This is a genomic window from Ferdinandcohnia jepli, assembly GCF_047246645.1.
GTDB lineage: Bacteria > Bacillota > Bacilli > Bacillales > Bacillaceae_L > Ferdinandcohnia.
Genome location: NZ_JBFOKR010000001.1, coordinates 288,356 through 345,892, shown reverse-complemented (window position 1 = coordinate 345,892; position 57,537 = coordinate 288,356). Strand labels below are relative to the sequence as shown.

Annotated in this window: 65 protein-coding genes and 1 other annotated feature (2 of these 66 only partly in view); of the genes, 8 read left to right on the top strand and 57 right to left on the bottom strand. The window is 35.7% G+C overall.

The window, feature by feature from the left end; genetic code table 11:
* The 21 genes from pyrR to AB3M96_RS01700 all read right to left on the bottom strand — a co-directional run.
* On the bottom strand, nt 1-288 hold the 5' portion of the coding sequence (gene pyrR, locus AB3M96_RS01800) for a bifunctional pyr operon transcriptional regulator/uracil phosphoribosyltransferase PyrR (protein WP_412965890.1). The gene continues 255 nt to the left of window position 1, outside the view; only the first 288 of its 543 coding nucleotides appear in the window; the start codon lies at nt 286-288; the stop codon falls past the left edge of the window.
* Nucleotides 289-501: 213 nt separating this feature from the next.
* On the bottom strand, nt 502-1,410 hold the full coding sequence (locus AB3M96_RS01795) for an RluA family pseudouridine synthase (protein ID WP_412965838.1): 909 nt from the start codon (nt 1,408-1,410) through the stop codon (nt 502-504).
* A complete protein-coding gene (gene lspA / locus AB3M96_RS01790) occupies nt 1,385-1,873 on the bottom strand; it encodes a signal peptidase II (protein WP_412965837.1) in 489 nt (162 codons plus the stop codon). Before lspA ends, AB3M96_RS01795 begins: the two co-directional genes overlap by 26 nt.
* A 109-nt stretch (nt 1,874-1,982) precedes the next feature.
* Nucleotides 1,983-2,354 (bottom strand): TraR/DksA C4-type zinc finger protein, encoded by a 372-nt coding sequence (locus AB3M96_RS01785; RefSeq protein ID WP_412965836.1) that lies wholly within the window; start codon nt 2,352-2,354, stop codon nt 1,983-1,985.
* 619 nt (nt 2,355-2,973) lie between these two features.
* Complete coding sequence (gene ileS, locus AB3M96_RS01780) at nt 2,974-5,742, bottom strand: isoleucine--tRNA ligase (RefSeq protein ID WP_412965835.1); 2,769 nt, start codon at nt 5,740-5,742, stop codon at nt 2,974-2,976.
* 168 nt (nt 5,743-5,910) lie between these two features.
* Nucleotides 5,911-6,140: a binding site (T-box leader), on the bottom strand.
* Between the two features lie 80 nt (nt 6,141-6,220).
* The gene (locus tag AB3M96_RS01775; RefSeq protein ID WP_412965834.1) at nt 6,221-6,721 is read right to left on the bottom strand and encodes a DivIVA domain-containing protein; all 501 of its coding nucleotides are present in this window, start codon (nt 6,719-6,721) and stop codon (nt 6,221-6,223) included.
* Nucleotides 6,722-6,914: 193 nt separating this feature from the next.
* Nucleotides 6,915-7,688: a YlmH family RNA-binding protein gene (locus AB3M96_RS01770; protein ID WP_412965833.1), complete on the bottom strand. Its 774-nt coding sequence runs from the start codon at nt 7,686-7,688 to the stop codon at nt 6,915-6,917.
* Nucleotides 7,689-7,797: 109 nt separating this feature from the next.
* A complete protein-coding gene (locus AB3M96_RS01765) occupies nt 7,798-8,058 on the bottom strand; it encodes a YggT family protein (protein WP_412965832.1) in 261 nt (86 codons plus the stop codon).
* A gap of 4 nt (nt 8,059-8,062) precedes the next feature.
* The gene (locus tag AB3M96_RS01760) at nt 8,063-8,497 is read right to left on the bottom strand and encodes a cell division protein SepF (protein ID WP_412965831.1); all 435 of its coding nucleotides are present in this window, start codon (nt 8,495-8,497) and stop codon (nt 8,063-8,065) included.
* 15 nt (nt 8,498-8,512) lie between these two features.
* Nucleotides 8,513-9,190, bottom strand: a complete 678-nt coding sequence (locus AB3M96_RS01755) for a YggS family pyridoxal phosphate-dependent enzyme (RefSeq protein ID WP_412965830.1) — start codon at nt 9,188-9,190, stop codon at nt 8,513-8,515.
* 4 nt (nt 9,191-9,194) lie between these two features.
* The gene (gene pgeF / locus AB3M96_RS01750; RefSeq protein WP_412965829.1) at nt 9,195-10,019 is read right to left on the bottom strand and encodes a peptidoglycan editing factor PgeF; all 825 of its coding nucleotides are present in this window, start codon (nt 10,017-10,019) and stop codon (nt 9,195-9,197) included.
* A 152-nt stretch (nt 10,020-10,171) separates the two neighbouring features.
* The gene (locus AB3M96_RS01745) at nt 10,172-10,417 is read right to left on the bottom strand and encodes a YlmC/YmxH family sporulation protein (RefSeq protein ID WP_412965828.1); all 246 of its coding nucleotides are present in this window, start codon (nt 10,415-10,417) and stop codon (nt 10,172-10,174) included.
* Between the two features lie 316 nt (nt 10,418-10,733).
* The gene (gene sigG, locus AB3M96_RS01740) at nt 10,734-11,555 is read right to left on the bottom strand and encodes an RNA polymerase sporulation sigma factor SigG (RefSeq protein WP_412965889.1); all 822 of its coding nucleotides are present in this window, start codon (nt 11,553-11,555) and stop codon (nt 10,734-10,736) included.
* Nucleotides 11,556-11,668: 113 nt separating this feature from the next.
* Nucleotides 11,669-12,388: an RNA polymerase sporulation sigma factor SigE gene (gene sigE, locus AB3M96_RS01735; protein ID WP_412965827.1), complete on the bottom strand. Its 720-nt coding sequence runs from the start codon at nt 12,386-12,388 to the stop codon at nt 11,669-11,671.
* A gap of 82 nt (nt 12,389-12,470) precedes the next feature.
* Nucleotides 12,471-13,397 carry a sigma-E processing peptidase SpoIIGA gene (gene spoIIGA / locus AB3M96_RS01730; RefSeq protein WP_412965826.1) on the bottom strand — a complete coding sequence of 309 codons (927 nt, stop codon included), beginning with the start codon at nt 13,395-13,397 and terminating at the stop codon, nt 12,471-12,473.
* Between the two features lie 312 nt (nt 13,398-13,709).
* Nucleotides 13,710-14,843: a cell division protein FtsZ gene (gene ftsZ / locus AB3M96_RS01725; protein ID WP_412965825.1), complete on the bottom strand. Its 1,134-nt coding sequence runs from the start codon at nt 14,841-14,843 to the stop codon at nt 13,710-13,712.
* 234 nt (nt 14,844-15,077) lie between these two features.
* Entirely contained in the window at nt 15,078-16,373 is a 1,296-nt protein-coding gene (gene ftsA / locus AB3M96_RS01720; protein WP_412965824.1) for a cell division protein FtsA, read from the bottom strand.
* 135 nt (nt 16,374-16,508) lie between these two features.
* Nucleotides 16,509-16,871, bottom strand: a complete 363-nt coding sequence (locus tag AB3M96_RS01715) for a small basic family protein (RefSeq protein WP_412965823.1) — start codon at nt 16,869-16,871, stop codon at nt 16,509-16,511.
* 19 nt (nt 16,872-16,890) lie between these two features.
* Nucleotides 16,891-17,598 (bottom strand): DUF881 domain-containing protein, encoded by a 708-nt coding sequence (locus tag AB3M96_RS01710; RefSeq protein WP_412965822.1) that lies wholly within the window; start codon nt 17,596-17,598, stop codon nt 16,891-16,893.
* A 21-nt stretch (nt 17,599-17,619) separates the two neighbouring features.
* Nucleotides 17,620-18,327: a DUF881 domain-containing protein gene (locus AB3M96_RS01705; RefSeq protein WP_412965888.1), complete on the bottom strand. Its 708-nt coding sequence runs from the start codon at nt 18,325-18,327 to the stop codon at nt 17,620-17,622.
* Nucleotides 18,317-19,114 (bottom strand): cell division protein FtsQ/DivIB, encoded by a 798-nt coding sequence (locus tag AB3M96_RS01700; RefSeq protein WP_412965821.1) that lies wholly within the window; start codon nt 19,112-19,114, stop codon nt 18,317-18,319. The genes AB3M96_RS01705 and AB3M96_RS01700 overlap by 11 nt, the downstream gene beginning before the upstream one ends.
* A 140-nt stretch (nt 19,115-19,254) precedes the next feature.
* On the opposite strand from AB3M96_RS01700, the gene AB3M96_RS01695 reads away from it, so the two are divergent.
* Entirely contained in the window at nt 19,255-19,650 is a 396-nt protein-coding gene (locus tag AB3M96_RS01695) for a hypothetical protein (protein WP_412965820.1), read from the top strand.
* On the opposite strand, the gene murB is transcribed toward AB3M96_RS01695, so the two are convergent.
* The 18 genes from murB to AB3M96_RS01605 form a co-directional block, all read right to left on the bottom strand.
* Entirely contained in the window at nt 19,600-20,508 is a 909-nt protein-coding gene (murB, locus tag AB3M96_RS01690; RefSeq protein WP_412965819.1) for a UDP-N-acetylmuramate dehydrogenase, read from the bottom strand. The two genes, AB3M96_RS01695 and murB, sit on opposite strands and share 51 nt — an antisense overlap.
* Before the next feature lie 79 nt (nt 20,509-20,587).
* A complete protein-coding gene (murG, locus tag AB3M96_RS01685; RefSeq protein WP_412965818.1) occupies nt 20,588-21,676 on the bottom strand; it encodes an undecaprenyldiphospho-muramoylpentapeptide beta-N-acetylglucosaminyltransferase in 1,089 nt (362 codons plus the stop codon).
* Nucleotides 21,677-21,781: 105 nt separating this feature from the next.
* The gene (gene spoVE / locus AB3M96_RS01680; protein ID WP_412965887.1) at nt 21,782-22,882 is read right to left on the bottom strand and encodes a stage V sporulation protein E; all 1,101 of its coding nucleotides are present in this window, start codon (nt 22,880-22,882) and stop codon (nt 21,782-21,784) included.
* Nucleotides 22,883-22,981: 99 nt separating this feature from the next.
* On the bottom strand, nt 22,982-24,334 hold the full coding sequence (gene murD, locus AB3M96_RS01675; protein WP_412965817.1) for a UDP-N-acetylmuramoyl-L-alanine--D-glutamate ligase: 1,353 nt from the start codon (nt 24,332-24,334) through the stop codon (nt 22,982-22,984).
* Nucleotides 24,335-25,309, bottom strand: a complete 975-nt coding sequence (gene mraY, locus AB3M96_RS01670; protein ID WP_412965816.1) for a phospho-N-acetylmuramoyl-pentapeptide-transferase — start codon at nt 25,307-25,309, stop codon at nt 24,335-24,337. It lies immediately after the preceding gene.
* A gap of 2 nt (nt 25,310-25,311) precedes the next feature.
* On the bottom strand, nt 25,312-25,755 hold the full coding sequence (locus AB3M96_RS01665; RefSeq protein WP_412965815.1) for a hypothetical protein: 444 nt from the start codon (nt 25,753-25,755) through the stop codon (nt 25,312-25,314).
* Nucleotides 25,756-27,219 carry a UDP-N-acetylmuramoyl-L-alanyl-D-glutamate--2,6-diaminopimelate ligase gene (locus AB3M96_RS01660; RefSeq protein ID WP_412965886.1) on the bottom strand — a complete coding sequence of 488 codons (1,464 nt, stop codon included), beginning with the start codon at nt 27,217-27,219 and terminating at the stop codon, nt 25,756-25,758.
* 235 nt (nt 27,220-27,454) lie between these two features.
* The gene (locus tag AB3M96_RS01655; protein WP_412965814.1) at nt 27,455-29,404 is read right to left on the bottom strand and encodes a stage V sporulation protein D; all 1,950 of its coding nucleotides are present in this window, start codon (nt 29,402-29,404) and stop codon (nt 27,455-27,457) included.
* A 380-nt stretch (nt 29,405-29,784) separates the two neighbouring features.
* Nucleotides 29,785-31,998, bottom strand: a complete 2,214-nt coding sequence (locus tag AB3M96_RS01650) for a penicillin-binding protein (protein WP_412965813.1) — start codon at nt 31,996-31,998, stop codon at nt 29,785-29,787.
* Nucleotide 31,999: 1 nt separating this feature from the next.
* Nucleotides 32,000-32,362, bottom strand: a complete 363-nt coding sequence (ftsL, locus tag AB3M96_RS01645) for a cell division protein FtsL (protein ID WP_412965812.1) — start codon at nt 32,360-32,362, stop codon at nt 32,000-32,002.
* A 28-nt stretch (nt 32,363-32,390) separates the two neighbouring features.
* Complete coding sequence (gene rsmH, locus AB3M96_RS01640) at nt 32,391-33,323, bottom strand: 16S rRNA (cytosine(1402)-N(4))-methyltransferase RsmH (protein WP_412965811.1); 933 nt, start codon at nt 33,321-33,323, stop codon at nt 32,391-32,393.
* Between the two features lie 58 nt (nt 33,324-33,381).
* Nucleotides 33,382-33,813, bottom strand: a complete 432-nt coding sequence (gene mraZ, locus AB3M96_RS01635; RefSeq protein ID WP_412965885.1) for a division/cell wall cluster transcriptional repressor MraZ — start codon at nt 33,811-33,813, stop codon at nt 33,382-33,384.
* A gap of 131 nt (nt 33,814-33,944) precedes the next feature.
* Nucleotides 33,945-35,573, bottom strand: a complete 1,629-nt coding sequence (gene bshC / locus AB3M96_RS01630) for a bacillithiol biosynthesis cysteine-adding enzyme BshC (RefSeq protein WP_412965810.1) — start codon at nt 35,571-35,573, stop codon at nt 33,945-33,947.
* A 98-nt stretch (nt 35,574-35,671) separates the two neighbouring features.
* Nucleotides 35,672-36,064: a DUF3397 domain-containing protein gene (locus AB3M96_RS01625; protein WP_412965809.1), complete on the bottom strand. Its 393-nt coding sequence runs from the start codon at nt 36,062-36,064 to the stop codon at nt 35,672-35,674.
* 2 nt (nt 36,065-36,066) lie between these two features.
* Nucleotides 36,067-36,957 carry a 2-dehydropantoate 2-reductase gene (locus AB3M96_RS01620; RefSeq protein ID WP_412965808.1) on the bottom strand — a complete coding sequence of 297 codons (891 nt, stop codon included), beginning with the start codon at nt 36,955-36,957 and terminating at the stop codon, nt 36,067-36,069.
* A 153-nt stretch (nt 36,958-37,110) separates the two neighbouring features.
* Nucleotides 37,111-38,652, bottom strand: coding sequence for an acyl-CoA carboxylase subunit beta (locus tag AB3M96_RS01615; RefSeq protein WP_412965807.1), 1,542 nt, complete (start codon nt 38,650-38,652; stop codon nt 37,111-37,113).
* A gap of 59 nt (nt 38,653-38,711) precedes the next feature.
* Nucleotides 38,712-38,924 (bottom strand): biotin/lipoyl-containing protein, encoded by a 213-nt coding sequence (locus AB3M96_RS01610; RefSeq protein WP_412965806.1) that lies wholly within the window; start codon nt 38,922-38,924, stop codon nt 38,712-38,714.
* 98 nt (nt 38,925-39,022) lie between these two features.
* Nucleotides 39,023-40,354 carry an acetyl-CoA carboxylase biotin carboxylase subunit gene (locus AB3M96_RS01605; RefSeq protein WP_412965805.1) on the bottom strand — a complete coding sequence of 444 codons (1,332 nt, stop codon included), beginning with the start codon at nt 40,352-40,354 and terminating at the stop codon, nt 39,023-39,025.
* 193 nt (nt 40,355-40,547) lie between these two features.
* Here AB3M96_RS01605 and AB3M96_RS01600 point away from each other — a divergent pair, with 193 nt between their 5' ends.
* Nucleotides 40,548-41,024, top strand: coding sequence for an N-acetyltransferase (locus AB3M96_RS01600; protein ID WP_412965804.1), 477 nt, complete (start codon nt 40,548-40,550; stop codon nt 41,022-41,024).
* A gap of 83 nt (nt 41,025-41,107) precedes the next feature.
* Here AB3M96_RS01600 and gerR read toward each other — a convergent pair whose 3' ends face one another.
* The 4 genes from gerR to AB3M96_RS01580 all read right to left on the bottom strand — a co-directional run bounded on the left by gerR (nt 41,108) and on the right by AB3M96_RS01580 (nt 43,489).
* Nucleotides 41,108-41,725, bottom strand: coding sequence for a sporulation-specific transcriptional regulator GerR (gene gerR, locus AB3M96_RS01595; RefSeq protein ID WP_412965803.1), 618 nt, complete (start codon nt 41,723-41,725; stop codon nt 41,108-41,110).
* A gap of 83 nt (nt 41,726-41,808) precedes the next feature.
* Entirely contained in the window at nt 41,809-42,576 is a 768-nt protein-coding gene (locus tag AB3M96_RS01590) for an enoyl-CoA hydratase/isomerase family protein (protein ID WP_412965802.1), read from the bottom strand.
* Between the two features lie 183 nt (nt 42,577-42,759).
* Complete coding sequence (rpmF, locus tag AB3M96_RS01585; protein WP_077617716.1) at nt 42,760-42,933, bottom strand: 50S ribosomal protein L32; 174 nt, start codon at nt 42,931-42,933, stop codon at nt 42,760-42,762.
* Between the two features lie 37 nt (nt 42,934-42,970).
* On the bottom strand, nt 42,971-43,489 hold the full coding sequence (locus tag AB3M96_RS01580; protein ID WP_412965801.1) for a YceD family protein: 519 nt from the start codon (nt 43,487-43,489) through the stop codon (nt 42,971-42,973).
* A 286-nt stretch (nt 43,490-43,775) separates the two neighbouring features.
* Here AB3M96_RS01580 and AB3M96_RS01575 point away from each other — a divergent pair, with 286 nt between their 5' ends.
* Nucleotides 43,776-45,017 carry a nucleotidyltransferase gene (locus AB3M96_RS01575; protein WP_412965800.1) on the top strand — a complete coding sequence of 414 codons (1,242 nt, stop codon included), beginning with the start codon at nt 43,776-43,778 and terminating at the stop codon, nt 45,015-45,017.
* Between the two features lie 49 nt (nt 45,018-45,066).
* Here AB3M96_RS01575 and AB3M96_RS01570 read toward each other — a convergent pair whose 3' ends face one another.
* On the bottom strand, nt 45,067-46,098 hold the full coding sequence (locus tag AB3M96_RS01570) for a SepM family pheromone-processing serine protease (RefSeq protein WP_412965799.1): 1,032 nt from the start codon (nt 46,096-46,098) through the stop codon (nt 45,067-45,069).
* Nucleotides 46,076-46,885, bottom strand: coding sequence for a patatin-like phospholipase family protein (locus AB3M96_RS01565; protein WP_412965798.1), 810 nt, complete (start codon nt 46,883-46,885; stop codon nt 46,076-46,078). The genes AB3M96_RS01570 and AB3M96_RS01565 overlap by 23 nt, the downstream gene beginning before the upstream one ends.
* 235 nt (nt 46,886-47,120) lie before the next feature.
* On the opposite strand from AB3M96_RS01565, the gene ylbJ reads away from it, so the two are divergent.
* Nucleotides 47,121-48,347: a sporulation integral membrane protein YlbJ gene (gene ylbJ / locus AB3M96_RS01560; RefSeq protein WP_412965797.1), complete on the top strand. Its 1,227-nt coding sequence runs from the start codon at nt 47,121-47,123 to the stop codon at nt 48,345-48,347.
* On the opposite strand, the gene coaD is transcribed toward ylbJ, so the two are convergent.
* The 3 genes from coaD to AB3M96_RS01545 all read right to left on the bottom strand — a co-directional run bounded on the left by coaD (nt 48,344) and on the right by AB3M96_RS01545 (nt 50,161).
* Nucleotides 48,344-48,832, bottom strand: coding sequence for a pantetheine-phosphate adenylyltransferase (gene coaD, locus AB3M96_RS01555; RefSeq protein ID WP_412965796.1), 489 nt, complete (start codon nt 48,830-48,832; stop codon nt 48,344-48,346). The two genes, ylbJ and coaD, sit on opposite strands and share 4 nt — an antisense overlap.
* Nucleotides 48,829-49,404, bottom strand: coding sequence for a 16S rRNA (guanine(966)-N(2))-methyltransferase RsmD (gene rsmD / locus AB3M96_RS01550; protein WP_412965795.1), 576 nt, complete (start codon nt 49,402-49,404; stop codon nt 48,829-48,831). Before rsmD ends, coaD begins: the two co-directional genes overlap by 4 nt.
* Before the next feature lie 631 nt (nt 49,405-50,035).
* The gene (locus AB3M96_RS01545) at nt 50,036-50,161 is read right to left on the bottom strand and encodes a hypothetical protein (RefSeq protein WP_412965794.1); all 126 of its coding nucleotides are present in this window, start codon (nt 50,159-50,161) and stop codon (nt 50,036-50,038) included.
* A gap of 267 nt (nt 50,162-50,428) precedes the next feature.
* Between AB3M96_RS01545 and AB3M96_RS01540 the strand changes: the two genes are divergently transcribed.
* Nucleotides 50,429-50,818: a DUF7147 family protein gene (locus AB3M96_RS01540; RefSeq protein WP_412965793.1), complete on the top strand. Its 390-nt coding sequence runs from the start codon at nt 50,429-50,431 to the stop codon at nt 50,816-50,818.
* A 111-nt stretch (nt 50,819-50,929) separates the two neighbouring features.
* Here the strand turns inward: AB3M96_RS01540 and AB3M96_RS01535 are convergent, their stop codons facing one another.
* The 5 genes from AB3M96_RS01535 to ylbD all read right to left on the bottom strand — a co-directional run bounded on the left by AB3M96_RS01535 (nt 50,930) and on the right by ylbD (nt 53,220).
* Entirely contained in the window at nt 50,930-51,205 is a 276-nt protein-coding gene (locus AB3M96_RS01535; RefSeq protein WP_412965792.1) for a YlbG family protein, read from the bottom strand.
* 108 nt (nt 51,206-51,313) lie between these two features.
* Entirely contained in the window at nt 51,314-51,757 is a 444-nt protein-coding gene (locus AB3M96_RS01530) for a YlbF/YmcA family competence regulator (protein WP_412965791.1), read from the bottom strand.
* Nucleotides 51,758-51,836: 79 nt separating this feature from the next.
* On the bottom strand, nt 51,837-52,232 hold the full coding sequence (locus AB3M96_RS01525; RefSeq protein ID WP_412965790.1) for a hypothetical protein: 396 nt from the start codon (nt 52,230-52,232) through the stop codon (nt 51,837-51,839).
* A 344-nt stretch (nt 52,233-52,576) separates the two neighbouring features.
* The gene (locus AB3M96_RS01520) at nt 52,577-52,816 is read right to left on the bottom strand and encodes a YlbE-like family protein (RefSeq protein WP_412965789.1); all 240 of its coding nucleotides are present in this window, start codon (nt 52,814-52,816) and stop codon (nt 52,577-52,579) included.
* Between the two features lie 17 nt (nt 52,817-52,833).
* Nucleotides 52,834-53,220 (bottom strand): spore coat protein YlbD, encoded by a 387-nt coding sequence (gene ylbD, locus AB3M96_RS01515; RefSeq protein ID WP_412965788.1) that lies wholly within the window; start codon nt 53,218-53,220, stop codon nt 52,834-52,836.
* A gap of 148 nt (nt 53,221-53,368) precedes the next feature.
* On the opposite strand from ylbD, the gene AB3M96_RS01510 reads away from it, so the two are divergent.
* The gene (locus AB3M96_RS01510; RefSeq protein ID WP_412965787.1) at nt 53,369-53,854 is read left to right on the top strand and encodes a PaaI family thioesterase; all 486 of its coding nucleotides are present in this window, start codon (nt 53,369-53,371) and stop codon (nt 53,852-53,854) included.
* A gap of 19 nt (nt 53,855-53,873) precedes the next feature.
* On the top strand, nt 53,874-54,230 hold the full coding sequence (locus AB3M96_RS01505; RefSeq protein WP_412965786.1) for a hypothetical protein: 357 nt from the start codon (nt 53,874-53,876) through the stop codon (nt 54,228-54,230).
* Nucleotides 54,231-54,290: 60 nt separating this feature from the next.
* Here the strand turns inward: AB3M96_RS01505 and AB3M96_RS01500 are convergent, their stop codons facing one another.
* From AB3M96_RS01500 to safA, 3 genes are all read right to left on the bottom strand, one after another.
* Nucleotides 54,291-55,295 carry a CAP domain-containing protein gene (locus AB3M96_RS01500; protein WP_412965785.1) on the bottom strand — a complete coding sequence of 335 codons (1,005 nt, stop codon included), beginning with the start codon at nt 55,293-55,295 and terminating at the stop codon, nt 54,291-54,293.
* A 231-nt stretch (nt 55,296-55,526) separates the two neighbouring features.
* On the bottom strand, nt 55,527-55,952 hold the full coding sequence (locus AB3M96_RS01495; protein WP_412965784.1) for a CBS domain-containing protein: 426 nt from the start codon (nt 55,950-55,952) through the stop codon (nt 55,527-55,529).
* A gap of 33 nt (nt 55,953-55,985) precedes the next feature.
* Entirely contained in the window at nt 55,986-56,606 is a 621-nt protein-coding gene (safA, locus tag AB3M96_RS01490) for a SafA/ExsA family spore coat assembly protein (RefSeq protein ID WP_412965783.1), read from the bottom strand.
* Between the two features lie 322 nt (nt 56,607-56,928).
* On the opposite strand from safA, the gene AB3M96_RS01485 reads away from it, so the two are divergent.
* Nucleotides 56,929-57,297: a YugN family protein gene (locus tag AB3M96_RS01485; RefSeq protein ID WP_412965782.1), complete on the top strand. Its 369-nt coding sequence runs from the start codon at nt 56,929-56,931 to the stop codon at nt 57,295-57,297.
* A gap of 37 nt (nt 57,298-57,334) precedes the next feature.
* Here the strand turns inward: AB3M96_RS01485 and AB3M96_RS01480 are convergent, their stop codons facing one another.
* On the bottom strand, nt 57,335-57,537 hold the 3' portion of the coding sequence (locus tag AB3M96_RS01480) for an Asp23/Gls24 family envelope stress response protein (RefSeq protein ID WP_412965781.1). Its footprint extends 148 nt past the window's final position; only the last 203 of its 351 coding nucleotides appear in the window; the start codon falls outside the window, past its right edge; it ends in the stop codon at nt 57,335-57,337.

Here is a 57,537-nt window from a genome sequence, read left to right as displayed (position 1 = left end):
GATATCAACCGGTATATCAGATCCTTTAACAATCGGCTCTTTATCCGCTGTTTTTGTTGTTAAGTCATCTCTATATAGTGTGATGTCTAACTCCCCTACAACAATCTTTTTACCTTCAATTTGCTCGATTTTATCTGCAATTCGTTGAGCCAGATAAATTCCTCTTGTTTTGATTCCCACGATTACACAATCTTCAATTCCTTTATTTTTTTCGATAATTTCATGGGCAACTCTTGTTAGCGCTCTTCTAATTGCTTGAACATCAAGTACAACAGCCTTTTCAGTCAACTTGTTCACCTCACTTTTTGCAAACTCCCTTGTAACGAAAAATGTCCTCTCACCGCTAGTGAGAGGACATAGATAATACACAACAGGATACACCTATCCCATTGACATCCGTTTCCTTCTCAGCCTCACGGGACTGATTTTAAAGGGGCTCATTTAATTAACTTAATCATACGTTGACTATCGAAATTTGTCAACGATTATTTATCAGGTCTTTTATCGTCTAAGTTTTTCAAGTAATTCTTCAAAGTCATTTGGTAAAGGAGCTTCGAACTCAAGATATTCTGAGGTTCGTGGGTGAATAAAGCCTAACAAACCTGCATGTAATGCTTGTCCACCAATATCTAGAGTCTTTTTCGGACCATATTTTGGATCACCAACTAAAGGGTATCCGATATACTTCATGTGAACTCTAATTTGATGCGTTCTGCCTGTTTCTAGCTGACATTCAACAAAAGTAAAATCCTTCATCCGCTCAATGACATTAAAATGAGTAACAGCTACTTTACTATTCTCGTCAGTAACTGTCATACTCTGGCGGTCTCGCTTATCCCTGCCAATAGGAGCATCAATCGTTCCTTGGTCATGCGGTATAACACCATGTACAATTGCCTTATACTTTCTGGTTACAGTTTTTGCTACTAGTTGATTGACTAATGATTCATGAGCTAAATCGTTCTTTGCCACCATCAACAAACCAGAAGTATCCTTATCAATTCTATGCACAATTCCCGGTCGAAGTACCCCATTAATACCTGATAAGTCCTTACAGTGCGCCATTAAGCCATTAACAAGTGTGCCACTCATATGACCAGGAGCTGGATGAACAACCATCCCTTTAGGCTTGTTCACTACAAGTACATCTGAATCCTCATAATAAATATCTAAGTTCATTTCTTCTGGTACAACATCTAATGCTTCTGGTTCAGGTATGTTAACTTCAATAACATCACCTTGATTACACTTGTAACCCGTTTTTACAATCTTACCATTTACAGTAACATTGCCTTCTTTAATCCATCCTTGTACCTGATTTCTTGACCACTCTGTATTGAAGCTAGAAACAACCTTATCAATTCGGTCATTTTGCTGATTCTCTTCAATCGTTAGTTCGAATTGATTCATCTGTTTTCTCCTTATCTAATTTTCCTTCGAATAATGTAAGTATTAGTATAAAACCTACGCCTATCACAAGTGCTGAATCTGCAATATTAAAAATAGGAAAATCATATGTAAAAATGTATGTATCTATAAAATCAACAACTTCTTTACGAAAGATACGGTCTATAAAATTTCCAATTGCTCCTCCAAGCATAAAAGCCAATGCAATACCAAACAATTTTTGATTCGGCTTTAGCTTTTGGATATAAATAACAAGCATAACTAGCACAATAGCGGTAACGATATAAAAGAACCACATCTGTCCTTGAAGTATTCCCCAAGCTGCGCCTTTATTTCGGTGAGAAGTTATGTATATAAAATTCTCAATTACAGAAATACGGTCTCCAATCTCCATATACTTTACAATTACCCATTTGGTAAGCTGGTCCAAAATAACAACAAACAATGCCAGTAAATAATAATACACAAAAACGCCCCCATATCAACTTACTATACCTATTGAATTTTAGCATATGATTGATTTGCTGTACAATCTAAACTGGGGAAACCTAGAAGAGAACAGAAGTAAAATACTATTACTTCTGTTCAACTAAGTAAAGATGGTTTTCACGTTGAAGAGGAATAACGTTACGATCATATAAATCAGTGAAGGTAAAATCATAAATGGATCGTGCAGTAGGCAATATTCTTAGTTTTTCGTACGGTATTTCTTGACCTGTTTCCTCACATATCCCATATGAACCAAGTTTCATTTTTCGTAACGCACGGTCCACGTCCTGTAAATCTTCTTTTATATGTGTGATGACAATTTTTTCTTTCTCTGTCTTTTCATCTTGAAAAAAGAGTTCTGAACTAACCTCATATTGTGTTGATTGTGCTAACCTAGACAATAATTCTTGTTTTGTTAACTCTAACTCCGCTTTAATCTCTGCATATTGACCGTTCATTGGAACGCCTCCTTATCATGCTTTTGATTAATGCTTAAATAACATCTCTATAAGGTAGTATAGATAGTGTTACCTTTTTGAGTTTTCATTAAAGCCAACAAGTTTTTCCTTTTAACTTTATTCAGCAGAAGTCCCCTTACTTCTATAAGTGGGATGCAAAAAGAGTATACAATTCAGTCGCGATTCATACTACGACAGAATAAAGTTAAAGCCTCCGGCGGACGCCACGATTTTTAAAAGGAAATTTTCCACGCTTTAACTGGCAATATTGCCCTAACGGCCAACTGCCAGTAAAAGCCTGAGAGTGAACAAAGACTAACAGCGCCACGTCCTGTGGCAACGTCTGTGTGACCCACTTCCTGTGGGCCGCAACTAGGATCAGTGGAAAATCACCACTGATTAAGTTTCACTCTATCGAGCAAACTCGAAAAAAATCGGGCGCAAATATGCCAAGGCGCATTTGATAGTTTATTTGTTACTCACATAATACGAAAAACATGATTCCTTATGACCGCTGGCAAGCTGTGTTTTGATGTACAGAATAAAATGTATTCTTAATATGAAGCAATAAGAAAAATACCATGAACTTAACATGGTATTTTTCTTTTATTATATTCAATTACTTAGCATAATGTGTATCTACTACTGATCCACAACGGGAGCAAAGAGTTGGATGGTTTTCATTTTCACCAATTGTTGTCGAAACAACCCAACAACGATCACAAGTTTCTCCCTCTGCTACTTTCACTTCAATTTTAACAGTATCAAAAACTTGTGCTGACTCTGGTGCATCTTCATAAGAACCACCGATTTCAAATCCCGAAACAATAAATAGTTGTTGTACATTTTCTTCTACAGAAGCTAGTAATTCCTGAGTCTTAGAATTTGGATATAGAGTAATACTTGCAGCTAATGATTTACCGATAACTTTTTCATTTCTTGCATTTTCAAGTGCCTTTAATACATCATCGCGTAACTCCATAAATGCATCCCACTTGGTTTCAACAGCTTGTGCATTTGGAATATTTACAGATTCCGGCATAGCCACTAATTGCACACTTTCTTCTTGAACAGATTGAATATGAGACCATACTTCGTCAGCTGTATGCGGCAAAATTGGTGTAACAAGCTTCGTTAAGCTTAATAATGTCTCATATAATACTGTTTGAATTGCACGACGATCTTTATGATCTGGTGCCTCGATATATAAAATATCCTTTGCAAAATCAAGATAGAACGAGCTTAGCTCAATAGTACAGAAATTATGAACAGAATGATATACAGCTGCAAACTCATAATTATCATATGATGATTTAACCTTATCAATTAACTTATTTAACTTAACAAGGATATATCGGTCAACCTCACGAAGCTCCTCAACTGGAACAGCATTTGTTTCAGGTGAGAAATCACTTAAGTTTCCTAAGAGGAATCTAAATGTATTTCTAATCTTACGATATACCTCTGCTACTTGTTTTAAGATATTATCTGATACTCTTACATCAGATTGATAATCAACTGAAGCAACCCATAATCGAAGAATATCTGCACCTAACTGGTTCATAACTTTCGCAGGAACAACAACATTTCCTAGAGATTTACTCATCTTACGGCCTTCCCCATCAAGAGCAAATCCGTGGCTTAAAATTCCCTTATAAGGAGCTTTTCCTGTAACAGCTACTGCAGTAGATAATGAAGAGTTAAACCATCCTCGATACTGGTCGGAGCCCTCTAAATATAAGTCAGCAGGACGTTGTAAATCGTCTCTTTCTAATAGAACCGCTTGGTGAGAAGAACCTGAATCAAACCATACGTCCATAATGTCTGTTTCTTTTGTAAATACACCATTTGGACTTGATTCATGAGTAAAACCTTCTGGTAACAAATCCTTTGCTTCTCTTTCAAACCAGACATTTGAACCATATTCTCTAAAAAGGTTTGAAACATGGTCAATTGTTTCATCTGTAATAATTGGATCACCATTTTCACCGTAGAACACTGGAATTGGCACTCCCCATGCACGTTGACGCGAAATACACCAATCGCCACGGTCACGTACCATGTTAAACAAGCGTGTTTCTCCCCATGCCGGTACCCACTTCGTTTCCTTTACAGCTTGCAATAAGTCTTCTCTAAAATCTTTTATTGAAGCAAACCATTGAGCAGTTGCTCTAAAAATAGTAGGCTTCTTTGTTCTCCAGTCATGTGGATAAGAGTGTGTAATGAATGAAAGCTTTAGTAATGCACCAGCTTCAGTTAACTTTTCAGTAATTGGCTTGTTGGCTTCATCATAGAATAAACCTTCAAAACCTTCCGCTTCGCTTGTCATATATCCTTTTTCATCAACTGGACAAAGAACCCCAATACCGTATTTTTGTCCGACAATAAAGTCGTCTTCACCGTGACCTGGAGCTGTGTGAACACATCCTGTACCAGCATCTGTCGTTACATGATCCCCTAGCATTACTAATGAGTCGCGACCATACAAAGGATGAACTGCAACAGCATTTTCTAATTGGCTTCCCTTAAACGTTTTTACAACTGAAACAGACTCCCAGCCCACTTCTTTTGTAACAGACTCAACTAATGCGGAAGCAACAACATATTTGTTATTATCAGCATTAACAACACTATATTCAAGGTCTGGATGTACACTAATACCTAAGTTTGCAGGAATAGTCCAAGGTGTAGTAGTCCAGATAACAATTTTTTCGTCCCCTTCTAAAACACCTTTACCATCTCTTACAGGAAAGGCAACATAAATTGAAGGTGATTTTTTATCTTGATATTCGATTTCTGCTTCAGCAAGTGCAGATTCACTTGATGGAGACCAATAAACAGGCTTTAATCCTTTATAAATATAGCCTTTTTTAGCCATCTCACCAAAAACTTTAATTTGTTGTGCTTCATACTCTGGCTTTAGTGTGATATATGGGTTTTCCCAATCACCTCGTACACCTAATCTTTTAAATTGTTCACGTTGGTTATTAATTTGTTCATAGGCATATTCTTCACAAAGTTTACGGAATTCTGCAACACTTAGCTCTTTTCGTTTTACTTTTTTATTCTTAGTAAGTGCAGTTTCAATAGGAAGGCCATGTGTATCCCACCCTGGCACATAAGGTGCATTATATCCATTCATGGACTTAAATCGAACAATCATATCCTTTAGGATTTTGTTTAAAGCATGACCCATATGAATATCACCATTCGCATATGGAGGTCCATCATGTAAAATGAAAAATGGGCGGTCTTTTGTTCGCTCTTGCACCTTTTTATAAATATCCATTTGTTCCCATCGTTCTTGCATTTCAGGTTCACGATTTGGAAGATTCCCACGCATTGGGAATTCAGTTTTCGGCATTAATAACGTATCTTTGTAATCCATTTTTTATCCTCCTACGAGTTAATATCAGCTTAGTTTAAAAACTTACACAACTATACTAGCTACTGTAAGTCAGTTCCTCTTACTTCTTATGTAACCAAAATTTCATATCTACATACAGAAGTAGAAGTTCTGAAATTTAAGAAAATACAAAAAGACCTTCTCATCCCAGAAAGGGACGAGAAGGTCTCCCGCGGTACCACCCTTATAGACTATATAGAAATCAAATAGTCCACTTATCATTCGTAACGTGAATGTAATCGCAGTTACTTACAGTAATTTCAGTACTGAACTCCAGGGTGATTTTCATTTCCACTGCTTATATCGAGCTTCCACCGTCCTCGACTCGCTAGTTGTTTATAAGCTTTTGTAGAAACTACTGTCCCTTTCATAGTTACTAGTATATTTTATTGTTCTTTTCACTTTTTAGCTTTGTTGTAAAATTATATTCGTAATAACTGATTGAGTCAAGGTTTAGAACTTATTTTTCTTCACTTTCTGCAAAAACAGGATCAACATTATATTCCATTAGGTGATCCCAATCGTCATTGCTAAGCATGTCCAATTGTGCTTCAATTAGCATTCTAAAACGATTTCTAAAGACCTTTGATTGCTTTTTAAGTTCTTCAATTTCTATTGTAATCTTTCTTGATTTGGCAAGTGATTCATTTATAATACGATCTGCATTTTTCTCAGCTTCTTTTATAATTAGTTTAGCTTCTTTAGATGCATTACGCTTAACTTCCTCTGCAGTTTCTTGCGCAATCAAAATGGACTTATTTAATGTTTCTTCGATATTTGTAAAATGACCTAGTTTTTCATTTAGTTCGGATAATTTAGATTCAAGCTCTTTCTTCTCACGAATGACTAATTCATAATCCTTGATTACCTGATCAAGAAATTCATTTACTTCATCTTCATCATAACCACGAAACCCTTTATTAAATTCTTTATTATGAATATCTAATGGCGTTAAAGGCACAAGTGCCACCTCCAAAAAAATTTATATGATGTATTCCTTATTCACTACATAAAATGAATACTTTAATATTCGACAGAAATCCTTAAAATCCTTCAAGAATTTTTTGTTTAAGGAAATTTATAAAAATAATGATATGTATAAACTGATGTTAGGGTTAATTCAATTCCAACTCCATAGGCGTACGTTTTTGTTCCTAAATTTGTTTACCAATATTAATTTTCCATTTATCTTTTTTCGTCTTACCATCAATCGTATGGAGTTTACTTCTACCATAGCCCCTAAGCGAAAGAACATCTTCTTCCTTACATTCAAAGGAGGAATGTTCAATTTTTTTCCAATTAACCTTAACAAGACCATTTTCAATAAATGCTTGCGCCTTCTGTCTCGATATTTGATAGATAGATGCCAAAACCACATCTAACCTCAAAGAAGAGACAGTTACTGCCTGTTCGGCCCATTGATCCTTGATCTCGAGCAAATCCTTACTATGGATTTCCTTAAGGGAAACAGTTGCTCTTCCTACCGAATTAAAATTCATTTGTATGTAGTCTGAGATCTCTGTTGCAACTACCAATTGAACTCTTTCTTCATTCGTGACAATATCACCAAATTTTGACCGTTTAAGTCCGAGGGACATTAATGACCCTAAAACCTTACGATGATCAATGGTTACAAACTTTGTGGGATACTGTATCTCAAAATAGGATAGCATAAAATCTTCTTCATTCGGTTGAAAATAGCTAGGGTAAATAAGTGCCCGCTTCCGCTCACAAGATTCTTTTCCACCTGAAAATTCTACTAATGTATCTCCACTCGAACCAATCACTAGTTTAACGATTTCTTGTTCACGCGGATCAAGAAAATCAATTAACTTTGGACTATATTGTTCCTCGACGTTTTCTCTCCACTCTAATACTTGATCAATAAATGCATGCTCTTCTTTTCGAAAATGTTGATATAGATTCATTGATACTCTCCAACTTATATGAATTAACAATAAAATGACAATTCATTATATAGTAGCAAAAAAGAAAGGGAACTTTTTAATTTGAGCCCCCTTTCTACAAACCAGTTATTTAAAACATGGATTGTAATGCATATAATCCTCGACCTGCAAAATTTAGAACTAAAATACCAACGATAGGCGAAATATCAATCATACCAAGTGGTGGGATAAACCTGCGAAACGGTTCAAGATATGGTTCACAAATTCTTGTTAAAAACTGCCCAATTGCTGATTCTCTAGCATTGGGAAACCATGACATTAAAATATAAATAATTAATGCGTATGAGTAAATCTCTAACGCCTTACTTAAGATATAAATAACAAGCGCCATTCACTTACCACCCCTTATCTGCGTATTCGTCATTCGAGACAATTTCTGAAATATTACCAGACACATCTACATTGTCCGGTGTGCATAGGAAAATATTAGATCCTATACGTTGAATGTCTCCACCTATGGCATATACTGTACCACTTAAGAAATCAACAATTCTCTTTGCCTGGTCATGCTGAATTCGTTGCAGGTTAACTACTACAGCTCGTCGATTTTTTAAATGGTCAGCGATCTCTTGAGCCTCTGCATATACTCTAGGTTCAAATAAAACGACTTTTGAAGACTTTTGGACACTCTGAAGGCTTACGACATTTTGTTTATTTGCAGCTTTTACTGGTTTAGTAGGTTCTGCCTCTTCTTCAAAATAATCTTCTTCGTCATATTCATATTCATCTTCAAGTGCAAAAAAACTTTTAAATTTTGACTTTATACTCATAATGAACACCCTCTTTTAAAATTCTTTTCCTACCAATGAAGTTCCTAGCCTTATAAATGTCGCCCCTTCTTCAATAGCAATTTCAAAATCATTTGACATTCCCATTGAAAGTTCGTTACAAGGAGCGTATGTAAGACCTAAAGCTTGTACATTATTTTTCAACTCACGCAAGTCTCGAAAACAGTTTCTTATTAGTGCATCGTCTTCCGTATATGGAGCCATGGTCATCAAACCAACAACCTCAATTGAAGGAAAATCAATAAGTGCCTTAACAAATGGAATAACTTGTTCAGGCTCAATTCCATGCTTTGATTCCTCGCCAGATGTATTTACTTGAATAAAGCATTTTTTTTTGTTTTCTGCTCTCTTTTGAATTTCTTCGGCTAACGATATTCGGTCTAAAGAATGAAGATAATCGACTTGATTAATGATACTCTTTACTTTCTTTGTTTGAAGAGATCCAATAAAATGCCAAGTTGCATTATCCTCAATAGCCTCTTTTTTCTTGAGAAGCCCATTATCTCGATTTTCACCAATATGTATAACTCCTGCCTCTATAGCTTCCTTAGTAGTTTCAATACTAACATATTTCGTTACGGCAATAATTGAAACTGTTTCTTCACTACGATTTGAACGGGCACACGCTGCAGCAATTTTTGTAGTAATTTCCTCAAGGTTTGTCTTTACATTCATCTCATCAAACCTCCTTTATGCCAATAAAACTCATCATTCGTCCAGTTTTACCATTATCCTTACGATGAGAAAAGAAAAGATTATTTTCACAACTAGTACAATATGAAGAAACACTAATATGATTTTCTCTTATTCCAGCTTTTTTTAATAACTCATAGTTCAATTGTTTTAAATCTAATTGATATTGACCGTCCTCTTTATTACTGAAAATGTTAGCACTTTCTATCTCTAGATCTCTAACTAAGTTGATAACATAATCATCTACAACGTAACAACACTTCCCTATTGCTGGTCCAATAGCGGCAAATATTTGATGAGGTAATACACCTTCTTCTCGCCATTTTTGTACCATCTCACCTGCAATATTCTTCACAGTTCCCTTCCAGCCCGCGTGAGCAATTCCAATTAACTGCCTATCAGGCGAATAAAAGAAGAGAGGAACACAGTCAGCATAACAAAGTGTTAACAGTATGTTTTTATCGTCAGTATATAGTCCATCAGTATCTTTTATACTATTAGAATAGTCATAAACTCCGGCACCAATGTCACTACTTGAAACCTTTACTATTTTATTATCATGTGTTTGTTCAGAACAAACCCATCTCGAAGTTGGAAAATCAAGGAGTGTACCTAGCAAATTACGGTTTGAACCAACTGTATTTGGATTATCTTTTACATGAAGTCCGAGATTGAAGGACTCGTAGTCAGTTGAACTTATCCCTCCAACTCTTGTTGTAAAACCAGCTACTAGCATATCAGCCGATAAATTATTCCAAGTTGATAACTCGAGCACTTGTTCACTTTTTCTAACAAATGGTTCTATACTCATAACAGCAACCCTTTTTTATGTCGTTATTTGTAATTTAGAATGGTCATCTAATATGCCACTTATAAAAAATTAGCCTTTCTTTTGCCTATTTTATCATAGTTTAGCAAAAGAAAGGAGTGGATGATAGGAAAAATGTCAAAATTTAGCCTGATTTATTCTACCTCTTTGTGTGTTCTAACCAAAATTACATCTTTCCCCACTTTAATTATGTTTCTCCAAGGAATGACTACCTCTTGCTCCCTTCCAAATAAGCCTAATACTCCACCCGATCCAGTTATTACAATGGACTCAATTTTTCCTGTTGCAAGATTTATGTCAATATCTCCAATATTTCCTAATCTGCGTCCATCAGCAACACTAACAACGTCTTTTGTTTGAAAGTCTGATATTTTCACCATCGGCAACCGCTCCTCCTATATTTCCATTATTATAAATATATGATTGAATTCTTACTTTTTATGAGATAAATGATTAAATACTTATATAAAATAAATACAAGGAAATGATAATAAAATTTCGACTGATTTTCCCCATTCCCTGTGGTCGATATTCTTACAATAGAGGCTAGCCGGGAATAGTTTCGCTATGCCGGTGGTAATTATACTTTCTAAACAAAAAAGACATTCGTATGAAGCTACGAATGCCGGTTCTTTTTCAATTTAGAGTTTGACAATGCTTGTACCATTTATGTAAAAGTTCTTTACATAGTTATCATTAGTTTTGAATGTTTTTATTCATTTGTTTTATTGCTGCCTTCTCAAGTCTTGAAACTTGAGCCTGCGAAATTCCGATTTCCTCAGCAACCTCCATTTGTGTTTTACCTTGGAAGAATCTCTTCCGAAGAATGAGCTTTTCTCGATCATTTAGTCGTCTCATACCTTCTTTTAGAGCAATTTCTTCAATCCAATGGGAATCACGGTTGCGCTCATCACTTAATTGATCCACAACATAGATTGGATCGCCACCATCATTATAAATTGGCTCAAATAATGAAACCGGGTCTTGGATTGCATCAAGAGCAAATACAATTTCTTCATGCGGTACCTCTAGTACCTTTGAAATTTCCTCAGCTGTAGGTTCCCTTGAAGTTTCACTCATTAGACGCTCCCTAACCTGTAAAGCTTTGTAGGCAATATCCCGTAAAGACCGTGAAACCCTTATCGGATTATTGTCTCGTAGGTATCGTCTAATTTCACCGATAATCATCGGTACAGCATATGTTGAGAATTTAACATTTTGGCCTAGATCAAAGTTGTCAATCGATTTCATAAGTCCGATACAGCCAACCTGAAATAAATCATCAACAAATTCGCCTCTGTTGTTAAAACGTTGGATCACACTAAGCACTAATCGTAAATTTCCATTTACGAGCTTATCGCGAGCAGACAAATCTCCACTTTGCATTTGTCTAAATAATTCTCGCATTTCTTCATTCTTAAGTACTGGAAGTTTTGAAGTATCTACACCACAAATTTCTACTTTATTTCGTGTCAATTCTTTCCCTCCTAACAGGAGTTGCTGTACAAAGTTAAGTATCTCCGTAAGAGGGAAAAATATGCATTTCCTATCGACAAGTATTTATCTGATTTCCTCCAATATCCTTACAAATCAACAAGTTACATGGAATAAATATTTTTTCAAAAGCAATATTACACCATTTTATTAAACTCTTTCCTTAACCGTTTTATGATTCGCTTTTCTAATCTTGAAATATAGGATTGGGAAATTCCTAACATATCCGCTACATCTTTTTGTGTCTTCTCTTCACCACCAATTAATCCAAAACGCAATTCCATAATTTGTTTCTCCCTATCATTTAATTGGTGCAGTGCCTTAACCAATAACTTTCGGTCAACGTTTGCCTCTAAATCTTTGGTAATAATATCCTCTTCTGTACCTAATACATCTGATAATAATAACTCATTGCCATCCCAATCAATATTTAGCGGCTCATCAAATGAAACCTCAGAACGAATTTTATTATTTCTTCTAAGATACATTAGGATTTCATTCTCAATACACCTTGAAGCGTAAGTGGCAAGTTTAATTTTCTTTTCGGGATTAAATGTGTTAACAGCTTTTATTAATCCGATTGTTCCAATACTAATTAAATCCTCGATATTTATACCAGTATTTTCAAACTTCCTTGCAATATATACTACTAATCGTAAATTGCGCTCAATTAAAATAGAACGAGCAGCTTGGTCACCACTGGGCAGTTTCCCTAAGAGATGTTCTTCTTCATCCTTTGAAAGTGGAGGTGGTAATGCTTCACTACCGCCAATATAATATATTTCATCTGTTTTTAATCCAAGTTTTATTAAAAGTTTATACCATAAATATGTAAATTTTAGTTTTAGCTTTGCCACTGAAAGTTCTCCCTTCTATTTTGTAAATTTCAGAGTATGATTATTATAAGAACTGATTCTTATTACCTGTTTTCTCCCTTTTTTAAGATGCTGATGGGATAGTTGACGAAACAAGCATCTTAGGATGAACAATACAGTCATATTCACCATCTGTTGACAATGTTGTGTGATTTAATGCGATTAGTCCTTTTTTAACGATGATATCCTCATTTCCTTTATGAATCGTAATAAGATCTGGTATAAGAGCAAATAAAAACTGGTGATTCTGCCCTACTCCTCTATATGGAATGAGCCGAACACGATTTTCCCATTTATGTGGTTCTGTTAATGAATCACTGGTTAATAATTCAATATTCTTTGACTGTTCAATTAGGGATTTTGGAAAATAACTTTCAAATTTAGGAGTATCTAATATCATTACTGGTCTTTTCGTTATAGGATCAAACAGTTGGTTACCACTGTCAATTAACCCTCTCGCTTTTAACTCTACATCATCAATTTGAATAGTTACGTCAACAATCTGGTCATAAAATATTTGCTTCGTTTCTATATCAGAGATCCTATTTTTAGAAAAGTACCAAAGTATAGGAAACCCTAGTAATACAAAGCCCCAGCTTATTGGATTACCGTAACGTGTGGAATCAGTTAATAACACTCCATCTAATACAGCAACTTCAAATTCCAAGAAGTAATGCACACCTATCATTCCACCCCCAATCATAAACGTAGTGAAATAAAAGGTTAAAAGACCTTGAAAAAAATAACGAAACCTTTTATAACCAAAAGCAACCCCAACTATAGCGAATGAAAATAGTAATTTTGTAAGTGGATGGGAAGCAATGGTTGCAAATGGCGATACGATTAAAAGAACAAGAAGCGATCCAATAAACGCACCAACTACTATTCTCCACTTAATTATCCTTCGTTTTAGGATAAATGCTGTTAATAATAACAATAAGGCGTCAAAGGAAAAGTTTAATAACCAAATGACATCCAAATAGATATACAATCGATTTCTCCTTTCACGGATTCATACTCCCATTGTTTGTAAATAAAAATAGTTAGCTTTTGAGATTCTATTGTTTGAAAGTTTTGTATTCAAGCTTAAAAATTAGTATATAGTACATCTTATATGGAAGTCTGTCATTTCATGCCGATTACAAAGGAGAAATTTTGAAAGATTACTTCTATTTTTGTCAGTAGGGTTAAATTCATTGGGGAAAAGATTGATGTAAACGAGATGAAAACAAGTTAAAAAGGCATTCGACAATTTATTTGTCAAATGCCTTTTCTATTATAATAAGGTAAATGCTAGTCTTACTTACCCTCTTCTATTACGATTACGTAAGAAAGTAGGGATGTCAAGTGCATCCTCAGCTTGATGAGATGAACGTGTATGCATTTCCTGTTGTGGTTCTTCACGCTTAACTTCACGCTTAGGCGCTACTGCTTGTTGTTTTGTATTGAATGAAGGGCGAGATTGACGAGTTGGGTCAATTTCTGCCTCAACAAACCCTGTAGCAATTACAGTAACGATAATTTCTTCTTTAAGGTTCTCATTGATTACGGAACCGAAAATCATATTTACTTCTTGATCAGAGGCTGATGCTACGATATCAGCAGCTTCTTGAACTTCATATAAACTTAAATTCGTACCACCAGTGATATTCATTAAGACACCTTGGGCACCGTCAATAGAAGTTTCAAGTAATGGACTTGAAATAGCCTTTTTAGCAGCTTCAGCAGCACGGTTTTCACCAGTAGCAACCCCAATACCCATTAATGCAGATCCTTTGTTCGACATGATCGTCTTAACATCGGCAAAGTCTAAGTTAATTAAGCCTGGTACCGCGATAAGGTCAGAAATACCTTGTACACCTTGTCGTAAAACATTATCTGCTTCACGGAATGCTTCAAGCATTGGTGTGTTTTTGTCAACAATTTCTAATAAGCGGTCGTTTGGAATAACAATTAGTGTATCTACTGATTCTTTCATTGCAGAAATTCCGCCTGCTGCTTGTGTTGCACGCTTTCTGCCTTCAAACGTGAATGGTCTTGTTACTACACCTACTGTTAATGCACCTAAATCTCTTGCAATTTGAGCGATAACAGGAGCAGCACCAGTTCCAGTTCCTCCACCCATTCCAGCAGTAACAAATACCATGTCAGCTCCTTTTAAAGCTTCTTCGATTTGTTCTCTACTCTCTTCAGCTGCCTTTTTACCAACCTCAGGATTAGCTCCTGCTCCTAATCCACGAGTAAGTTTACCACCTATTTGCATTTTTATTTCAGCTTTAGAAAGATTTAAGGCTTGTGCATCTGTATTTACAGCTATAAACTCGACACCTTGAACGCCATGTTCTATCATTCGGTTTACAGCGTTATTTCCACCGCCACCTACACCTATTACCTTTATAGTAGCTAATTGATCAACATTTGTATCAAACTCTAACATTATTAGATCCTCCTAATTTGCATATATACTTCTCTTTTAAACAAATACGCATACGTATTTGCGCCCAGCTATTTAACCAAAGGAAAGTATCCTACTAGTTGATTGTGGACATTTTTTGATAGTTAGCCTATTTGGCTTAATACTATTCAATGCTGGTAAACCAACATTGAAAACACGAGTCTTCCGCCGGGAGGTTATCATTTTAATTCGGCGTATGCAGAATTAAACTTCTACCTATTCAAAGAAGAGACCAAAAAATCTCTTAACCTTTTTCCCTATATTTTGATCACCATTTGTGTTGGTTTTAGAGTTATTTTTAGCTTGAGGCTGGCGAGCAGGTCTTTTTTCAGCACTGTCAATCGAAACTGAAGAACTAATCTTTGTACCTTGTATTCTTGCATGCTCGTAAGCAAATTGAAGTAAACCTACACCAGTTGAGAATTGTGGTTCTCTAACACCAATATAATCTGGTTTTGCAATTCGTACATTACTTCTAAATACAAGCTGAGAAAGCTCTAAAACCCCAGGCAAATTAACCACTCCGCCTGTTAAAACAAAGCCTCCAGGCAGATCACCTATGCCCATTTTCTTAATTTCCTTTTGAACCAATAATAGGATCTCTTCTAATCTAGCTTCGATAATGTCAGAGATTTGTAATTGGCTATATTGTTCATGTTGATCACTGCCAATAATAGGTACGTTAAATACTTCTTCCTCTGATGCATCATCATAGAAGGCATGTCCATGTTTAATTTTTATTTTTTCAGCATCCTCAGTTGATGTCCGTAATCCAATAGCCAAATCCTTAGTAATATGGTCACCACCAACAGGAAGTACACTAGTAGATTGTAAGAAGCCATCATTAAATACTGAGATAGTAGTAGAGCCCCCACCCATATCGACAAGAGCAACACCAAGATTCTTCTCGTCATCTGATAATGATATAGAACCTGCTGCAAGAGGTTGTAAGCAAATCGCTGCGATATCAAGACCTGCCTTTTCAACACAGCGTAATAAGTTATGTAGTATTGTTCTGGAAGTTGTAATAATTGTACCTTCAACTTCTAGTCTTACCCCTAACATACCACGAGGGTCACTGATTTCATCATATCCATCTACAATAAATTGCTTTGGAATCATATCTATTATTTCTCTCTCAGGTGGAATAGAGATAAACTGTGCTGCATCAATTACACGAAGTACGTCATCATTACTAATTTCTCGATTCTGACGAGATTCACTTGAAACAGCAACAACTCCATGGGCATCCTGTAATTGTACATTGTTAGCTGGTACACTTACAACTACTTGATTAATAGAGACTCCTACCATTCTTTCTGCTTGTTCAATTGCCTTTTTGATAGAATGAACGGTTTCGTCTATATCAACTATAGTTCCTTTTTTTAAGCCCTCAGATTTAACATTACCCACACCAATTATGTTAAGAGAATCATCGACCATTTCACCGATAATAACCTTAACACTGGATGTACCGATGTCAAGACTAACACTTATTTCATTGCTGTTCATTCTGTGGCACCTCCTTTTTCATAAAACACAATTCAAATATAACATTTTTGTCGAACAACAATTATTATTTTTCAAAATATTATTCTACATATGGAAAATATTCAACAACAACTTAATATTTCCCTTTATAAAATATTAACTTTTTTCTATTTTATCACGAGAAAGGCTCCATTTGGATATAATTATTCGTCTAATTACTGCGATATTTTGGAAAAGTCTTACCCCAAAAGCGAACACAGCCACTAAATACAAGTCTACACCAAGATGTACACCTAGAAAAGCTAAACTTGCTGCTAAAAGAATATTAAAAAAGAAACCTGAAACAAAAACAGATTGATCATAAATATTTTGTAGATGAGCCCGTATTCCCCCGAACAATGTATCAAGTGCAGCTAAAACTGCTATCGACAAATAGTTCGAGTACTCAGCAGGAATTTTAAATTCTGATAATAAACCAAGGATTATACCAACGATTAGACCGAAAATTGGAAGCCACATTACTACTTTTCCACCTTTATCACTTTTTATCAGGTTCCATATGAGTAATCCGAATCGGATCGTCATAAGAAGGAACAGTAACAGCCTTGCTAGGCTTAGTTATTTTCAAACGTAAGTTGTCAATAAAAAACTGTCGTTCAGCCTCAGATGCTTTTAATTTATTATATAACCTCTCCGCATCATCGGCGATTACGTTTATTTCGATGGGTAGTGTTGAAATTGTATATGAGTCAATTTTTGGTCTACCTTGTATTTCACGTATGACCGTAGTAGAAATTACACGGTGACCATCAATAGAAATTGCCTTGGCTTGATAAGAATTCAACTCATTTACTAGCCATCTAAGTAAACTTGGAGAAATATATCCAGCCTGTCTCCCAGCTTCATTAAAGGATTGTTCAACAGTAATCGTAATTCCAGGACCAGTCATTTCTGTTAAACCGGCCTCTTTCCTTAATTCATCCAATGTTTCTTGTAAAATAAGTATCCTACTATCGTCCCGCTCATTTTCGTACTGTTCCATTTTTGCTTCATAAGTATATATTTGAGATAATAAATCTGTGTACAACTCTTGTGATTGCTTTAATGCTTCACGTAATTCCCATAAGTCACGAGTATCACGAACTTCAGGTTCTTGAATGGTTTGAAATTGGACTGCAACCATGAAACCTATAATACCCGTAATAACTGTAAAGCTCATAACTTTCTTTTTGTCCAATAAAACCACCTAACTTTCTAGTAACGCATTTTATTCATCTGCACTTAATAGAGGGTCCATTACGATATCTGACTTTGTTTCGATTTTCACGACAATATTATCTTGTATGAGTTGGTCGGTAATACCACCGTTCATATTCAAAGCAGGAGTTAATACTCCTGGATCACCGATAGCCGAAATAACAAAAGGTGCCGGGTATGGCTTGCCATCCACTACTACTACAGGTCCGTTACAATAGATATAGGAGTTTGCATTTAATCTTTTTCCATTAACTGAAACAGCCTGAGCCCCTGACACATACAATTCATTTATAACCTTAAATAAGTGACTTTCATGTACAAGATAATTATTAATATTAACATCCTTGCCAGACGGTACATATGAAGCGTCCTCTAGCGTTACAACAACTCCACTACCCTTTACGGCAATTTCACCAACAACCATACGATATTTTTCAACTTCTTCAACGAGATTATAATAGATTTGCTCTTGTTCTTCGTTAGCAAGGTCTGCTTCTATCGCTTGAATTTGATCTTGTTTTTCAAGTAATTCCTTTTGTAGTCCACGATTCTTTTCATTCTGATTATTAAGTTGGGTTCTAATCTTATTTTCTTCATTCCATTGTTGATCAGAAATTGGATTTGCCTCTAACTGTTCTTTCGTAAACGAATACGAAAAAGAAATCATAAAACCTAAAACTAAACAGACAAATGATAGAATGACATGCCTACCCCTCACCTTCATTAGTATCCATCTCCTCTTCAGTGGTGTTCTGATATTCATAAGGTATAAAGGTTGGTACAACATCCAACTCAATATAACCATTTAGGCTTGGATCCAACTCACTAACTATAGAAGGGTATGCTTCAATATTTTTCGAAATATTACGGACCGTCGCTCTCACTTCATACCCGTCATTCATATATAGAGTCATGTGAAGTGGGTCATACTCAGTAGGAGTATAATGAATTTCCGAGATAAGATTTGCAAGAGTTGGTTGTATTTCAGCTAATTCTTTAGCAAGAATTTTCGCTCCAGCCTCCTCCCAGCCTACAAGGATAGGAGCGTCCGCTGGTAAAATATTTTCATCTTTTTTAATAGGATTAATAATATCCCCATTTTCAATAAGTGGATGAAATTGATTATTCATATTAATATACCCGACTCTTTTATACTCAGTTATATTTATTACTATAGTATTAGGTAGTTTTTTTTCAATATGTACATTCTTTATTTCAGAGTGCTTCTTTATTCGATCAGTTACATCATTTTGATTAACCTTCCAAAAGCTTGTCCCAATTTTTAAATCACTAAGTCCAACTAAAAAGTCTGTTGATAGACTCTGGTTTCCCTTAACTGTAATAGTGCCAATTTTACTTAAAGGGGATTGAAAATATAGGACTCCTGACAACAATAGAAAGAAGAAGGTAATGTACATAATTAACCTTCGATTTGCTTTTTGTTTTCGTCTTTCCTTTAACTTAGGAATTCTATCTTCAATGGTAACAACCTTCTGCTTCGCCAAAAACCTTCACCCCACTAGGGATAATTTTCTTAATCAATTTGTTATTTCTGTAACGTAAAGAAACGGCATGAAACATGCCGTTTTGTAGGAAGTACAACAACATAAACATGTTATTGTATTATATCATAATTTCCTAAGAATTGGGTGATAAAGAACAAGCCTATTTTCCTAATTTTTACGTGGAGTTTTTAGAAAAATATCTTTTTAAAGGGGTCTTTTCAAAAAGAAGTTCCTTTTGCCTGTTTTCTTTTAAGGTGAATGTACAAGGATTTGTGATTTCCGCTCCTGGTACTCGCTTTCCGCGGGCGGACCGTGAGCCTCCTCGTCGCTACGCTTCTGCGGGGTCTCACCTGGTCACGCTTTTCCCGCAGGAGTCTCGCACCATGCGCTCCAATCACTCTATTAAAATTTATTATTCTACTCAAGAGACGAATTTAAAAATTGTGCAAGCTACCTTTGTAAAAGACTATTTCAATCAAATACTTCTAGCTTCTACCAATTATCTCAACTTCGGTATGCATGGTTACACCGTGTAAAGAGTGTATTTTTTCTTTGACATATTTTATTAATTCTAGAACATCTTCAGCTTTTGCATTTCCGGCGTTAACAATAAAGTTTCCGTGCATTTCGGATATTTTCGCTCCGCCAATTGTATAACCCTTTAATCCTGATTGTTCAATTAGTTGGCCGGCATAGTTTGGCAGTGGATTACGGAATATACTCCCTGCACATGGTAAATCCCAGGGCTGTGTATCACGTCGATAGTCTTTATTTTTCTTCATTACTGCTACAATATCTTCTTTATTACCTTCTGTAAGCTGGAAAGTCGCTTCTACAACGATGCCCGGTCTCTTTGTTTGCAATACTGAAGTTCGATATGAAAATTCCATATCCTCTTTCGTTAACCATTCAAATGTTCCGTCCTCGAACAATATATGAGCTTTGGTTAAGATCTTAGAAATATCAGATCCATGTGCACCAGCATTCATATAAACAGCGCCGCCTATGGAACCAGGAATTCCACTAGCAAATTCTAAGCCTGACAGTCCTTTTTTTCCAATAAGTACTGCTAAACTAACCACTGAATAACCTGCACCGACTGTAATCGAATTTCCTTCAATATCCAAATGATTAATTCCGTTACCGAGTTTAATTACTGCGCCTTCTATTCCTTTGTCAGAAACTAATAAATTTGAGCCCCTGCCAATTGCTCTCCATTTTATGCCATGCTTCTTTACAATATCAATGGTTTTTTTTACTGATTCCACACTATTAGGTTCTATAAATATATCTGCAGGACCACCTATTTTAATTGTGGTGTGCTTTGCTAGTGGCTCGTTTACCAAAACCTTACCAACATTTGCATCCATTAGTTCTTTTGCAATTTTGTCCATATTAACCTCCTTTACCAGAAACGGTAAGTAGTTCTCTTAGTTTTATTGTATGCTTTTTTTTACCGTCTGGAACAAACGCCTACACTAGTTCATTCATAAGCTTATATAAACGATTAGCTGCGTCTGGTATACCTATTTTTAAAGATGCATTCTTCATTTCCTCAAGTCTTTTTTCGTCTAAAAGGATTGAATCTATATCTTGTACTAGTTGTTTTCCGTTCAACTCTTTTTCTAACCGTAATATTGCTGCGCCTTTATCACTCAAAGATCGCGCATTTTTTTCTTGATGATTATTCGTTACATAAGGACTAGGAATTAAAATACTTGGTAACCCTAGAGCAGTAAGTTCTGCCAACGTTGTTGCTCCAGCACGAGCGACTACTAAATCAACACCTGAAAGTACATCAGGCATATTATGAATAAAAGGTTTGATAACTACATTATCCGGGTTTCCAACATCCCTTACTTTATCTAAAACTGCATCATAATGAACCTCACCTGTTATATAAAGAAATTGATAATTTTTGTTTTTGACAAGTTCAAGAGCATCTAAAAAAGCATCATTTATTGGTCTTGCTCCCCTGCTGCCACCAACAAGTAACACTGATTTCTGAAAGCTATTAAGACCTACTGAAGTTCTTCCCTTCATACCATCCTTATTAAGGACTTCCGAAGCACGAGGATTACCAGTCAATACAACTTTTTTATCTGGAAAATACTGTTTTGCCTCTTCAAAGCAAACAGCTATTTTGTCTACGTACCGGCTTAAAAACTTATTTGTCAGACCTGGTACACTATTTTGTTCATGAATTATCGTTGGAATGTGTAATCTGGAAGCTGCATAAACCACAGGTCCACAAACATAACCTCCAGTTCCAATGACCACATCTGGTTTAAATTCTTTAATGTATTTCTTACTATCACTTACACCTTTAAAAAACCTGCTAACTGTTTTTACGTTATCAAATGACAATTTACGTTTAAAACCAGTTATATGTATTGTTTTAAAAGGTATTTTTTCTCTTTTTACGATACCGCTCTCCAGTCCATTCTCGGTACCTATATATAAAAATTCAGCTGATGGATTCAGTTTCTTTATTTCTTTCACTAATGCCAATGCAGGGTATATATGTCCTCCAGTACCTCCACCGCTTATTAAAATTCTCAAGGATACTCCTCCACTTCCCTTTGAAAGTCTTCATAGAAATATGAGAAACCCTGTTAATTAACAGGGTTTTTATCATAGTATAACATATATTCAACACTTTTTGGATTAATACCTTGCGTATCGACTTATATTCAATAGGACACCAACTGCCATCAGCATTAGAGTTAATGATGAGCCTCCGTAGCTTAAAAATGGAAGTGTTATCCCCGTAACCGGCATTAATCCTGTTACTACCCCAATATTTATAATTACTTGAATGGCAATCATTCCAATGATTCCAATCCCGAGGAAGCTTCCATATAAGTCTGGGGCGCCTAACGCAATCCGAACACCTCTCCATAACAAGATGCTAAACAAGATAATGACAAAAGAGCCACCAATAAAACCTAATTCCTCAGCTAAAATAGCAAAAATAAAATCTGTTTGAGGTTCAGGTAAATAAAAGAACTTCTGTCTACTTTGTCCTAATCCTAAACCGAATAGACCTCCTGGCCCAATTGCATACAAAGACTGGATAATTTGAAAACCAGTACCTAAAGGATCTTCCCATGGATTTAAGAAAGAAGTAATTCGTTTAATACGATATGGAGCTGAGAGAATTAAGCCTGCAAACCCGGCAACCCCTATTAATCCTAACACTACAAAATGTGCAATTCTTGCTCCTGATACATATATCATTACAATACAAGTTCCTACCATTACTGTACCTGTGCCTAAATCCGGTTGAAGCATTATCATTCCGAATGCTAGGAAAACAAGTGAAAGTGATGGCATTAAACCTTGTTTAAAGGATGTAATCTTTTTTTGATTCTCTGATAAAAACTTTGCGAGGAAGGCAATCATAGCTAACTTCATAAATTCTGAAGGTTGAATCGAGAAAGCACCTACACCAATCCAGCTTTGAGAACCATTTCGTTCCATTCCGATTCCAGGAATTAACACAAGAACTAGTAAAACAAAGCAAATGATAACGAGTACTTTTGCCCATGTTCTCCACGTCCAATAGTCTATATTCATAATGAAGAACATTGCAATAATTCCTACACCAGCAAATAATAATTGTCTTTTAGCAAAAAAGAATGAATCATCAAATTTATATGTAGCCCATACTGCACTGGCACTATACACCATTATTAATCCAACTGCTAAAAGAGTGAGTGTTGTAATAATTAAAATGATATCAGGAGTCGTTTTTTGGGTCACAATGAAAACACCTCTACATTCTAGATTCAGAGCTTATGGCAGACAATCAATGTGGCTTCTTAGGAGAGCCACCATAGACTCTTTTCTAGATTGTCCAAGCCCTTACTTAAGCTTATGCACGGCGTTTATAAAAATGTCTCCTCTTTCTTCAAATGTTTTATGTTGATCCCAGCTCGCACAGGCAGGCGATAATAAAATAATATCACCCTCATTTGAAAGTCCATAAGCTTCGTAAACCGCTGCTTCAACATTATCGACATGTTTAATTAAATCTATTCCCGCAAGTTTCCCCGCACGTTCTATCTTTTTCGCAGTTTGACCATAAACAACCAAAGCTTTAACATGTTTAAGCTGTTCAATAAGATCATCAAACTCATTACCTCTGTCAAGTCCGCCAGCTAGTAAAACAACCGGCTTTTCAAAGGCAGTAATCGCCTTTTGAGTAGCCAAAATATTAGTTGCTTTGGAGTCATTATAAAACTTTCGTCCTTTTACAGTTTTAATATACTGAAGACGATGTTTAACCCCGGTAAATTCTCCTAATACCTCTTGAATAGCAGAATTTGAAACTCTAACTAACTTTGCAACAGCTATTGCAGCAAGTATATTTTCTAAGTTATGAATTCCAGGTAGGACTATATCTTTAATATCAATTATTTTCTCATCACCAAAGTAAACAGCCTGGTTTTTAATGTAGGCTCCTTCTTCAATCGGTTGTGTAGTTGAAAAAGGAATCTTTTTAGCCTTACATCTCTCGGAAGCCTGCAATACTTCTTTATCATCAATATTAATTACACAAAAATCATTTTCGGTTTGGTTTTCAAAAATTCTTGCTTTAGCGTTAATATAATCTTGCTTCGTCCCATGGTAATCTAAATGTGCGTCAAAAATATTTAATAAAACCGCTATCCTCGGTGCAAATTCATCAATTCCCATTAATTGAAACGATGACAACTCCGTAACAATAATATTTTCTGCCTCGGCTTCTTTAGCAACCTCGCATGCAACCGTTCCAATATTTCCGGCTACCAATGGGTTTTTACTTCCTTTATTAAGCATTTCATATATAAGTGTTGTTGTTGTTGTTTTTCCATTTGAACCTGTGATCCCAATAAAATCAGCCGCTGAAATATGATAAGCCAGTTCAACTTCAGTTAATATCGGAATACCTTTTTCAATTGCCTTTATAAGCAAAGGATTGCTATATGGGATACCCGGGTTTTTAATGATAAAGTCAAAATGATCATCCAAAATTTCCATTGGATGACCTCCACATATTACCTTAATTCCCGCCTTTTGTAATTCCTGTGCCGGTTGGTTTTCCTCGAAAGGCTTTTGGTCGTTAACGGTAATGTACGATCCTAGCTCCTGTAAAACCTTTGCTGCAGCAAAACCGCTTTTTGCTAGTCCAATTATTAAAATATGCTTATTTGTAAACTTATGAGTATTTTTCAATTAAATCCACACCTCAATGTATATTCCTAGAATCGCACATAATAAACCAACAGTCCAAAACGTAACGACAACTCTCCATTCGGACCAGCCAACAAGCTCATAATGGTGATGAAGTGGACTCATTCTAAAGACACGTCTTCCTGTTGTTTTAAAAGAAATTACCTGAATAATAACAGATAAAGTCTCAATAACAAATACTCCACCTATTAAAATGAGTAGTATCTCGAGCTTTAACATGATTGCCACAGTTGCAATTGCGCCACCCAATGCTAGTGACCCTGTATCCCCCATAAAGACCTTCGCAGGATTCGCATTAAAGACCAAAAATCCTAGTACAGCTCCCACAACTGCTACGCAGAAGATAGCTACATCATACTGTGCTTGGTTCCAAGCTAATACAGCAAAAGCACCAAACGCAATAGCTGCCGTTCCTGACACCAGTCCATCTAACCCATCTGTTAAATTAACAGCGTTAGAGAACCCTACCAACCAAAAAATTAGAAAGAAAATATAGAAAAACTTAAGGTCAAAAACAAAATCCGTTCCAGGTACTGCAATTGCAGTAGAAAAGTCATTTTGTTTAAAAATAAAATAGAAGATAATAGCAATAACAATCTGTCCAAATAATTTTTGCTTAGAAGTTAAACCTAAATTTCTTTTTAATACTACCTTGATAAAATCGTCTAGAAAGCCTAGTATTCCAAATCCAACTGTAACCAGTAACAATAAGTATGTAGTAACAGTCAGTTCGTTCAATCGATTTGATACCAAGAATGTTGTTACAACGACTGAAAGTAAGATAATAATCCCACCCATAGTCGGGGTACCTGATTTTTTCTGGTGTGATTTAGGTCCTTCTTCCCTGATACTTTGTCCAAATTTCAATCTACGTAAGAAAGGGATAAAAATGGGAGAGAGCATAACACTAATTACAAAACCGATAATAATTGAATAAAGTACAACCTCTTCTATCATTTTTATCCCCTCCCTTCTTCAATCTCAGCTTGAATTGTTGTAAGTTTTACCAGCCCATTTTCAACTAATGGGGTATGTGCGTTTTGTTGTTCGTGTTTTTCATGAAAAAATTTTGTCATAATATCATACCTATTTTCTTCGATTTTTTTTATATACAGTTCAATTAAATGTGCAAATGCAAGTAGGGTGTCATCTACTAAGAATACAGGAAAATGATTCGGAAGAAAACGTGGTAATTTATCAACCTTTGGCCAAACTGCACCAACGGCTCCATTATATAAAGCTTTTTTTAAAGACTCTTCCCTATTTTCTGCATTTATTGAAACATATAAACTCTTTCTTACTTTGACAGAAGGTTCGGTAGTAACATATAAAAAACAAATGTTGTCATCCCTTATCCCACGAGTTTCGATTGAAATATAGCTAACATCATCATAAGAAAGCATTTATAACATCTCCTTAATTGCACGAGCTGCAACAAGGCGGTCATCAAATTCATAAGTTTGATTACCTATAATTTGATAGGATTCATGCCCTTTACCAGCAATGATAATTATATCACCCTTTACCGCTTTTGAAATAGCATATTTAATCGCTTTTTCTCTATCGGGGATAGTAAAAAATGATTCACCCTTGACCCCATTTTCCATATCCTCAAGAATTTGTATCGGATTTTCTAATCTCGGGTTGTCAGAAGTGAATATTGGAATATCAGCATATTTCGTTGCAATCTGAGCCATGATTGGCCGTTTGGAACGATCGCGATCTCCACCACAACCAACGACTAGTAGAATTTTTCCTTGTGAAAATTGTTTTACCGTATTAAGGACATTTTCTAAGCTGTCAGGAGTATGTGCATAATCTACAATAACAGTGTAATTCTGGCCTTGGTTAACAAGCTCAAAACGACCAGGAACTCCTTTTACTCTTTCAACTGCATTAACTATAGATTGCAGAGGAATACCTGAAACCACACATACAGCAATAGCAGCAAGTACATTATAAACACTAAATAATCCTACTAGATTCATAGTGATTTTATACTTCCCAACAGGTGTCTCTAGATCAAATGCTGTCCCTGCCGAATTCATTTCAATGTTTCTTGCCATAATATCACTGGTCTGATTAATACCATATGTAATAATGGTTGCGGCAGTGGACTTCAAATACTCCCTTGAGGCTTTATCATCTGCATTCAGAACAGCGAATTTAGGACGTTTATGCTCGAAACGATTCCCTAAACTTGCAAACAGTAGTCCCTTTACTCGCCGATATTCGTGCATTGATTGATGGTAATCTAAATGATCTTGGGTGAGATTCGAGAAGACTGCTATATCAAAGTCACAGCCATGTACTCGCCCAAGGTCTAATGCATGTGAAGAAACTTCCATTACTGCAGTTTCCACCTGTTCATCGACCATTTGTTTAAAAGATCTTTGTAGCAGAAGTGACTCCGGAGTTGTATTTACCATATCAATTCTACGATTTCCAATTTTCGTGTACATTGTACCAATTAAACCCGTTTTTCGACCTACAGACTGGAAAATTTGCTCGATTATATGTGTAATAGACGTTTTTCCGTTTGTCCCTGTTACACCAATTAAGTGCAATTTTTGAGTAGGATGATTGAAAAATGCATCAGCAAGTATTGCCATTACTCGTCTTGAATCTCTTACAATAATAACTGGAATTGTAACATCGAGATTTCTTTCAGCAATAATAGCTGCAGCACCATTGTCTACTGCTTGTTTTGAAAAAGCATGCCCGTCGAATGTGTTTCCCTTCACACAAAAGAATAAGCTTCCCTGTTTAACCTCTCTTGAATCCATTTCAAGAGAAGTAATCACTGGGTTTGCTGTCCCTTTTGCAGTAAAATCATGCAAGTTTGCTAACAAATCTTGTAATCTCATCATGATTTTTACCATATCCTCTCGAAAGATTCCCTCAAGCTTCACATTCAAAATAAAATATTACGATAGACTTTAAGTATTGTCTAGTCCCATATTACATATATTCAGGACCCGACTTAAATATTTTACCTTCTTAATAAAACACAATTCTCAAATAAAAATATTACCCTATATTAATGGTATTCGGTTTTATAGAAAAAAGAAGCCTAAAGGAGAATCCTTCAAGCTACTCACATTACTTTTTAGAATCTTCCTTACCTTGTCCGTCTCCTAAATGGATACGTAGGGTTGTTCCTTCTTCAACTCGTTCACCTGCATCAGGTGCCTGATCTACGACCACATTACCTTCTCCACTTATATCTAATTTTATATTTGTAAGTTGTTGTTGAAGTTCTTTTTTTGTTAGACCTATTACATTTGGAACCTCAACATATTTTTTATCAGTCCATAATCTCATTTCTTTTTCTATTTGATTCTTGCGTTTTTCAATTCCTAATAATGGCAAACTCTCTCGCATAATATCACCTACGATTGGCGCTGCAACAACCCCTCCAAACTGTACAGTGCCTTTAGGATTATCTACTGCAATATAAATAACAATTTGTGGATCATCTGCTGGCGCAAAGCCGATAAATGAAACAATATGGTTATTTTGAAGGTAGCCTCCGCCTTTTTTTGATTTTTGAGCTGTTCCGGTTTTTCCACCTACACGATATCCATCTACATAAGCTCCTCCACCTGATCCTTTTGCTACAACATTTTCAAGAGCATAGCGAACTTTTTCGGAAGTTTCCTCAGATATGATGTTTCGTTTTGCCTGTGGAGTATTTCTACTAACAACCTCACCAGTAGTTGGGTCAACCCATTCTTTGGCTACATACGGTGTATATAAAGTTCCTCCATTAACGGCAGCAGCCACTGCTGCAACCTGTTGAATAGGTGTTACCGCAACACCTTGACCAAAAGCAGTAGTTGCTAACTCAACAGGACCAACATTCTCCGGTTTAAATAGTATCCCTGTCCCTTCTCCTTGAAGGTCAATACCGGTTTTTTGACCGAAGCCGAAGTCCTTAACATATTTAAATAATGTATCTTTTCCTAATCTGTTTCCTAATTCAACAAATCCAGGGTTACAGGAGTTTTGGACTACTTCCAGGAAAGACTGATGACCGTGACCACCTCTTTTCCAGCACTTTAAGGTAGCACCTCCCACCTTAACGAAACCTGGATCAGTAAAATGATCTTTCTCTAAATCTACCTTACCTTCTTCTAATGAAGCTGCAAGAGTTATTATCTTAAATGTCGAACCAGGTTCATACGTACTCCATACCGGCAAATTACGGTTGTATACCTCCTGTGGAACATTACGGAAGTTGGCTGGATCAAAATCCGGTCTAGATGACATTCCTAATATTTCACCTGTGTTTGGATCCATTGCTATACCTATTATTCCGTCCGGATTATATTGTGCTTCAGCTATATCAAGTTTACTTTCTAAAATAGTTTGTATTCGGGTATCGATCGTTAAACGTAGATCTAAACCGTCTTTTGGTGCGGTATAATCGTCAGCGATATCCGGCATTCTTCGTCCCTTTGCGTCTGAATAAAACTGCACACTGCCTTTCTCACCTTTTAACTTCTCATCATAAATTGATTCAATTCCAGTTAACCCTTGATTATCAATACCTGCAAATCCTAATACATGAGAAAGATAGCTCCCGAATGGGTAATGACGTTTTGAATCTTCAGCTATGTATACACCTTTAATCCCTAGTGCACGTACTTCATTTGCTTTTTCATGGGATATCTTTCTACCTTCAGGATTGATATAGACCTTTGATTCATTTTCTGTTAATTTTTTATAGGCCTTTTCCTTTGACATATTTAAAACTGCAGCTAATTTTTCAGCCGCATCAGCAGGATTCTCGATTTGTCTAGGTACAACTAATACTGTTGGAGCACTCTGGTTTGTAGCGAGTTCCACATCATTACGATCGAGAATTTTCCCTCGCTCAGGCTCAAAAGGAATATCGCGACTCCATGAATCTTTTGCAAGATCCGTCAGTTTTTCTCCAACAAAAAACTGCACATACCCTAAACGGACATCAATAATCAGAAATAGCAAAAAACCAATAAATAATACAATTGACAATCTTTTACGTACAGTTACATTTGAGACTCGCATATAATAGAACCTCCCGATAAATACATAACCGCCAAAGTAACAACACAGAATCTGTTGTATAGGCTCGTCTAAATATATGCTTGTACAGTTTATAATAGAACGCTGAACGTGGTTATTCCTCCTGAGAGATATTATATATAAGGTTATTTAATAGAAGTTGGAAGTATTAATTGATACATTTCTTCTTACCCACTCATATCAGATTCACTGCGTGAACGGGTGCGTTTCTTCTCTTTCTTACCCACTCATATCAGATTAGCTGCGTGAACGGATGCGTTACTTCTCTTTCTTACCCACTCATATCAGTTTAGTTTCGTTAGTGGGTATGTTTTGAAACGTAGCCACTATATAGAAAAAAGAACTGAGGAATTCCTCAGTTCTTACTCACTTTCTTCTTCTGTTTCTTCATTATATTCCAAATCACTAGGTGCTTCTTGTTTTTTCGTGTTAGGTGGTTCCAAAGTTACTTTAACTGTATCACCTTTTTTTAAGATGGATCCAGGAGGCAGATTTTGCTCAACAACATATCCGCTACCTTCATACGATACCGTAATACCAAGTAAATCTCCAAGCCTCATCACATCTCTTAGTGACCAACCAACAACATCCGGTAGTGTAGCTTCATTATCAGTCAGGAGGATAAATTGTTCACCAGGAAGGATTTTTTCTCCTTGTCTAGGACTCTGATTGACAATTTTTTTACCATTACCAACAATTACTCCTTTATGATGCTTTTCCTCAAGAGTCTTTTTAGCAACATCGACTGATTTATCAATATATGAATCTACATCTAGTTCATTATCTATATTCGGATTTGACTCAGTTTTTTCCTCGATTGGTTGAATGTTTAAATATTGAAGACTATTTTTCATTACATGATTGAAAATGAGCGAGACCGGATCTGAACCAATTTCAACTTCATTTAGCTTTGGTTTTTTAACAGCAATATAAACAATCAACTTAGGGTTATCCTTGGGAGCAATCCCCATAAAGGAATAGAAATAATTGCCCCCACCGTATAAATAACCACCATTTTCAAAAATCTCAGCAGTACCTGTCTTTCCAGCAACTTGATAACCTTCTAGATTATAAGGTTTTCCTGTCCCTTCCGTAACAACTCTCTCTAACAGATTTAAAACTTTACTTGCTGTGTCCGCAGAGATCGGTTCACCTGAGATTTTCGATTTATGATCTTCTATAATTTCACCTGTGTCTGGATCAACAATTTTATCAATTACATAAGGTTTCATCATTTTTCCGCCATTTGCAATAGCTGTTGCAGCTTGTATTTGCTGAATTGGCGTAACAGATGAAGCTTGGCCAAATGCTGTAGCAACTTGATCATACTCATATTTGAAGTTTATTTTATTTTCAACTTCTCCTGCTATATCAATTCCTGTTGGTTTATCTAAACCAAATCGACTAATATATTGTAATAGTTTTTCAGTACCTAACTGTTCCTTAGCAATTTTAGCAAAACCAACGTTGGAGGATTTGAGTACACCATCGTCATAAGTAATTGTACCCCAACCACCACGCTTATGGTCCCGGATAATATCTGGTCCAACTGCATAACTACCTGATAAATAACTTGCATTACCATCATAAACTCCTTCTTCAATGGCAGCAGCAAGGGTAAATATTTTCATAGTTGACCCCGGTTCAAAAGGATATGCAATTGCATCATTTAAGAAGTTTTCTATATTTCTAACATTTGGATCAAAGCTGGGTCTTGTTGACATTGCTAATATTTCGCCGGTCTTAGGGTTTGCTACTATTCCAATTATCTTTTCCGGCTCATATTCCTTTACAGCTGTATTCATCGCGTCTTCTAAAAAGGTTTGAATTGTCTGGTCAATTGTTAAATAAATGTCGTTCCCATTGTCTGGTGGCACAATTTGTTCCTTTGCGTCCGGCAGCTTGTACCCCTTTTTATCACTTTGAAACGTCATCCGCCCCGGGGTTTCCTTAAGTGTATCATTCATACTTTTCTCAATACCCAACATACCAACTGTTTCTGTTTTTGAATCATCTTCAGAGTTTGGTACTTTTTGTGCATATCCAACTAAATGTGATGCGAAAGTACCATTAGGATAGTGCCGCTTCAACTCTCTTCTAAAGCCGATCCCTGGCAATTCTAAAGCCTCTATTTCTAATTTAAGCTGTTGACTAATATCTCTTCCGTAGGACCCAAACTCAACTTGTTTTTTATCTCTTGTTATAATTTCATAAAGTTCTGTTTCGTCCATTTTAAGTAATGGAGCAAGCTTTCGTGCAGTCTCATCTGGATTAACCACATGCTTTGGCTGATCTTCGTCAACGGTTAATTCTTCGTCAAGGATTGCAACAACTGTATATGAAGATGTATCTTCTGCAATCGGCTTACCGTTCCGATCGTATATGGAACCTCTTACAGCTTCTATTTCTCGCTGCTTTGTGTACTTTTCTTCCGCAATAGCAGCTAAAACAACGCCATCAACCTTACCTGTAGATTGAATTTGAATAAACCTTCCGATTAATACAAAAAAGAGCAAAGCAAAAAATACACTGATTATTGCTGCTCCTCTGTTAATATTTTGATTTTTGATTTTCATACTAGTTACCCTGTACTACTTTTACATTATTTTCATTTAATACTAAACCAAGTTCTCTTGCTTTTTCCCAAAGTCTTTCATACTTGCTCAATTCTTGAACTTGAACGTATAAGTCACTGTTTAGTTTTGTTTGGTCATTAATCGTAGACTCCATTTGTTGAATCTCAATATTTGTTTTATAGACAGATACTTGATTAGAAATGATTACAATGGACGCAAATACTATAGCTACAGCAAAGATCAGCCCTAATAATTTTTCACCTAATGTAAATTTAGATTTTTTTGTAGTAACAGGTCTAGTCTTTGGTGCTTGATTCGGTTGGTATTGTTCGTTCTGTCTGACTTTGTATGCTAAGTTACCCATCATATCCCTCCTTGAAGTATCTTCTCTATTATAATTTTTCAGCAATACGTAGTTTTGCAGATCTTGCCCTTTTATTGGCTTCAATTTCTTCCTCTGATGGTAATATCGGTTTTCTTGTAATAAGTTTTAATGTTGGTTTATATTCGTCTGGTATAATCGGCAGTCCAGGCGGTAGTGGTGGACCTTCGCTCGCCTTTTTAAAGACAACTTTACAAATTCGGTCCTCAAGAGAATGGAAAGTAATAACACTTACTCGTCCTCCCGGAGCTAGAAGATCAATCGATTGGTTAATGGCATTTTCAAATACCTTTAACTCATCGTTTACTGCAATTCGAATTGCTTGGAAGATTCTTTTTGCCGGGTGTCCGCCAGTTCTTCTGGCTGCAGCAGGAATTCCTTCCTTAATTAGTTCTACTAACTCGCCTGTTGTTTCAATCGGTTTATTTTCTCGAGCTGCTTCAATTTTCCTTGCAATCTGCTTAGAAAACTTTTCTTCTCCGTATTGGAAAAAGATTCTCACCATTTGTTCATACGACCAATGGTTTACAACATCATAAGCAGATAATGTTGAATCCTGATCCATCCTCATATCTAGGGGAGCATCATGATGGTAACTAAACCCCCGTTCAGGTGTATCTAATTGTGGAGAAGAAACACCTAGGTCAAATAGAATTCCATCTACAGCTGTGATACCTTGTTCATTTAATTTTTCGGTTATATGAGCAAAATTACTCTTAATAATTGTTACAATGTCACCATATATCGAGAGCTTGTCCCATGCATTTTTTATAGCAGTATCATCTTGGTCAAAAGCAAAAAGCTTTCCCTTATTTGATAGTTTTGATGCTATGTAAGAACTATGTCCAGCCCCACCTAGTGTACAATCTACGTAAATTCCATCAGGATTAATATTTAATCCATCAGCAGCCTCTTCTAAAAGAACAGTCTTATGTTGAAACATGCTAGCACCTCTTATCATCTTCTGTATTCTTCACTATTATCTTTAACATAGAAGATAATTATATATCAAAACCGATCATATTTTCAGCGATATCTGAAAAAGATTCCTCGGAAGCAGCAAAATATTCCTCCCACTTGTCCTTACTCCAGATTTCTATACGGTTTGATACACCTAGCACAACACACTCTTTTTCAAGTCCGGCGTAAGAAAGTAAAGGTGATGCAATATTAACACGGCCTTGCTTGTCTAATTCGCATTCTATCGCCCCTGAGAAGAAGAATCTCGTAAAAGCTCGGGCATCTTTTTTTGTTAGTGGGAGAGTTTTTAATTTTTCCTCTAGTATTTTCCATTCAGATAGTGGGTAACCAAACAAACATTGATCCAAGCCTCTAGTTAAAACAAACGTTTCCCCTAGATCATCCCTGAATTTAGCAGGTACTATCATTCGGCCTTTGGCATCAACGCTATGATGGTATTCTCCCATGAACATATCTGTTATCCCCACTTTCTGTATTTATCTTACCACAATCCCCCACTTTTCACCACCAAAAATTTATAATATTTTACCAAATAGAAAAAAGCCCTCAAAAATGAGGACTTTTTGGTTTCTTATATTCAGAATTATAGCTTTATTACTTTGTGATTCCAGTTAAATTTATATTCTAGATTTAGTAAATCCACCACAAAGTTGGTGCCATACTTATTTAAATAGTAAAAAATATTCCAGATTCTCTCTTGTGGTGCACCTAATGGAATAAGCGAAGTCTCAATCCTGTCGTATTTTTTAATCTCAACTTCATTTTTATGTAAGAATCTTCTATTAATAGTCATTTGCAAAAAGTCAAATTGTGATTGAATTAAGTCTGCATTTTTTACAAGTAATTCTGACAAGCCTTGATCAATGTTTAAAGCAGCCATACGAATCTTTTTATGAATTTGCTCAACTTCTTTTTTTGCATCCGCAATTAAATGTTCCACATCACCAGTATGGTTGTTTAACCAGTTACTTTTTACTTTTGCTAGTTCTCCTGTTAAAGCTCCCTCTATTGTTAAGCCCAAATCTCCTATCGTACTTTCAATTGGTCTTTCCAATAGTGTTATCATGAGCCTAGGTACAACTGGCGGCATTTTAATGCCCATAACAGAGAATACTTGTTTAAGTTCAGCCCAATAAGAAATCTCACCTGGCCCTGATATAAAAGCAAGTGTTGGGAATAAGAGTTCCTGCATAACTGGTCGTGTAACAACATTGTTACTTAGTTGTTCCGGGTTTTCAGCAGCAATTTGAAGTATCTCTTCTGTACACAAAATACATTCATTATTTTTACCGCTAAATACATCATGTTCCTTGTTATACTCCAGTAATACCCTCTCACCATTTAAGTGATAAAAAATGTTTGCAGAGTTCTCGTTCATATCAATCGTTTTTGGATATTGGCATTTTGAGATCTTTTCCTGTTGGCTAATCAATGCATCATGGATCTCTTTATTTTTCTCAATCAGCGTTTTAAAATTGGTTTGCTCCAGATTTCTAATTTGAGATGAGCCTGAATCCACTAAAACAAGACCAGTTTCTCCAAACAAGTCATTTATAATTTGAATGAAGAAATCTACATACGTTTGAGAGTTTTCAATATAAGTCGTTAGTCGATGAAGCAGTTCATTTGTATAATTTGTTTCACCGAAGGTTTCAAATATACTTTCCACCCATGCCGATAGATGTTCTTTTTCCAAGTTAATCGAAGAAACCATTGATTTTCCAATATGTCGCTGTGGTACTGCCTTCTTACTAATGCCTTTATTTGGATCGTTTATGTACACATGATTAATTTCTGCAAAATCATGGTCTTCTCCCGCAATCCAAAACACAGGAATGACTGGTATCTGTAATTTTTCTTCTTGCTCTTTTGCAAGCTTAATAATTGAAATAATCTTATGTATGCTATATAAAGGGCCGGTTAATACTCCAGCCTGTTGGCCACCAATAACTACGACACTCGCAGGGTCTTCTAGTTTATGAATATTATCAATTGTGTTTTGATGATAATTAAACCTTTTATTAAACGATAATAATTGATTAACCAGCTTCTCCCGGTCAAACAATCTCTTAGCTAAGTCGTTTTTTCTAACTTCATAAACAATGGGAGAATGTATGTCATAGTCAAAAAAACTTGATGTATCCATTTTATTAGAAATATAATCATTTACCAACCGATTTGAAGATGGCAAAAAGAGATCAACAACCTCCATAAATATAAGTTCTTCCTTTCTTAATCCATTATGTTATCTTAGTTGAGTATAGCACGCTTTATCTACAATCCAAAAACATTCGCTCATCGAAATTTTATTTAATGTATAGAGTTTGTAAAGATACGTTGAAATAACCCAATAACCATTAAAATAAAATAAGTAAAAGATGCTATTAGAAAGGTAAAGCGCCAAAATCTTTTTATCATCTTGGTTGTATGTATTTCATGAGTTTTACGCCAACTTAAATACATAATAGTTAAGATAGATAAAAAGAGTATTAACAAAATTAACCACAGCATACTTTTTCCAACAATAACGAGCAGAAGATAATGAACGGCTATAATAAAAAATGCGGTCGTTATATCGACTGATAGAAAAAATGACTTACGGTTGTTTTTAACAATTATTCTACTAATAATATAGACTAATACAAAACCTAATAACGGTATTGTAACAATCGTTGCAGCAATTCCAGCAAAGAAATTAACCATTCTTAACTCCCCCTACCTTCTATTCCTTTTATAGCATTGAATAAAAAACTAGTAATCGGAAGATACACTCGTTTTCTTTCTGCTTGCTTAAGCACGTAGCCTAAAATCGCATCCACCTCTGTTTTCCTACCTTTTTCTATATCCCTTAACATTGAAGATCTATTCATTGATGTATTCTTACAAATTTGAATTACTTGAGACCACATTTTTTCACTATCCACTTCTATAACGGATGTAATCTCGGTAAATACTTCACTCATTGTCTCTTTAAAATACTGATTTTGTATTAGTTCCCCGTTCTCCACTCTATACAAGCCGGTCAACGGATTTATTACCGCATTAACTACAAGCTTCTCTGATATCATGCTATACCATTCCTGGATAAGTTCAATATTGAATGCAGGCTTGTCCGTAGAATGTATCACGTTTGTTATTACTTTTGAGTCTCCTCGACTTGCAGCAAGTTTGGTTTTCCCAATCCCAGTATGGATTACTTTTCTGTCATCCACCTTTAATGCTCCGTGTTCTACTACTCCTAGTAAAATATTCGGAGTATTAAGCTTTTCTATGTATTCAAGATGCCCCATTCCGTTTTGAAGAAATACAATGGCAGGTACTATATCCAAACCCTTATAACATTTAATTACTTCCTTTAGAGCGTATTGTTTAACTGCAATAAGTACAAGTTCCTCCTCAATGATTGAACTTGGATTTGTAGTCGCTTGTACCTTTCTTGTGTTAGACGCATTATGTTGTTCTAAGGTTACACCCTTATTTGTAAGAAGGTCTGCTTGATGTTCAGTTTTTACATAGACCGTTACGTCATTTTGCTTTGCTAGATAATAGGCAAACAATAATCCTATGGAACCTCCACCAATAATACCTATCTTCATTGTATCAACCCCACAATTTGTACTATCTACATTTTACCAAAAAGTCCGACAATATGACTAGTATCGTATCATTATATGTAATGAAAATATATATGATTGTCGAATATCTGCATTAAAAAAAACCAATAGCTTTAAAAGCTATTAGTCTTCAGGTTATACCGGATATACTGGATGTTTCCTGCGTCCAAATTCAACAGTTTTTGATTCGTAGCTTTCTAGACGATTTATTAAAACATCTCGTAATTCTGTTGCCGCTACAATATCATCAACTATTAATTCTGAGGCTAATTTATATATATCAATACTTTCTTTGTATTCCTGTTGTTTTTGTTGAACAAAAGCAATTCTTTCTTTAGGGTCTTCTATTTCATTAATTTTATTTGAGTATACTGCATTTACTGCCGCTTCGGGTCCCATAACTGCAATCTGGGCAGTAGGTAAAGCAACACAATAATCCGGTTCGAAAGCCGGGCCAGCCATTGCATAGAGACCCGCTCCATAAGCTTTCCGTACAATTACCGATATTTTCGGAACGGTTGCAGAACTCATCGCGGCAATTAATTTAGCACCATGTCTAATTATTCCCGCTCTCTCTACTTTTGTACCAATCATAAAGCCAGGTACATCCGCTAAAAATAGCAATGGAATATGGAATGCATCACAAAGAGTTATAAACTTTGCAGCTTTATCTGCTGAGTCTACAAATAACACCCCACCCTTTACTTTGGGTTGATTTGCAATTATTCCTACAGGACGACCGTTGATGCGTGCAAGCCCAGTTATTATTTCAGGAGCAAAAAGTTTCTTAACTTCATAAAAGCTTCCTTCATCAATGAGAGTATCAATACCTTCGTACATATCAAAAGGGGCATTCTGATTAACAGGAATGATATCCGACAAGCTTCTTCCTTCTTTAGGCCCCACACCAGCTGCTTTTTCTGGCTGCTTTGTATAATTCGCAGGGAAGTATCGTAAATACTGTCGGGCGCTTTGAATTGCCTCCTCTTCATTTGCTGCAAGCACATCTCCACAGCCACTTACTGTGCAGTGCATTCTTGCACCACCCATTTCTTCAAGACTTACCTTTTCCCCAATAACTTTCTCCGCCATTCGAGGGGAACCTAAATACATAGAAGCATTTTTGTCTACCATAATAACAATATCACAGAATGCAGGTATATAAGCTCCACCAGCTGCAGATGGGCCGAATAGTATACAGATCTGTGGAATCATTCCTGAAAGTCTAACTTGATTATGGAAAATACGGCCCGCTCCACGGCGGTTTGGGAACATTTCAAGTTGATCTGTAATTCGTGCTCCTGCTGAATCTACTAAATAAAGTAAAGGAACTTGTAGCTTTTCAGCTGTTTCCTGAATACGAATAATCTTTTCAACTGTCCTTGATCCCCAAGAGCCTGCCTTAACTGTTGAGTCATTCGCCATAACACATACCTTTTGGCCGTTAATATTTCCAATTGCAGTAACCACACCATCTGCTGGCAAATCTCCTGCCGTATAATTCGCAAATTTACCATCTTCTTGATAAATACCATTATCAAATAGCAGTTTTAGTCGGTCTCGAACAAATAACTTGTTTTGCTCTTTTAACTTTTGATGATACTTTTCCTGTCCACCCGCTTCTATCTCATTAACTTTTTCTGAAAGCATTTGATCAAGATCTTTTGTTTGAAGCATATCCTTCCTCCTATAGTTAACGTATGGTTGCAATAAAAATTGTTAGTCGGTGCAAACTATTATTCTAGTACAAGTAAGGTTTCATCTTCATTTACAAAACTACCTACTTCTACCTTTACATCAGAAACTTTGCCATTAATTTGGCTCTCAATCGGAATTTCCATCTTCATTGACTCAAGCATTACCACTACTTGCCCTTCGGTAACTTCATCTCCATTTGAAACTAATACCTGTAATACAGTACCTGCCATTGATGATGTAATTTCTTTCATTTTTTGTTTTCCTCCTAATGTTTATGTTCATAAATTGAATAAATTATATTTATTTTTATACCAAATTAGTAAACCCTATGAAATGTATCCCCAATACCCTACTTTTTGGACAGAAATCCCGTTGTATAGTTTCCTTCGGTAAAAGATTCATCGTCCATAATCCTTTGAAATAGTGGGATGTTTGTTTTGATTCCCTTTACTTCTATTTCTTTTAGAAGTTCCTTGGCTTTATGTATTGCTTCTTTTCTATTCTCCCCTTTAACAATAAGCTTTGCGATCATCGGGTCATAGAAGGGGGTAACAGTATTTCCTTCGCCATAGCCATTATCAATGCGAATTCCATCCTTATCCGAAGGTATCGAAAACACTTCTATTTTACCTGGTGATGGTAAAAATGTGTTAGGGTCCTCTGCATAGAGGCGTAATTCCATTGAGTGTCCGGATGAAGTAATTTCTTTCTGAGATAACGGTAATGTTCCTCCATCCGCAACTAAAAGCTGCCACTTTACTAAATCTAAATTGGTAATCATTTCAGTAATCGGATGTTCAACCTGAAGCCTTGTATTCATTTCTAGAAAATAAAAATTCTCTTCTTCATCTACAATAAATTCAACTGTGCCAGCGTTATAATATTGAACATATGTAGCTGCTTTTATTGCTGCATTACATATTTCTTTTCTTGTTTCTACTGATATAAAAGGAGAAGGAGTTTCTTCAATTACCTTCTGATTTCTCCGTTGGATCGAACAATCTCTTTCAAATAAGTGAACTACATTCCCATTTTGGTCACCAAAAATTTGTACTTCAATATGTCTGGCATTTGAAATGTATTTTTCAATAAAGACCTCATCATTACCAAAATACATTTTTGCACGTGTCTTTGTAGATTGGAAGGCTTTTTTTATATCCTCTTCTGTATGACAAAGCACCATTCCAATTCCACCACCACCACCACTAGCCTTTAGCATTACGGGGTACCCAATGTCAGAAGCAAACACACAAGCTTCCTCAATTGTTTTTAAACCCTCATTACTTCCAGGGACAACAGGGACACCTGCATCAATCATAGTTTGTCTCGCTTTCACCTTATCTCCCATTAACTCGATTACCTCTGGTGATGGACCAATAAAAATAATAGATTGCTTGGCAACTTGCTTAGCAAAATCGGCATTTTCTGATAAAAAGCCATAGCCTGGGTGAATTGCGTCCACTTCTTCACGACCAGCTATTTCGAGAATTTCGTCAATTTGAAGATAAGACTTCGTTACGGGTGGTTCTCCAACTCTATATGCTACAGTTGCATTTTGTACATATGGTAAGTCCTTATCTGCATCTGAATAAATAGCGACTGTTGATATACCCATTTCATTACAGGTTCTAATAATTCTTGATGCAATCTCTCCCCTATTTGCAACTAAAACTTTTTTCAAATTCGTTTCCCCTTTCGCAAATTGTACAAGGCTGACCTTATATTTATTTCTACACTAATCTACATTATCCTCCTATTAACTGAAAACGCTTTCTATTTTTTTCTACAGAATTTTTTGTTTTTTTATTATATAATGAATAAAAGAATATTAAAAAACTGTTTTGGTTAGTAGAATTTTCTGAGGGGGATATAACATGTATACAACAAAAGTTGAAAAATTATTAGTAAACTACAAAACATTAGAAGAGTTTAAAAAATTTAAAGAATACGGTCTACAAGAGCTTTCTATGCTTGAGGACCTTGAAGCAAATATAATAGAAAATGATAGCGATTCACCATTTTATGGAATTTACTTCGGCGAGAAATTAGTTGCACGTATGAGTTTATACACAGTTGGTAAGAAGTTTAACAAATATTTCGAACCGGCGCAGGATTACCTTGAGCTTTGGAAGCTTGAGGTCTTACCGGATTATCAGAGAAAAGGTTTCGGTAAAGCCCTTGTAGACTATGCAAAATCATTTAATCTCCCAATTAAAACAAATCCCCGGGTAAAGTCCTCTGAATTTTGGGAAAGAATGGGGTTCACACCTGCTGCTTATAATATGGAAAGAGATCTTGGTGAAAACCCACTTTTATGGTTCCCAGAAGGTGTACATGAAATAGATGAATAAATAGAAGAAACAGCTGAACATATGGTCAGCTGTTTTTTCGTGCCTTTTTAGACTTCGCTAGTAAAAATACTAAGACTAGCTTATTATTTTTCAACTCTTTCTAAGTTACCATTACGGTCCATTTGAAATTTCACTTTTTTACTTCTTTCATCCTCTTGGAGGACAACCATTTTCCGGGCACGTTCCATGATCTCAATAAGTGCCTTATAATCTTCTTCAATTAATTGGATGTTACTTTCAAGCGTTTTCTTATCCGCCTCAAGTTCTTCAATTTGTTCTTGAAGTCTATCTACTTGTATAGTTAATGTTTTATTTTCATTGATTATATTGTGTAATTGATTTTCTTGCTTTTCATACTCTCCGAGAAATTGAATCACATCTTTAAGTGTAAGCTCTTGATTATTCACTGCTCCTTGTGATTGCGGTTCTGCCTCAACATGTTCATAAGTCGAAACTTCAGAATGAGCTTGCTTCTTTAATTCTTTACGTTGTTTTTTAGCTAGTTCTATCGCTGTCTTGTATTGCTTACGAACATATGAGTTCCATCTAAAACCACATGCCGCGGCTGTCCGGGATAACGTCCGGCCTACTTCTTCAAATGCACCTAATTGCGTCCCACCTTCACGGATGTGACGCAGTACAACCTCAGCTAGAAGTAGATCCTCATCTTGAGTCCAAGCATCTTGACGTGTAGTTGTCATACCTTTCCCTCCTAAACTTCTTTTTTACTATACATATGCACGTAGTAGAAAAGATAGACTATACACAATCTAGCAAGATTTATTTAATTCTTTTGTATAAACTTGTATACAGCTTTATGGTGTTCCTCTGATGCCCATAAACGTGAACATTCCTTAATTTCTTCAAACATTCTCTCCTTCAACCCTGTGGAATTGAATTTTGTATTTACAACTTTTTTATACGCATTTATTACTTTTGTACTATGAGCTATATTACTTGTAATAAAATGGTTACTTTCTCCGAGAGTATCATTTGCTGAAACTAATTGATTAATAAACCCTAATTCATATGCTTCTTGTGCAGAATAAATACTACCCGACAATAGCATTTCAAGTGCAGTTGTTGAAGGGACCCTTTCTAGCAGCAAGGATGCCCCACCCCATCCGGTTGTTATCCCTAAACTGCCTTGTACAAATCCAACTCTACTTCCAGAAGATGCTAGTCTATAATCACAAGCTGTCGCCAGTTCACATCCTCCTCCTATTGCAAGTCCATTTAAGAGAGCAACTGTAGGCTTGGATAGTGTGGCTAGTGAATATAGAATTGTTCCCATTTTTGAAAGCATCTGATAAGCGTCTTCTTGTGTAAATAGAGTTTGAAACGCTGTAAGATCCCCTCCCGCACAGAAGGCCTTGTCTCCCGCTCCAGTTATCACTAATATTTTATCGTTTTCTTCCTTTTCAACCTCAGATATTGTTAGTGCTAATCCGTCCATTACATCATAATCAATTGCATTTCTTTTGTCTGGACGATTAATGGTGAACCAAACAATTCCCAATTCATCATCTCTTGATACAATGTATTTATTCATTTGAATCCCTCCAACATTTTGGATTATTTTCTTGTTTAGTCCATTTGCAATCATTCCTTGTTGTTCCTACTATGTAAGGGTTAATCCATCATACTTAAGTATAATTAATAATCTTGCCTAAGTTAAATAAAAAACGTGTCAATAACTAAGTTATTGACACGTTTTTATTGAGCTAACAAAAAATTATTTGTTAACAACTTCTTTTCCTTTGTAAGTACCGCATTCTTTACATACGCGGTGTGCTAATTTCATTTCACCACAGTTTGGGCATGCCACCATACCTGGCACTTGTAATTTGAAATGAGTACGACGTAATCTTTTTCTTGTTTTAGATGTTCTTCTAAAAGGTACAGCCATTATTCCCACCTCCTTAAAAAATGGTTAAAGATGGATTTTATTCGTCTTCAAAGAATTTTGCTAATCCCGCCAACCTAGGGTCTATCTTTTTCTTGTTATCTTCTTCGGAGATAACTTCCCAATCCTGACCTGATTGTGGAGCACCATCTTGAGAGTTCGAATCATCACTAAAAATCTGAATTGGAATTTCAAGAAGAATATTTTCCTTGATTAGAGGAAGCAAATCTATTACTTCTCCCCGAACATGGTGAACATCGTCATCCGATTCTGAATCAAAATCTGATGTGTCTCTTAGTAAGAATGTTTCAGTAGTTCGAATTTCGAACGGAAACTTTACATCAACTAAAGTTCGTGAGCAAGGCAGAATCATTGATCCTGAAATCGTTAAATGAAATGTTGCTTTCGTTGAGCTAAGATCACCACGACCAGTAATATGGACCGGTGAAACGTCTCGTATTGATTTATCAATATCTTTTAAGTCACTTACATCAACAATTTCGTCAATCGTTAAGCCTTTCCGAGCTAGCTGATTTAATTGATTAATTGACCATTTCATGTGAAATCACCTCAAGGCAACAAAGGTAATTATAGCTTTGTAGATTACATTTGTCAATATTTTTTCTTTACACTATAATATATATATTCCTTACTACTATACCAGCTTTTCCAAAAAAATAATATTTAAATATAATATATTTGGAAACCGCCAAAATTGGCACTATACCAATTCCTTAAATAAAGTAAAAACTTATTAAAGTATACTATTATGCCTTACAATGAACAATACCCAACTTAGTACAACACCAAAAAGGCATCAAAAATAAACGTTGAAGGGTGTCGCTATGAAGGCAGTAGGTGTAATTGTTGAATATAATCCATTCCATAATGGACATTATTTTCATCTTAATGAAACAAAAAAGGAAACAAACGCCGATTGTGTAATTGCCGTGATGAGCGGCAACTTCTTACAACGTGGCGAACCAGCCTTAGTTTCTAAATGGACACGAACTAAAATGGCTTTAGAAGCAGGAGTTGACATTGTTATAGAATTACCTTACGCATTTGCAACTCAAAAAGCCGAGACTTTTGCTAACGGAAGCATCTCATTATTAAATGCCCTACATTGCTCAGAAGTCTGTTTTGGTAGTGAAAATGGAACTATAACTGACTTTGAACGCACGGTTTCATTCATGATAGATAACCAAAATTCCTATGACCAATTAATGAAAGAAGTTGTAAAACAAGGGTATAGCTATCCAAAAGCAGCATCCCTAGCTTATTCTTCTCTATCTAACAATGATACATACCTTGATTTGTCAAAACCTAATAATATTCTTGGATTTCACTATGTTAAGGCAATACATGACCAAAGTAGTACCGTTAAAGCAACAACCATTAAGAGAACATCTGCAGATTATCACGACGAAACCTTTACACATAACTCCATAGCTAGCGCAACTAGTATTAGAAAAGCGCTATTCTCTGGTAACAAAGAAATCAATGAAATTGAAAGTTATATACCAGCAAGTACACTTTATTGGTTAAAATCCTATTATAATGAGTACCAATTATTTCATCAATGGGAAAATTACTTTTCTCTTTTAAAATATAAACTCCTGACTTCTACTCCTAGTGAACTTTCCAGGATTTATGAAGTGGAAGAAGGTATTGAGAACAGGCTATTGACTTACATCAAAGAAGCCACTAGTTTTTATGAATTTATGGAACTAATAAAAACAAAACGATATACATGGACTCGTTTGCAGAGGATATGTCTTCGTATACTTACCAATACAACTAAAGAACAGCTACACTCTGTTTTAGTTAAGCCTGAGGCAACATATATTAGATTGCTTGGCATGTCAGTAAATGGTCAAACTTATTTAAATAGCATTAAAAAAGATGTAGAATTACCAATCATTTCAAAGGTATCAGCTTACGAAGATGAATTACTTTCATTAGATTTCAAAGCAACCCTGACATACTTATCTGTATTTCCTGAACCTCTTCGTTCTGAACTTCTTAAACAGGAATATTCCACACCTCCAATTCGGTTCGATGAGAAAGAACACAAATACTTGTAATTAAACCAAAAACAGCCACTACATACGTAGAGGCTGTTTTTTTGTATGATTAGCTACCATTTAACTCTTCAAGATAATGTAGTGCTTCTTCAAATGTATCTACAGGAACTATTTTCATATCCGATTTAATATCTTTTGCTGTAATTAATGCATTTTGATAGTCTGAATCGGCTGCCCCATTTTCATTTGGTGCAAAGAAAATATCAACATCTGAACGATCGGCTGCAACAATTTTTTGGCCAATGCCACCTATTGGTCCAACAATCCCATCATCATTTATTGTTCCGGTACCGGCAATTCGTAGTCCATTCGTAAGATCCTTCTCGGTAAGTTGATTATATATTTCGAGTGTAAACATAAGACCTGCTGATGGTCCACCAATCTTTTCCGTATCTATTGCGAGTTTTGGGTCAGTAATTACTTCACGATCCGTTATTAGTTCAATACCAATTCCGACCTTTTCTGGCTGAGTAGGAAAAGGGACAATTGGTATTGATACAACTTCCTCTTTATTATTTCTCTCTATTGATAGCTCTATAACATCATTTTCCTTCTTACTTGATACATATGTAATAAATTCATCCTGATCTTCAATCTCTTTTCCATCTACTGCAAAAATGCGGTCACCTGGTTTTAACTTTTTTTCGGCTGGCATATCTTTAAGAATTCTCATGACATAGATTCCATGGTTTTTTACTGTTACCTCTTTATTAGCATAACGATACGCTACCGAAATGGCTGATTCCTGTGAATCTTCCATATAAAAAAGTTGGCGGTTTGTATATTCCTCATCACTTTCATCTTCTCGTCTCACGTGATTGATAGGAAGGATTTCATGATACTTGTTTAACTTTGCCCACCCAAAACTAAAAATATTTGCCTGACCCATTCTTATCGTTGTTAGCATGAATTCCCCTTTTTCTTTATAGCCGTTTTCCACATCAATAATTGGATCAAGCTCTGTTGCCATTCCTGGTTTTGTTACATAATAAGGCAATTGAATAAATGTGCCTAGGACAGCTATAACAACACCAACCAACAAAGCTTTTATATATGGTTTACTTCTTTTTTTTCTCTCCATTATGTGAAATCTCCTTCCACTTTGCAATTGCCTGATGGATCATTGGAATTTGTTTCCTCGTTTCCTCTTCACCAATTCGTATTATATCTTCAATATTTGTAAATGCACGTGAACTATATTGTCCAACATGTGGACGTATCATAACATCAGATGTGATTTCTCCAAATTTCACGAGTTCCTTCTGCATGATATCAATACTCTGAAGTATGACATCAAAAATTGAAGTAACCTCTTCATTAATTTTAACATGTGAAACATCAACCGCAATAACGATATCCGCACCCATCTCTTTTACGACTGAAATAGGAACCCTATCGATAACGCCTCCATCAACAAGAATTCTACCATTAATTTTCTCAGGAACGAAAATCCCCGGAATAGCTATGCTTGCTCTTACTGCATCAGAAACAGGACCTTCTGTAAATACCACTTTCTCTCCCGTTAATAAATCTGTTGCAACAATTGAGATTGGAATATCTAACTGTTCAATTGTTTTTCCATGAGTAAAAACCCGGATGAGTTCTTTTACACGTTTGCCAGCGATAAATCCCATTTTAGGAACTGTAAAATCTAAATAATATTTTCTCTTAAACGCTAATGCCAACTTATATAATCGGTCAATGTCCAAACCTGCTCCATAAAAACTGGCAACAAGTGCCCCCATGCTACTTCCTGAGATATAATGAATTGGGATATTTTCCTCCAGTAAAACTTTTATCACTCCAAGATGGGCGAATCCTCTTGCACCACCTGACCCTAATGCCAAACCGATTGTCGGCTCCTTCAAGTAAATCCTCCTCCACCCTATACCAACATACTCTTAGTTCAATATATTTCAGTATATGAATATGATAAAGAAAACTTGTACATTCTTTTTGGTATAAACTGACTACCTAATTACGTATATTGAAATAGATGTACAAACATAGAAGCAAGTACATTTTATATTTTTGGTCTCTTTTATTCTATCACTCATTTTAACTTATTGTATAGAAAAGAAGACTTCGGTGGGAGGCGTACCATTGACACGTTCGAGATTTAAGACTGTAGTAATAGCTGCTGGAGTATCATTACTAACCATTGCACTGATTTATTTTCCTAAAGAAGCACTCGATGCTTCCAGGGTAGGCTTAGAAATGTGGTGGAAAATTGTATTCCCATCATTATTGCCCTTTTTAATTATATCTGAGCTCTTGATAGGATTTGGAGTTGTAAGATTTATCGGTGTCTTATTTGAACCCTTGATGAGACCCCTATTTAAAGTACCTGGAGTGGGGGGATTTGCTTGGGCTATGGGAATGGCTTCTGGGTTTCCTGCTGGAGCAAAACTAACAGCAAGGTTACGCCAAGAAGAACAATTAACTGCTATTGAGGCTGAGAGACTAGTCTCATTTGCAAATGCTTCTAATCCATTGTTCATATTTGCCGCCATCTCGGTTGGCTTCTTCGAGAACCCCAAACTCGGCATGTTACTTGCAGTTTGTCATTATGTTGGAAACGCTTGTGTTGGTCTGGTTATGAGATTCCATGGCAGTAGTAAAGAAGAGAAAAAACCAGAAAAAAAAGAAAGAAAAAGCTATTTAGTTGAGGCTCTTCGTGAATTACACCGAACTCGTCTAAGAGAGAAAAGACCCTTTGGACAAATTCTAGGTGATGCAGTTTCATCTTCCATCCAGACATTGCTCATGATTGGTGGATTCATTATCTTATTCTCGGTGCTTAATAAATTACTCTCATTAGTAAATATCATTGCTATTGTAGGTGGTTTACTGTCTTTACTATTAAAACTAATCCATTTACCTCCTGAACTAAGTATTCCATTAATCTCCGGTTTATTTGAAATTACAACCGGCTCGATGATGACTAGTCAAGTTACGGATGTAGACTTGCTATTTAAAGTTATAATAGTTAGCTTTGTTTTAGGATTTTGTGGTTTATCTGTTCAAGCACAGGTTGCAAGTATTCTAGCAGAAACAGATATAAGGTTTAAACCATTTTTTATTGCCAGAATCATGCACGGTTTTTTCGCTGGCGGACTTGCTTTCGTTCTTTGGAAGCCACTTTACGCAAATCTTCCTGATAGCGAACGAACAGGAGGAGTCGTTTCAGTATTTCTTCAAGAACAAACACCACTATGGATCGAAATTATCTGGAACAACTTAATAAAATTTGGTCCCCTTGTAACTATATTTTCTCTACTTGTATACATCTTAATTTACACAGGCAAAATAAAAAGCCCCCGATTTTAAGAGGGGCTTTTAAATTTCTTTATTAGGGCTTCTTCAACTGGTTTAGGAACTAATTCAGAAATCTTTCCATGATACTTTGCAGCTTCCTTTACTATACTGGAACTGAGGAATGAATATTGATTATTTGTCATCATAAAGAAAGTTTCTATTTCCTCATTTAATATACGATTCATCGAAGTTATCTGCATTTCATATTCAAAATCGGATACTGCACGAAGTCCACGTAGAATAGCATTTGCATTCTTCTCACTAGCGTAATCCATTAATAAACCTTGAAATGATTCAACTTTTATATTTTCTAAATCTTTAGTAACTTCTTTCAAAAGTTCAATTCTTTCTTCAACGGAAAACAGCGGATTTTTTGAAGAATTATTTAACACACAAACATAAATTATATCAAAAACCTTAGCGCCTCTTTTAATGATATCTAAGTGTCCATTAGTAACTGGATCAAAACTCCCTGGACATACGGCGATTCTCGTCATTCAATTTCTCCTTCCTCATCCAATAGATATCGATAAATTGATACCCCGATAATTCCATATTTTTCGGAACGGACTTTACTTATCTTACCGAAAGACTCGTCTAACGTTACTTCAGATCCATGCTCAGCTACAATATAACCATTTTTAGATAATAAGCTATGTTCACTTATTTCTTGTAATAATTGATTTATTTTTTGTTGTTTATATGGTGGATCCAAAAGAATTAAGTCAAATTGGATATCTCTTTTTACTAGAGCCTTCATAGCCCTTGTTGCATCATTGCGATAAATTTCAGCGTGTTCACTAAGTTTACAAATTTCCAGGTTGGCTTTAATTGTCTGAATGGCTTTTTGATCACGATCAACAAAGATAATCTTCTCAATCCCTCTGCTAAGAGCTTCAATTCCCAGACCACCACTGCCACCAAATAAATCCAACCCAATTCCCCCATCAAAATAAGGGCCGATTATATTAAAAATAGCTTCTTTAACTTTGTCTGTTGTAGGACGAGTAGACGTGCCTGGTACCGCTTTCAAGTGCAAACCCTTCTTTGTTCCCGAAACAACTCTCATACCTTTTCACCAACATTCTAGTATCAATATGTATAATAAGAAAAGCGCAAGCGCGTTTGAAGATGAACATCGACTAACATCCGCCACGTCCTGTGGCGAACGTCGATGTCAGCACATCCTCGAAAATGCTACGCATTTTCTTCGTGCGATGCCTATGCTGCCGTAGCCTTCCTTGTCCTGTGCAAGTCCGACAAGCGCTGGCCGGCTAAAGTCGCCACGTCCTTATGTCTTCGCCGGCACTAGCACGTCCTATGCGTCGGAACCCTGACGAGGAGGCTCGAAAAAAAGCAAAGCTTTTTTCCTGCGAGGTTTTTCCTCACGAAGCATCCCTCAGTGTTGCCGCCGCAGGAGGGGTGAAGCGACCTCGAGGGGCTAGGCGCTGGAGCTAGACACCGAAAACTCGGTTGAAATTTTCAAACTTTCTTTTCATTTTAAAAACAACATCCTAATCCTATCATAAACTAAAAGGTTTGTTAATAATAAGTATATTATGTATGGGTAATCTTATCATTTAATCGCACTTCCATGCACTATTATCTTATCTCAGTTTTCTTCTTTCATCCTATGTATACTGCTTAAATAGTTTTATGAAAAATGGAAAAGAGAATACTATATTACGTAAAGCTCCTCTTTAAACGAAAACGAGTAAAAAAATAATTGTACATGTATACACATTTTTCAATTGGTCATAATTAGTATTAACAACATCATTCGAGGATGTTGTTGCCAACCGCGGAGAAGACTTACGTTTCCCCATAAGTTCTTCCTCCGGTTTCTCCTCTCCCTTTGCCTTCTTCCATGTGACCGGATATTAAAACATGGAATGGAAGGACCCTGCGGGTAAAACTTGCAGGGTTTTTTTACTTTTATTTAACACCGATTTCACCATTATTTTCGTAAATCATGTCTTCTTTCTAATTTATCCCCCTATCAGACTCTAGTACCTACTTAAGTAAACATTTTAATTTTACTATTTTCATGATACAGTTAACATGTTAAAACAACTTCTTAAGGGGTAGGAAATATGATACAACGATTTATTGAACTAGGCGAAGGCTATTCTGACATTTATGAATTACTTGAACTTGCAAAAGGAAACAAAGACAGACTTTCTAGGTTATTTGCGTTTAATACAATTATTAATAATAATAAAGTTACATCGCTGGCAATAGCTTTTCAACCAACAAACCCTGGTGATTTTCAAGCAATTTACATATGTCGTGAAGGTATTCCTAATCCGGAAGAAAAACCAAATAAACGGTACATGTTGTTTTCGGAACTTGCGGATGAATTAGATATTCCTATCATTACACTGGACGTAAAACCTTCAACAATTTTTAATGAAAAAGAACTCTATTATCAACATTTAATTGGAATACTGCGTATGAACAGATATCTTCCACCGATGAAATAAGTAATGCGGAAGCGCCTTGAAAAAAGGAACATCGACTAAAAAACGCCACGAACTAAATAATTTACTCATAAAGAAAAGCTTATCAAAAGCAGTTTGCTTTTGATAAGCTTTTTATAATCCAATCTTATAATCATATTCCTTTGCTCGGTCTGGCCTTTTGTTCTCAAATTCCATCTTAAGAAAAGGTTTATATGAAGGTTCTACTTTTTTTACATAAGATAATGATTTAAGTTTACCTACAATTGATTCGGTATTTTCCATATCATTATATATAACAACGTATTTTAAACGTTTTGATACGTAATGTATGTTGCCGAACTTTCGCAGCAATTTTACATGCTTTAATGATTGCAGCCAAACAATAATTCCTTGACGCTGTCCGAACATAGTTTTTCTCCTTTAAACAAATGCTTACTAAATAGTCTAGCAAACCAGTCAAATTTTTACAAGTTAAATAAAGTAGAAAACTAGTAAAGTTCAGAAAACTCGTAACTTTTAGCTACAACCACAGCTTCCACCACTTCCGCAGCCTCCGCCACAGCTAGAGATGGAATCAAAGTATGGATTCCCAGTTGGTACCTTTATATATTCAGATACTGAACGTCCCAATAAAACACTTATTTCATCAAGTATTTTTTGAAGATCATCCTCTGCCTTTTTAAAAGCTGCAATTGTTTCATGAAGATCGAGTTTTCTTTTTAGTTCCCTGGTTTCCTTTGAAACTGTTCGAAAATCAGGATGATACTTCCCGAATCTTTGAACTTCCTCGTATTTATCCTTCATTTTCTGAAAATCATTAATTAATCTTTGCGCTTCTCTATCCTTTTGTAATTTATATAAACAGCTGCGGTATTCATCAGCTAATTCAGATTGTAATATCATCGATGCAATGTTCTCTGCTTCCTCTAAAATAAAGACTCTTTCAATTGTTGCAATCAACCTTAACACCTCCACAATCACTATACCATGATTTTAAAAGAATAGCGACTTGTAGATACTTATGTGTTATATAACTCACTTATTTTATTACTACGTTAATTGTTTTTGATAATGGATAGTAGGTCAAATCATTGTGGACAACTCTTAATGTTAATGTGTGTTCTCCTTTCGATAATCCTTTAACAACAAAAGCTGCAGTAGAAAAGTTTTCTGTCTTATTTCCATTAATTATGACCTGCAAATGTCCTTCACCTGCTTTTTTCATTCCTTCCTTATTTGTAAAGGTAAAATCAGAAATAAAACATTCAATATACACATTATTATTTTTGACTTTATGTATTACCTGAAAATCTTGCTTAGCTAGAACTGTATAGCTATTAAGTTGATATTCAGACATGTGCACATGAAGAGGTTTATCAAATTGGCCCATTAGGAAACTAAGTAAAAAAATTTTGCTTAAAAGTAATTTACTCATTGCATTTCACTCCTCTTTTACCTAGTTTTTCCGATTGTTATAGCTTTATCACAAATTTTAAAGTTACCAAAACTAAGAAAAGCGCAAGCGCCTTTGAAGATGAACATCGACTAACATCCACCACGTCCTGTGGCGAACGTCGATGTCAGCACATCCTGTGCATGTCCGACAAGCGCTGGAACCCCGACGAGGAGGCTGTTGCCGCCGCAGGATGGGTGAAGCGACCTCGAGGGGCTAGGCGCTGGAGCTGGACTTGGATAACTTTTTTCAAGTTATCCATATCATAAAATTTTATAATTTCCTAAACAACCAAAAAAAGAAGTAACACCCAATGTTACTCCTTCCTAATCACTCTGTCTCATGCCTTGGTACATCTGTAGCATGAAAGACGCCATCTCTAATGAGTTATTAAACTTTTTAATTTTATGTGGAAATGTTTGCTTATAATATTCCCTGGCCTCAATCTGCATTCGTTGTAAATCATTTGGATTTCTTGTTAACCTTCGGTACCATATAGGATTTTCACGAATAAATGACTGAAGTTGTTTATTAGATTGAATATAGTCAAGGGTCTCTTTCCTCATCCTTAGCCCCCTTCTTTCTAGTCCTTTCTAAACACAAATGGTTGTTGTCTATGGGGCGTATTCGCAGAATTTGGATTTTTAAAGGACTGAAATTGATGAATAACTGTTTGTATAGTTGAAATTGCTTCTCCAACATTTGAAATCTGCTGTTGAAGATCGTTTACATCAACGTTTTTAAATGTCGAAAAGATCTTACCTATAAAATCATCTTTGTTAGATTCTTTCTTTTTACTGTTCTTTTCCTTAAATTTGTTCCATTTTTCATCATCTTCCCCTAACAAATACCAATCTTCATAAATTTCTTGCCAAGAATATTTCCCTTTTCTAACTTCTTGAACTAAAACAGGATGTTCTTTAACAAAACTTTTAAACTCCTGTATAGAAGGATGTAATTTTTTTCCCATGCAACTCACCTCATTTACATACAATAGCCTACTATATTTTATCTTCTGTAATGAGATGTGTTCGCCCATTTTAAATTGCCAAAGTTCACAGGTAGTTGATAAAATAATAAATATATAGAAAAATTCAAAAGAATCTGAGGTACAAATAATGGACTTAATAAGAAAGTTAGAAAAATTTCTTAAAGCGGCAACTGAAGATGAAAAACATGCCATGGAGCTAGTAATTGATGGCGTAATTAGGAAACAAACGAAACAGAACGGGTCTTATATAGGAGGGCTTCTCAATTCTAGCCGAAACATAGTAAACGATAACACCTATGAGATTACTATTCCAAATACACAGTTAATACAAAATGCTATAAATATTGTTCATGGTGGTATAACCGCAACACTGCTTGATTCAACAATGGGATCCTTGGTACACCACCTACTCCCAGATGATAAAGCGGCTGTAACAACTGAAATGAAAATAAATTATGTTGCTCCTGGAACGGGAAGTGAACTACGTTGCGTTGCATCTATGATACATAAAGGATCAAAAATATGTGTAACCGAGGGTAAAGTATTCCGTGATGACGGTGTTTTAATTGCACATGCTACAGGAAGTTTCTTCATCATACAAAGGCCAAAATAAAGGTTTATGAGGTGTAATAATGGTAACAGCAATCCTCATCCCAGCAATAATTCTATATTTCTATATTTTATCTAAACGAGAGCGAAAAAAGTTTGAAGAAAATTGGGAAGCGTTAGAAAATATAAAAGAAGAAGCAATTATAAATGGACGCGTTATAAATAAAAGTGAAGAAAAACAAAGATTTTACTATCATAAGTTTATATACGTTACAGAATTAAAAGTAAAAACACCTACAACAACTGTTAATGCTAAATGTATACTTCCCGTGAAAGAAGATTTTACTGCACCTACAATAAATGTAGGAGATGAGATTAAATGTATCGGTGAATGGAAGGAAGATTCCTTTCGTTTTATCCATTACAATATACTACCTTAGTAACACATATAAAAAGCAATACAAAGGAGCAGAACTTAATTCTGCTCCTCACCTAAATTATTACTCCCACTTTCGTATAAAGTTTTGTGTATAGTACTTCTCGTAAACTCCTACCCCTAGAAAATTGTATTCTTCATTTAAAAGTGTTTCACGGTGTCCTTCACTATTTAGCCATCCTTCAACAGCTGCAATACCGTCCACATATTTTGCTGCAATATTCTCACCAGCTACCTGGTAAATAACCTCTCCTTTTTCTAATCGGTCAGCTAACCCACCTTTGGTAGGAGAAATATGATCAAAATAATTAGCTGTGCTCATGTCCTTACTATGTAAATAGGCTACCTTTGCAGTTTTGTCATCCCATTTTAATACAGAAAGTCCGTGTCTAACTCTAATAACATTGGTAATATCCAGGATTTGTGCAGTGTTACCCTCCTCAATATCCTTCCATTCTTCACTCGAAACTTCTTCTGCTGAAAGTAATTGTCCACGGTAGACAAGTTCATACGGTCTTTGTTTAATAAGCGTTTCCCCATCTAAAAAGCGGATACTCGATATTTTATTTGTAAAAGTATCTATATATAGCTGTACATATACATTCCCCATTGCAATGAGTGGCCTAGCTCTCATTTCTTCCTCTGAAATTTCGAAACGATATGGGTTATTTTCAACCGTTAATGAGACGGTTTGTTTGATTAATCCTTTAGTTGTGATCTCCTCAATAGGTTGTCCTATAGAAAAAGGAGAAACATTCACATTATTTCCAGTACCATAAACCGTTACAACCTTGCCATCTTGCATTCCTACTTGTATATAATTTTGAGGGTTTGAATTATATATCCACCATTGATAATCATAAGATGAAATATCAATCCTAGTAGGCTCACCAAGTATATCTTTTAAATCAGTTGTTTTCATTCCAATATAAGAAAAGAGGCCATCATACTTATGTAGTTTTTGTTTTTGTTGAAGGGTATTTTCCTTTGTAACCTTTGGGGTTTCTGACAAAGTTGTCGACTGTTCAGCAACCTTTACTGAATTGCTACCAGTTTTAGTAGAAATCATATAAATGCTAGAGATAAAAATGAGTACAATAATGCTAACCTTTGCTATTCTCAGAAGAATCCCTCCCCAACTTCAAATCTATTTCTACTATGTATATAAAAAATTTAATAGATTTATTCATATGAAGAAGAAGTTTTTACTAACAATGAAATTCATGGTATAAACTTAAATGAAGTAAGAGCTAAGAAATATGTATAGTAAAAAGGCACCAGTCTGGTGCCTTTTATAAACTTAATGAAGTTGGTCATGCTCTGATATTTCACTTAGTGCTTCGCCTGCTCTTTCGTCAGACATTTTATATGTTGCCAAGTCACCTAGAGAAACGATACCTACAAGTTGTCCATTTTCAACTACAGGTAGCCGTCTAATTTGATGCTTTGCCATAAGATTTGATGCTTCTTCAAGTGAAGTATCAGGAGAGCATGTAATTAGATTCTCACTCATTACATTCGTGACTTGATTTGATCCAGATCTTTTTTCTGCATATCCTCTTACAACTAAATCGCGGTCAGTTATCATTCCAATTAAATTATTGTCTTCAAGAATGGGGATTGCACCAACATCCAAGTCTTTCATTTTCACAGCTACTTCATACACATTATCTTTGGGAGTACAATATTCTACATCCGTACTCATTACATCTCGTACAGTTTCCATAATGACCTCCTACCTTTATCCCAAACATACAAATTATTTTCCTATGAACATTTGAGTCCAGTAATGGCGCTTAGAGCCACCTTCAGCATAGCCAACTCCAATGTGAGTAATATCAGATTTTAAGATATTAGCACGATGTCCCGGGCTGTTCATCCATGCATTTACAACCTCCTGAGGTGTCCTTTGACCAGCAGCAATATTTTCAGCAGCCGTTCTATATGACACTCCAAAATTCTTCATCATTGTAAATGGTGATCCATAGGTTGGTGAAGTATGAGAAAAATAATTTTTATCTCTCATATCCACTGACTTGTATCGTGCAACCCTTGAAAGCTCCCAGTCAGCCTTTAATGCAGGAAGGCCATTCTTTGCTCTCTGCTGATTTGTTAGTTGGATAACCTGATTTTCAATACTCTTTACACTATCAATAATTGGAATCGTAACTTTTTGTCCCGGATAAATAAGATTTGGATTGGAAAACTGTGGATTTGCTGAAATAATTTCTGACAATCCTACTTGATAGCGTACTGCAATTTTCCAAAGAGAATCCCCTGGTTGTACAGTATATGTAGTAGTACCTTGTCCATTTGCTATAAGTGGACCACCAATAAAAAACAATAAACTTGTACATAATACAATCAACTTTTTAATCATGTTTACCCTCCTTTCCATGTTAGTTTGACCAAAATATAGAAAATTTCACGTTAAATAAAAATTTTTTTAAATTAAGCTTTGTTTTTGGCAAACTAAAAATAGGAATGGAGAAATTTGAGTTAGTGTAGTGATAATATTTAAAGGTAATTTATTTGTTAGAATTAAAGCGCTTCCGGATCTAAACGTATTTTTTACTTATAGAATACCGTCATAAATGAAAGATTCATGTCAAAAAATATCTTTACGTTGCAACTTGTTTATTTTCGTACTATTATTATACTGAGAACATATAAAATGGTTTTACGTTTTTGGAGGGATATAAATGAGATTCGAAAATGCAGGGATAGAAGGTTTATCTATCGAATTATCTAGATTAACAGACATAATGAGAGAAGCAGGATTTATCCTAGCTGGTCAATGGGACTACCAACGTGTTACATATGATCGTAAATTTGAAGTAAAAGGTGAAATTTACTATTTGCGGGTTCAAGGGTTTGCAATCGAAGGTGAAATTGAAGAGAATGCACGACATACAGTGGTAAAATTACTTACACCACTATTAGGTAAGTACTATTATCCACATGGTGTTGAATATGGTGATGGTGAAACCTTCCCTAACTCTCTTGTAGACCAATCTTCAAAACTGCTTTCACAAGTGAAGGAAAATATCGAAGCAGTTATAAATGCATAATGACTATTGAAAAAAGGAACAGATTACTGTTCCTTTTTTATGTTGTTTCAGTAGTTAGTCCCTCTACCTTAATCGTTAAGTTAGATAAGTTGATTCCGGTCATGCTTTTAATCTCGTGTAGAATGGCCGCCTGCAGTAATTCACAAGTTTGTCTTATCTTCACACCGTATTCGAGTGCTACTTTGACTTCTATTCTGATTTCATCCTCATCTTCGATAACTGTGATACCTTTTTTTTGAT

Excerpts from the sequence above, each read along its gene's own strand:
- AB3M96_RS01655 (WP_412965814.1), bottom strand. The coding sequence starts at position 29,404 with ATGCGAGTCTCAAATGTAACTGTACGTAAAAGATTGTCAATTGTATTA.
- safA (WP_412965783.1), bottom strand. The coding sequence starts at position 56,606 with ATGATTAAAAAGTTGATTGTATTATGTACAAGTTTATTGTTTTTTATT.
- AB3M96_RS01795 (WP_412965838.1), bottom strand. The coding sequence starts at position 1,410 with ATGAATCAATTCGAACTAACGATTGAAGAGAATCAGCAAAATGACCGA.
- AB3M96_RS01650 (WP_412965813.1), bottom strand. The coding sequence starts at position 31,998 with ATGAAAATCAAAAATCAAAATATTAACAGAGGAGCAGCAATAATCAGT.
- ftsZ (WP_412965825.1), bottom strand. The coding sequence starts at position 14,843 with ATGTTAGAGTTTGATACAAATGTTGATCAATTAGCTACTATAAAGGTA.
- ftsL (WP_412965812.1), bottom strand. The coding sequence starts at position 32,362 with ATGGGTAACTTAGCATACAAAGTCAGACAGAACGAACAATACCAACCG.
- AB3M96_RS01590 (WP_412965802.1), bottom strand. The coding sequence starts at position 42,576 with ATGAATAAATACATTGTATCAAGAGATGATGAATTGGGAATTGTTTGG.
- AB3M96_RS01575 (WP_412965800.1), top strand. The coding sequence starts at position 43,776 with ATGAAGGCAGTAGGTGTAATTGTTGAATATAATCCATTCCATAATGGA.
- AB3M96_RS01620 (WP_412965808.1), bottom strand. The coding sequence starts at position 36,957 with ATGAAGATAGGTATTATTGGTGGAGGTTCCATAGGATTATTGTTTGCC.
- AB3M96_RS01665 (WP_412965815.1), bottom strand. The coding sequence starts at position 25,755 with ATGCTTTCTTATGATGATGTTAGCTATATTTCAATCGAAACTCGTGGG.
- ftsA (WP_412965824.1), bottom strand. The coding sequence starts at position 16,373 with ATGAACAGCAATGAAATAAGTGTTAGTCTTGACATCGGTACATCCAGT.
- ylbD (WP_412965788.1), bottom strand. The coding sequence starts at position 53,220 with ATGGGAAAAAAATTACATCCTTCTATACAGGAGTTTAAAAGTTTTGTT.
- AB3M96_RS01765 (WP_412965832.1), bottom strand. The coding sequence starts at position 8,058 with ATGGCGCTTGTTATTTATATCTTAAGTAAGGCGTTAGAGATTTACTCA.
- AB3M96_RS01755 (WP_412965830.1), bottom strand. The coding sequence starts at position 9,190 with ATGAATGTAAAGACAAACCTTGAGGAAATTACTACAAAAATTGCTGCA.
- pgeF (WP_412965829.1), bottom strand. The coding sequence starts at position 10,019 with ATGAGTATAGAACCATTTGTTAGAAAAAGTGAACAAGTGCTCGAGTTA.
- AB3M96_RS01715 (WP_412965823.1), bottom strand. The coding sequence starts at position 16,871 with ATGTGGCTTCCAATTTTCGGTCTAATCGTTGGTATAATCCTTGGTTTA.
- AB3M96_RS01610 (WP_412965806.1), bottom strand. The coding sequence starts at position 38,924 with ATGAAAGAAATTACATCATCAATGGCAGGTACTGTATTACAGGTATTA.
- AB3M96_RS01540 (WP_412965793.1), top strand. The coding sequence starts at position 50,429 with ATGATACAACGATTTATTGAACTAGGCGAAGGCTATTCTGACATTTAT.
- AB3M96_RS01660 (WP_412965886.1), bottom strand. The coding sequence starts at position 27,219 with ATGAGATTACAAGATTTGTTAGCAAACTTGCATGATTTTACTGCAAAA.
- AB3M96_RS01580 (WP_412965801.1), bottom strand. The coding sequence starts at position 43,489 with ATGAAATGGTCAATTAATCAATTAAATCAGCTAGCTCGGAAAGGCTTA.
- AB3M96_RS01785 (WP_412965836.1), bottom strand. The coding sequence starts at position 2,354 with ATGAACGGTCAATATGCAGAGATTAAAGCGGAGTTAGAGTTAACAAAA.
- murB (WP_412965819.1), bottom strand. The coding sequence starts at position 20,508 with ATGGACAAAATTGCAAAAGAACTAATGGATGCAAATGTTGGTAAGGTT.
- gerR (WP_412965803.1), bottom strand. The coding sequence starts at position 41,725 with ATGACAACTACACGTCAAGATGCTTGGACTCAAGATGAGGATCTACTT.
- AB3M96_RS01495 (WP_412965784.1), bottom strand. The coding sequence starts at position 55,952 with ATGGAAACTGTACGAGATGTAATGAGTACGGATGTAGAATATTGTACT.
- AB3M96_RS01760 (WP_412965831.1), bottom strand. The coding sequence starts at position 8,497 with ATGAGTATAAAGTCAAAATTTAAAAGTTTTTTTGCACTTGAAGATGAA.
- rpmF (WP_077617716.1), bottom strand. The coding sequence starts at position 42,933 with ATGGCTGTACCTTTTAGAAGAACATCTAAAACAAGAAAAAGATTACGT.
- AB3M96_RS01770 (WP_412965833.1), bottom strand. The coding sequence starts at position 7,688 with ATGAATCTATATCAACATTTTCGAAAAGAAGAGCATGCATTTATTGAT.
- mraY (WP_412965816.1), bottom strand. The coding sequence starts at position 25,309 with ATGATAGAAGAGGTTGTACTTTATTCAATTATTATCGGTTTTGTAATT.
- mraZ (WP_412965885.1), bottom strand. The coding sequence starts at position 33,813 with ATGTTCATGGGAGAATACCATCATAGCGTTGATGCCAAAGGCCGAATG.
- AB3M96_RS01745 (WP_412965828.1), bottom strand. The coding sequence starts at position 10,417 with ATGGTGAAAATATCAGACTTTCAAACAAAAGACGTTGTTAGTGTTGCT.
- coaD (WP_412965796.1), bottom strand. The coding sequence starts at position 48,832 with ATGACGAGAATCGCCGTATGTCCAGGGAGTTTTGATCCAGTTACTAAT.
- AB3M96_RS01510 (WP_412965787.1), top strand. The coding sequence starts at position 53,369 with ATGGACTTAATAAGAAAGTTAGAAAAATTTCTTAAAGCGGCAACTGAA.
- AB3M96_RS01520 (WP_412965789.1), bottom strand. The coding sequence starts at position 52,816 with ATGAGGAAAGAGACCCTTGACTATATTCAATCTAATAAACAACTTCAG.
- AB3M96_RS01525 (WP_412965790.1), bottom strand. The coding sequence starts at position 52,232 with ATGAGTAAATTACTTTTAAGCAAAATTTTTTTACTTAGTTTCCTAATG.
- AB3M96_RS01485 (WP_412965782.1), top strand. The coding sequence starts at position 56,929 with ATGAGATTCGAAAATGCAGGGATAGAAGGTTTATCTATCGAATTATCT.
- AB3M96_RS01505 (WP_412965786.1), top strand. The coding sequence starts at position 53,874 with ATGGTAACAGCAATCCTCATCCCAGCAATAATTCTATATTTCTATATT.
- ileS (WP_412965835.1), bottom strand. The coding sequence starts at position 5,742 with ATGGATTACAAAGATACGTTATTAATGCCGAAAACTGAATTCCCAATG.
- AB3M96_RS01545 (WP_412965794.1), bottom strand. The coding sequence starts at position 50,161 with ATGGGGAAACGTAAGTCTTCTCCGCGGTTGGCAACAACATCCTCGAAT.
- AB3M96_RS01570 (WP_412965799.1), bottom strand. The coding sequence starts at position 46,098 with ATGGAGAGAAAAAAAAGAAGTAAACCATATATAAAAGCTTTGTTGGTT.
- rsmD (WP_412965795.1), bottom strand. The coding sequence starts at position 49,404 with ATGAGAGTTGTTTCGGGAACAAAGAAGGGTTTGCACTTGAAAGCGGTA.
- AB3M96_RS01625 (WP_412965809.1), bottom strand. The coding sequence starts at position 36,064 with ATGGTTAATTTCTTTGCTGGAATTGCTGCAACGATTGTTACAATACCG.
- AB3M96_RS01615 (WP_412965807.1), bottom strand. The coding sequence starts at position 38,652 with ATGCTTCAAACAAAAGATCTTGATCAAATGCTTTCAGAAAAAGTTAAT.
- AB3M96_RS01500 (WP_412965785.1), bottom strand. The coding sequence starts at position 55,295 with ATGATTTCTACTAAAACTGGTAGCAATTCAGTAAAGGTTGCTGAACAG.
- AB3M96_RS01600 (WP_412965804.1), top strand. The coding sequence starts at position 40,548 with ATGTATACAACAAAAGTTGAAAAATTATTAGTAAACTACAAAACATTA.
- bshC (WP_412965810.1), bottom strand. The coding sequence starts at position 35,573 with ATGGAGGTTGTTGATCTCTTTTTGCCATCTTCAAATCGGTTGGTAAAT.
- AB3M96_RS01535 (WP_412965792.1), bottom strand. The coding sequence starts at position 51,205 with ATGTTCGGACAGCGTCAAGGAATTATTGTTTGGCTGCAATCATTAAAG.
- rsmH (WP_412965811.1), bottom strand. The coding sequence starts at position 33,323 with ATGTTTCAACATAAGACTGTTCTTTTAGAAGAGGCTGCTGATGGATTA.